Origin of the sequence: Burkholderia sp. MSh2, from assembly GCF_000731655.1 — a bacterium.
Taxonomy (GTDB): Bacteria; Pseudomonadota; Gammaproteobacteria; order Burkholderiales; family Burkholderiaceae; genus Burkholderia; species Burkholderia paludis.
On record NZ_JPGM01000022.1, the window covers coordinates 1 to 55990 of the forward strand.

General features: G+C 66.1%; 52 protein-coding genes, 5 tRNA genes and 2 pseudogenes. 34 read left to right on the plus strand and 25 right to left on the minus strand.

What is annotated here, in order from left to right; all coding sequences use genetic code 11:
• Positions 1-117 precede the first annotated feature (117 nt).
• The 10 genes from GQ57_RS14680 to GQ57_RS14725 all read left to right on the plus strand — a co-directional run bounded on the left by GQ57_RS14680 (position 118) and on the right by GQ57_RS14725 (position 11276).
• On the plus strand, positions 118-1458 hold the full coding sequence (locus GQ57_RS14680; RefSeq protein ID WP_034198228.1) for a type II and III secretion system protein family protein: 1341 nt from the start codon (positions 118-120) through the stop codon (positions 1456-1458).
• A gap of 75 nt (positions 1459-1533) precedes the next feature.
• The gene (locus tag GQ57_RS14685) at positions 1534-2772 is read left to right on the plus strand and encodes a fimbrial protein (RefSeq protein ID WP_031398557.1); all 1239 of its coding nucleotides are present in this window, start codon (positions 1534-1536) and stop codon (positions 2770-2772) included.
• A 3-nt stretch (positions 2773-2775) separates the two neighbouring features.
• Positions 2776-4119, plus strand: coding sequence for a CpaF family protein (locus GQ57_RS14690; RefSeq protein WP_031398558.1), 1344 nt, complete (start codon positions 2776-2778; stop codon positions 4117-4119).
• Complete coding sequence (locus tag GQ57_RS14695; RefSeq protein ID WP_031398559.1) at positions 4112-5092, plus strand: type II secretion system F family protein; 981 nt, start codon at positions 4112-4114, stop codon at positions 5090-5092. The genes GQ57_RS14690 and GQ57_RS14695 overlap by 8 nt, the downstream gene beginning before the upstream one ends.
• Positions 5093-5096: 4 nt before the next feature.
• Positions 5097-6092, plus strand: coding sequence for a type II secretion system F family protein (locus GQ57_RS14700; protein WP_031398560.1), 996 nt, complete (start codon positions 5097-5099; stop codon positions 6090-6092).
• 29 nt (positions 6093-6121) lie between these two features.
• On the plus strand, positions 6122-6949 hold the full coding sequence (locus GQ57_RS14705) for a pilus assembly protein (protein WP_031398561.1): 828 nt from the start codon (positions 6122-6124) through the stop codon (positions 6947-6949).
• Between the two features lie 23 nt (positions 6950-6972).
• Complete coding sequence (locus GQ57_RS14710) at positions 6973-7293, plus strand: DUF3613 domain-containing protein (protein ID WP_031398562.1); 321 nt, start codon at positions 6973-6975, stop codon at positions 7291-7293.
• A 12-nt stretch (positions 7294-7305) separates the two neighbouring features.
• Positions 7306-9117, plus strand: coding sequence for a TadG family pilus assembly protein (locus tag GQ57_RS14715; protein WP_031398563.1), 1812 nt, complete (start codon positions 7306-7308; stop codon positions 9115-9117).
• A 5-nt stretch (positions 9118-9122) separates the two neighbouring features.
• Complete coding sequence (locus GQ57_RS14720) at positions 9123-10514, plus strand: sigma 54-interacting transcriptional regulator (RefSeq protein WP_031398564.1); 1392 nt, start codon at positions 9123-9125, stop codon at positions 10512-10514.
• Positions 10515-10568: 54 nt separating this feature from the next.
• Positions 10569-11276 (plus strand): DUF2968 domain-containing protein, encoded by a 708-nt coding sequence (locus tag GQ57_RS14725; protein ID WP_031398565.1) that lies wholly within the window; start codon positions 10569-10571, stop codon positions 11274-11276.
• An 82-nt stretch (positions 11277-11358) separates the two neighbouring features.
• On the opposite strand, the gene hfq is transcribed toward GQ57_RS14725, so the two are convergent.
• From hfq to GQ57_RS14750, 5 genes are all read right to left on the minus strand, one after another.
• A complete protein-coding gene (gene hfq, locus GQ57_RS14730; RefSeq protein WP_034198229.1) occupies positions 11359-11940 on the minus strand; it encodes an RNA chaperone Hfq in 582 nt (193 codons plus the stop codon).
• A 449-nt stretch (positions 11941-12389) separates the two neighbouring features.
• Positions 12390-13307 (minus strand): DUF1571 domain-containing protein, encoded by a 918-nt coding sequence (locus tag GQ57_RS14735; RefSeq protein ID WP_034198230.1) that lies wholly within the window; start codon positions 13305-13307, stop codon positions 12390-12392.
• Positions 13308-13336: 29 nt separating this feature from the next.
• Positions 13337-15091: an AMP-binding protein gene (locus GQ57_RS14740; protein WP_031398568.1), complete on the minus strand. Its 1755-nt coding sequence runs from the start codon at positions 15089-15091 to the stop codon at positions 13337-13339.
• Positions 15092-15249: 158 nt separating this feature from the next.
• The gene (locus GQ57_RS14745; RefSeq protein WP_034198231.1) at positions 15250-16071 is read right to left on the minus strand and encodes a TetR/AcrR family transcriptional regulator; all 822 of its coding nucleotides are present in this window, start codon (positions 16069-16071) and stop codon (positions 15250-15252) included.
• A 214-nt stretch (positions 16072-16285) separates the two neighbouring features.
• Positions 16286-17506, minus strand: coding sequence for an MFS transporter (locus GQ57_RS14750; protein ID WP_034198271.1), 1221 nt, complete (start codon positions 17504-17506; stop codon positions 16286-16288).
• 281 nt (positions 17507-17787) lie between these two features.
• Here GQ57_RS14750 and GQ57_RS14755 point away from each other — a divergent pair, with 281 nt between their 5' ends.
• The 3 genes from GQ57_RS14755 to GQ57_RS14765 all read left to right on the plus strand — a co-directional run bounded on the left by GQ57_RS14755 (position 17788) and on the right by GQ57_RS14765 (position 20841).
• The gene (locus GQ57_RS14755) at positions 17788-18330 is read left to right on the plus strand and encodes a GNAT family N-acetyltransferase (RefSeq protein ID WP_031398571.1); all 543 of its coding nucleotides are present in this window, start codon (positions 17788-17790) and stop codon (positions 18328-18330) included.
• A 123-nt stretch (positions 18331-18453) separates the two neighbouring features.
• A complete protein-coding gene (locus tag GQ57_RS14760) occupies positions 18454-19080 on the plus strand; it encodes a ParB-like protein (RefSeq protein WP_031398572.1) in 627 nt (208 codons plus the stop codon).
• A 24-nt stretch (positions 19081-19104) separates the two neighbouring features.
• Positions 19105-20841 carry a SulP family inorganic anion transporter gene (locus tag GQ57_RS14765; RefSeq protein ID WP_031398573.1) on the plus strand — a complete coding sequence of 579 codons (1737 nt, stop codon included), beginning with the start codon at positions 19105-19107 and terminating at the stop codon, positions 20839-20841.
• A gap of 34 nt (positions 20842-20875) precedes the next feature.
• Here the strand turns inward: GQ57_RS14765 and GQ57_RS43710 are convergent.
• From GQ57_RS43710 to GQ57_RS14790, 6 genes and pseudogenes are all read right to left on the minus strand, one after another.
• Positions 20876-21013 (minus strand): annotated as a pseudogene (locus GQ57_RS43710) (carbohydrate kinase); the annotation flags it as partial.
• Between the two features lie 42 nt (positions 21014-21055).
• Positions 21056-22000: an ABC transporter substrate-binding protein gene (locus tag GQ57_RS14770; protein ID WP_031398574.1), complete on the minus strand. Its 945-nt coding sequence runs from the start codon at positions 21998-22000 to the stop codon at positions 21056-21058.
• Positions 22001-22083: 83 nt separating this feature from the next.
• Positions 22084-23121: an ABC transporter permease subunit gene (locus GQ57_RS14775; protein WP_031398575.1), complete on the minus strand. Its 1038-nt coding sequence runs from the start codon at positions 23119-23121 to the stop codon at positions 22084-22086.
• A gap of 40 nt (positions 23122-23161) precedes the next feature.
• The gene (locus tag GQ57_RS14780; RefSeq protein WP_034198232.1) at positions 23162-24715 is read right to left on the minus strand and encodes a sugar ABC transporter ATP-binding protein; all 1554 of its coding nucleotides are present in this window, start codon (positions 24713-24715) and stop codon (positions 23162-23164) included.
• Positions 24702-25949 carry an ROK family protein gene (locus GQ57_RS14785; RefSeq protein WP_031398577.1) on the minus strand — a complete coding sequence of 416 codons (1248 nt, stop codon included), beginning with the start codon at positions 25947-25949 and terminating at the stop codon, positions 24702-24704. The genes GQ57_RS14780 and GQ57_RS14785 overlap by 14 nt, the downstream gene beginning before the upstream one ends.
• A gap of 311 nt (positions 25950-26260) precedes the next feature.
• Positions 26261-26347, minus strand: a tRNA-Leu gene (locus GQ57_RS14790).
• A 432-nt stretch (positions 26348-26779) separates the two neighbouring features.
• On the opposite strand from GQ57_RS14790, the gene GQ57_RS14795 reads away from it, so the two are divergent.
• Positions 26780-27343 (plus strand): flavodoxin family protein, encoded by a 564-nt coding sequence (locus GQ57_RS14795; protein ID WP_031398578.1) that lies wholly within the window; start codon positions 26780-26782, stop codon positions 27341-27343.
• A gap of 192 nt (positions 27344-27535) precedes the next feature.
• Here the strand turns inward: GQ57_RS14795 and GQ57_RS14800 are convergent.
• From GQ57_RS14800 to GQ57_RS14815, 4 genes are all read right to left on the minus strand, one after another.
• A tRNA-Leu gene (locus GQ57_RS14800) sits at positions 27536-27622 on the minus strand.
• Positions 27623-27732: 110 nt separating this feature from the next.
• Positions 27733-28722, minus strand: a complete 990-nt coding sequence (locus GQ57_RS14805; protein WP_031398579.1) for an aliphatic sulfonate ABC transporter substrate-binding protein — start codon at positions 28720-28722, stop codon at positions 27733-27735.
• Entirely contained in the window at positions 28719-29420 is a 702-nt protein-coding gene (locus tag GQ57_RS41655) for a hypothetical protein (protein ID WP_152603255.1), read from the minus strand. The genes GQ57_RS14805 and GQ57_RS41655 overlap by 4 nt, the downstream gene beginning before the upstream one ends.
• Positions 29380-29466 (minus strand) — tRNA-Leu (locus GQ57_RS14815). The genes GQ57_RS41655 and GQ57_RS14815 overlap by 41 nt, the downstream gene beginning before the upstream one ends.
• 249 nt (positions 29467-29715) lie before the next feature.
• Here GQ57_RS14815 and rnr point away from each other — a divergent pair.
• From rnr to GQ57_RS14845, 6 genes are all read left to right on the plus strand, one after another.
• Entirely contained in the window at positions 29716-32193 is a 2478-nt protein-coding gene (gene rnr / locus GQ57_RS14820; RefSeq protein ID WP_034198233.1) for a ribonuclease R, read from the plus strand.
• A 148-nt stretch (positions 32194-32341) separates the two neighbouring features.
• Positions 32342-33085, plus strand: a complete 744-nt coding sequence (gene rlmB, locus GQ57_RS14825; protein ID WP_031398582.1) for a 23S rRNA (guanosine(2251)-2'-O)-methyltransferase RlmB — start codon at positions 32342-32344, stop codon at positions 33083-33085.
• Positions 33086-33176: 91 nt separating this feature from the next.
• Positions 33177-34049 carry an N-acetylmuramoyl-L-alanine amidase gene (locus GQ57_RS14830; RefSeq protein WP_031398583.1) on the plus strand — a complete coding sequence of 291 codons (873 nt, stop codon included), beginning with the start codon at positions 33177-33179 and terminating at the stop codon, positions 34047-34049.
• A 91-nt stretch (positions 34050-34140) separates the two neighbouring features.
• Positions 34141-34836, plus strand: coding sequence for a ribose-5-phosphate isomerase RpiA (gene rpiA / locus GQ57_RS14835; protein WP_034198234.1), 696 nt, complete (start codon positions 34141-34143; stop codon positions 34834-34836).
• A 278-nt stretch (positions 34837-35114) separates the two neighbouring features.
• Positions 35115-35831, plus strand: coding sequence for a FadR/GntR family transcriptional regulator (locus tag GQ57_RS14840; RefSeq protein ID WP_034198235.1), 717 nt, complete (start codon positions 35115-35117; stop codon positions 35829-35831).
• Positions 35832-35931: 100 nt separating this feature from the next.
• Positions 35932-36918, plus strand: coding sequence for a Gfo/Idh/MocA family protein (locus GQ57_RS14845; RefSeq protein WP_034198236.1), 987 nt, complete (start codon positions 35932-35934; stop codon positions 36916-36918).
• A gap of 52 nt (positions 36919-36970) precedes the next feature.
• On the opposite strand, the gene GQ57_RS14850 is transcribed toward GQ57_RS14845, so the two are convergent.
• From GQ57_RS14850 to GQ57_RS14880, 7 genes are all read right to left on the minus strand, one after another.
• Complete coding sequence (locus tag GQ57_RS14850; RefSeq protein ID WP_031398587.1) at positions 36971-37663, minus strand: amino acid ABC transporter permease; 693 nt, start codon at positions 37661-37663, stop codon at positions 36971-36973.
• 122 nt (positions 37664-37785) lie between these two features.
• Entirely contained in the window at positions 37786-38580 is a 795-nt protein-coding gene (locus GQ57_RS14855; RefSeq protein ID WP_031398588.1) for a cystine ABC transporter substrate-binding protein, read from the minus strand.
• Positions 38581-38680: 100 nt separating this feature from the next.
• Complete coding sequence (locus GQ57_RS14860; RefSeq protein WP_031398589.1) at positions 38681-39718, minus strand: quinone-dependent dihydroorotate dehydrogenase; 1038 nt, start codon at positions 39716-39718, stop codon at positions 38681-38683.
• A gap of 97 nt (positions 39719-39815) precedes the next feature.
• Positions 39816-40646 carry an arginyltransferase gene (locus GQ57_RS14865; RefSeq protein WP_031398590.1) on the minus strand — a complete coding sequence of 277 codons (831 nt, stop codon included), beginning with the start codon at positions 40644-40646 and terminating at the stop codon, positions 39816-39818.
• Positions 40647-40679: 33 nt separating this feature from the next.
• Positions 40680-41444, minus strand: a complete 765-nt coding sequence (aat, locus tag GQ57_RS14870; RefSeq protein ID WP_031398591.1) for a leucyl/phenylalanyl-tRNA--protein transferase — start codon at positions 41442-41444, stop codon at positions 40680-40682.
• A gap of 11 nt (positions 41445-41455) precedes the next feature.
• The gene (locus tag GQ57_RS14875; RefSeq protein WP_031398592.1) at positions 41456-42001 is read right to left on the minus strand and encodes an NUDIX hydrolase; all 546 of its coding nucleotides are present in this window, start codon (positions 41999-42001) and stop codon (positions 41456-41458) included.
• Positions 42002-42184: 183 nt separating this feature from the next.
• Positions 42185-42261 (minus strand) — tRNA-Met (locus tag GQ57_RS14880).
• 197 nt (positions 42262-42458) lie between these two features.
• Between GQ57_RS14880 and GQ57_RS14885 the strand changes: the two genes are divergently transcribed.
• Genes GQ57_RS14885 through GQ57_RS14895 form a run of 3 tightly spaced genes read left to right on the plus strand, consistent with a single transcriptional unit; the run spans position 42459 to position 44484 of the window.
• Positions 42459-42956 carry a heme-degrading domain-containing protein gene (locus GQ57_RS14885; protein WP_034198237.1) on the plus strand — a complete coding sequence of 166 codons (498 nt, stop codon included), beginning with the start codon at positions 42459-42461 and terminating at the stop codon, positions 42954-42956.
• A 3-nt stretch (positions 42957-42959) separates the two neighbouring features.
• A complete protein-coding gene (locus GQ57_RS14890; RefSeq protein WP_031398594.1) occupies positions 42960-43298 on the plus strand; it encodes a DMT family transporter in 339 nt (112 codons plus the stop codon).
• A gap of 31 nt (positions 43299-43329) precedes the next feature.
• Positions 43330-44484, plus strand: a complete 1155-nt coding sequence (locus tag GQ57_RS14895) for an enoyl-CoA hydratase/isomerase family protein (RefSeq protein WP_034198238.1) — start codon at positions 43330-43332, stop codon at positions 44482-44484.
• A 121-nt stretch (positions 44485-44605) separates the two neighbouring features.
• Here GQ57_RS14895 and GQ57_RS14900 read toward each other — a convergent pair whose 3' ends face one another.
• Complete coding sequence (locus tag GQ57_RS14900) at positions 44606-45034, minus strand: hypothetical protein (protein WP_031398596.1); 429 nt, start codon at positions 45032-45034, stop codon at positions 44606-44608.
• A 340-nt stretch (positions 45035-45374) separates the two neighbouring features.
• On the opposite strand from GQ57_RS14900, the gene ssuD reads away from it, so the two are divergent.
• The 9 genes from ssuD (at position 45375) to GQ57_RS14945 (ending at position 52222) form a co-directional block, all read left to right on the plus strand.
• Positions 45375-46532: an FMNH2-dependent alkanesulfonate monooxygenase gene (gene ssuD / locus GQ57_RS14905; RefSeq protein ID WP_031398597.1), complete on the plus strand. Its 1158-nt coding sequence runs from the start codon at positions 45375-45377 to the stop codon at positions 46530-46532.
• Positions 46533-46549: 17 nt separating this feature from the next.
• Positions 46550-47362 carry an aliphatic sulfonate ABC transporter permease SsuC gene (gene ssuC, locus GQ57_RS14910; protein WP_034198239.1) on the plus strand — a complete coding sequence of 271 codons (813 nt, stop codon included), beginning with the start codon at positions 46550-46552 and terminating at the stop codon, positions 47360-47362.
• Positions 47359-48318: an ATP-binding cassette domain-containing protein gene (locus tag GQ57_RS14915; RefSeq protein ID WP_034198240.1), complete on the plus strand. Its 960-nt coding sequence runs from the start codon at positions 47359-47361 to the stop codon at positions 48316-48318. The genes ssuC and GQ57_RS14915 overlap by 4 nt, the downstream gene beginning before the upstream one ends.
• A gap of 57 nt (positions 48319-48375) precedes the next feature.
• Positions 48376-48591 (plus strand): TOBE domain-containing protein, encoded by a 216-nt coding sequence (locus GQ57_RS14920; protein WP_006476104.1) that lies wholly within the window; start codon positions 48376-48378, stop codon positions 48589-48591.
• Positions 48592-48731: 140 nt separating this feature from the next.
• The gene (locus tag GQ57_RS14925; RefSeq protein ID WP_031398600.1) at positions 48732-48929 is read left to right on the plus strand and encodes a hypothetical protein; all 198 of its coding nucleotides are present in this window, start codon (positions 48732-48734) and stop codon (positions 48927-48929) included.
• A 55-nt stretch (positions 48930-48984) separates the two neighbouring features.
• Positions 48985-49230, plus strand: a complete 246-nt coding sequence (locus tag GQ57_RS14930) for a hypothetical protein (protein WP_031398601.1) — start codon at positions 48985-48987, stop codon at positions 49228-49230.
• Between the two features lie 133 nt (positions 49231-49363).
• Complete coding sequence (gene dusA / locus GQ57_RS14935; protein ID WP_034198241.1) at positions 49364-50350, plus strand: tRNA dihydrouridine(20/20a) synthase DusA; 987 nt, start codon at positions 49364-49366, stop codon at positions 50348-50350.
• 56 nt (positions 50351-50406) lie between these two features.
• A tRNA-His gene (locus tag GQ57_RS14940) sits at positions 50407-50482 on the plus strand.
• 801 nt (positions 50483-51283) lie between these two features.
• Entirely contained in the window at positions 51284-52222 is a 939-nt protein-coding gene (locus GQ57_RS14945) for a phosphatase PAP2 family protein (protein ID WP_081894886.1), read from the plus strand.
• Positions 52223-52277: 55 nt separating this feature from the next.
• Here GQ57_RS14945 and GQ57_RS14950 read toward each other — a convergent pair whose 3' ends face one another.
• Positions 52278-52796, minus strand: coding sequence for a VUT family protein (locus GQ57_RS14950; RefSeq protein WP_031398604.1), 519 nt, complete (start codon positions 52794-52796; stop codon positions 52278-52280).
• A 662-nt stretch (positions 52797-53458) separates the two neighbouring features.
• Between GQ57_RS14950 and GQ57_RS44255 the strand changes: the two are divergent.
• Positions 53459-53962 (plus strand): annotated as a pseudogene (locus GQ57_RS44255) (GNAT family N-acetyltransferase).
• A gap of 85 nt (positions 53963-54047) precedes the next feature.
• Here GQ57_RS44255 and GQ57_RS14960 read toward each other — a convergent pair.
• The gene (locus tag GQ57_RS14960; protein WP_031398605.1) at positions 54048-54512 is read right to left on the minus strand and encodes a plasmid fertility inhibition factor family protein; all 465 of its coding nucleotides are present in this window, start codon (positions 54510-54512) and stop codon (positions 54048-54050) included.
• Between the two features lie 325 nt (positions 54513-54837).
• Between GQ57_RS14960 and GQ57_RS14965 the strand changes: the two genes are divergently transcribed.
• Positions 54838-55224, plus strand: coding sequence for a hypothetical protein (locus tag GQ57_RS14965; protein WP_031398606.1), 387 nt, complete (start codon positions 54838-54840; stop codon positions 55222-55224).
• Positions 55225-55990: the final 766 nt, after the last annotated feature.

Consider the following 55990-nt stretch of genomic DNA (forward strand, 5'->3'; position numbering starts at 1 on the left):
GCACCACGCCGGCGGCGGCATCGAAGTGATTCGGGGTGGGCGGGCCGAAATGGTCGCCTATTGAGCAGGACGTAGACGACAACCAGAGAAGGGGGGCGGTCCGATGCCTCCAAAACAATGAAAAAGAAACTGATTGGATTTGCTATTGCATTGAGCGCGCTGGCCATGCCGCCGCTGTCGGACGCGGCCGATACCAACGGCACGAGCGGCACGATCAGCCTGGCGATCGGCGCACAAAAGCAGCTTGCGACGGGGCGCGAGCTGCAGCGGGTTGCTGTCGGCGATCCGGCGGTTGCCGACGTGCTGGTCGTGAAGGGCGGGCGCGGCGGCGTGCTGCTCGTCGCGAAGAGTGCAGGGACGACGAATGTGATGATCTGGGAACGCGGCCGTGACGAGCCGACCATCTACAACGTGAATGTCACGAACGGTGCGGCGCGCGCATTGCTCGACGGCACGACCCCGAACGTGAATACGTACGGCGGCGCGACGGTGATCGGCGGTGCGTCCGGGACGCTCGAGGGGCATCAGCGGGCGGTCCATGCGGCGAATACGCTCAGCGGCAAGGACGGGACGACCGTGGATGCATCGACGATTTCCGGCAAGAACGTCGTGCAGGTCGACGTGCGCGTCGTCGAATTCAGCCGCTCGGTGCTGAAGCAGGCCGGTCTCAACTTCTTCAAGCAGAGCAACGGTTTCTCGTTCGGCGCATTCGCGCCGACCGGGCTGACGTCGATTACCGGCAACCCCGGCGGCGCGCTGACGTACAACACGAACGTGCCGATTTCGTCGGCCTTCAACCTGGTCGTCAATTCGGTGTCGCGCGGGCTGTTCGCCGACCTGTCGATTCTCGAGGCGAACAATCTCGCCCGCGTGCTCGCCCAGCCGACGCTCGTCGCGTTGTCCGGCCAGAGTGCGAACTTCCTCGCGGGCGGCGAGATCCCGGTGCCGGTGCCGCAATCGCTGGGCACGATCTCGATCGACTGGAAGCCTTATGGCGTCGGGCTGACCGTCACGCCGACCGTGCTGAATCCGCGCCGGATCGCGTTGAAGGTCGCGCCCGAGTCGAGCCAGCTCGACTTCGTCCACTCGATCACGATCAACGGCGTGCAGGTGCCTGCGCTGACGACGCGGCGGGCGGACACGACGGTCGAACTCGGCGACGGCGAGAGCTTCGTGATCGGCGGCCTGATCGACCGCGAGACCACCTCCAACGTCAACAAGGTGCCGTTCCTGGGCGACCTGCCCATCATCGGCGCGTTCTTCAAGAATCTGAGTTACCAGCAGAACGACAAGGAGCTCGTGATCATCGTTACGCCGCATCTCGTCGCACCGATCGCGCAGGGCGCACCGCTGCCGGCGACGCCGGGCGAACTGTCCGAGCAGCGCGACGGGCCCGTGTGGCGTTCGTATCTGGGCGGCATCGCGTCGCCGGATGCCGGGCCGGGGTTCTCGAAATGAGCGCGCCGAATCGTTACGGGACAGCACAGGCCGTCGCGCGCGACGCGATGCCTTGCTTCATCGTGAGTATCCGAAATGAATGCGAGAACCTTTTCTTTGGCTGAGCCCGCCGTTACCGACTACTTCGTATGCGCGTCGTCACTGACGGAGCATGTGCAATGGCTGTCCCAGTCGCTGGTCTCGGTCGGCTCGGTCGAGGGGACGCGGCTCGACGGCGCGGCGCTGACGCAGCGCATCGGCGTATTGAATCCGGCCCTGGTATTCATCGATTTTTCGGGTGATTGCGCGGTGGCGAGCACGGTGGTCGCCGCCGTGCGCCAGTCGCACCCGGGCGTGCCGGTCGTCGCGCTGGGCTCGCTCGCGCAACCGGAGGGTGCGCTTGCCGCGCTGCGCGCGGGCGTGCGCGACTTCGTCGACTTTTCCGCATCTGCCGACGAGGCGCTGCGCATCACGCGCGTGTTGCTCGACAACGTCGGCGAGCCGGCGAACCGTCACGGCAAGGTCACTGCGTTGCTGGGTGCGCGCGCCGGGATGGGCGTGAGCACGCTGGCCGCGAACCTGTCGGTACTGATGCAGCGGCGAACCGCCGATCCCGCTCACGCGGCGGCGCTCCTCGATCTCGGGTTGCCGGCCGGCGACGGCGCGCTGTTCCTGAATACGCGCTGCGAATTCCATTTCGTCGAGGCCGTGCGCAACCTGCGCCGCATCGACCGCACGTTCGTGACGACTGCACTCGCGCGCCATGCGAGCGGCGTCGCCCTGACGACGTTGCCGCCGAACCTCGCCGATCTGCGCGAGGTGGCGACGGCGTCGTGCGCGGCGTTGCTGAACCGGTTGCGCGCGTTTTTCGATCACCAGATCGTCGATCTCGGCGGTTTCCCGAATCGGGAATTCGTCGCGCAGGTCGTGAATCTTGCCGACGAGGCCTGGCTCATCTGCGATCAGGGCGTGGCGTCGGTCGTGTCGGCGGTCGAGATGCTGGACGGCTTGCGCGAGGCGGGCGCCGCGACCGAGCGGATCAGGCTCGTCGTCAACCAGTTCGACGCCGAGCTCGGGCTGATGCCGGCGCAGATCGCCGAGCGGCTCGAACTGTCGCTGGTCGCGACGCTGCCGTCCCGACGCGTGTCGATCGGGCATGCGGCGAACCAGGGCAAGCTGATTGCAGAGGTCGCGGAACGCGATCCGTACGTGCGGGCGCTCGGGCCGCTGGTCGAGCGCCTCGCGGGTACTCCGACGCCGGGGCCGGCACCGCGGACTGCGGGCGGCCTCTCGGCACTCAGGCGAATCATTCAATCCTCTTCGAAGCGGTCGTAAGCGATGGCACACGACATTCAATTTGCCGACGGCGCAGCCCCGTTCTCGCAAACGCAACAGTTCCACGACATCAAGAATGCCGCGCACGAGCATCTGCTCACGCGGATCGAGGAACTGGGCGCCGAATTCGGCCGCTGGTCGCGGCAAGCGATCAACCAGTTCGTCGATCTCGAGATCGACAGCTTCGTGCGGCTGCGGCGGATCCCGCTCAACGAGAGCGAGGTGCGCGAGGTTGCCGAGGCGCTGACGAAGGAGCTCGCCGGATTCGGGCCGATCGAGGACCTGCTGGGCGACCCGCACGTCGAGGACATCCTGATCAACGGCTACAACGACATCTATGTGTCGCGGCACGGGATTCTGTCGAAACTGCCGATCCGTTTCACCGATAACGCCCATCTGCTGCGGATCGTGCGACGGATTCTCGCGCCGGTCGGCCGACGGCTCGACGAATCGAATCCGATGGTCGACGCGCGGCTGCCCGACGGCGGGCGCGTCAACGTGGTCATCGAGCCGCTGTCGATCGACGGGCCGGTCGTATCGATCCGGAAGTTCCGCAAGGACCCGCTGAAGCCCGAGGATCTGCTGGGCAACGGCACCTTCAACGAGGAAATCGGGCGGCTGCTCGAGGCCGCGGTCGAGGCGCGCTGCAACATCCTCGTGTCGGGCGGCACCAGCTCGGGCAAGACGTCGCTGCTGAATGCGCTTGCGTTCCACATCCCGTTGGCGGAACGCGTCGTGACGATCGAGGATACGGCCGAGCTGTCGCTGAATCACCCGCACGTCGTACGGCTCGAGAGCCGCCCCGGCGGCTTCGACGGCAGCGGTGTCGTGACGATTCGCGACCTGCTGCGCAACACGTTGCGGATGCGGCCGGACCGCATCATCGTCGGCGAAGTGCGCGGCGGCGAAGTGCTCGAAATGCTGCAGGCGATGAATACCGGCCACGACGGATCGATGGGCACCGTGCACGCGAGTTCGCCGCGCGAATGTCTGTACCGGCTCGAGATGCTTGCCGGCTTCGCCGGTTTCCAGGGCACCGAGGCAAGCCTGCGCCGGCAGATCGCCAACGCGATCGATTTCATCGTGCAGATCGGCCGGCTGTCCAACGGCCGCCGGCGGATCCTGTCGATCACCGAAGTCACCGGCATGTCGGACAACATCGTATCGACCCAGGAACTGTACCGCTACGAGGCGCGCGTCACGCCGGAGGGCGACGAGGTCGATCACTGGGAGTCGCTCGGCATTCATCCGCATTCGCCGAAGCTCGCGCGCTTCCGCAATACGCTCGTGGCGAGCGGCGGCGGGTTCGGCGCCAACTTCGGGCGGGGCGGAGGCTTCAATGTCTAGCGCCACCTTGCTGGCACTGATGTTCGCGCTGATCTGCGCGGCGGCCGGCTTGCTGTTGTGGCGCGGAAGCCAGGTTCGCGAGGGACGCGCGCATGCGCAACGGTTCTTCGACAGCCGGGTGGGACAGGGCGCGCGCGCCGCGGCGCCGGCCGGCGACGCGCGCAATGCGCGTGCCGCGGCGGCCGGTACGGCGAATGCGCAGGAGTCGCAGCAAGGGTTCGCGCGCTGGCGCGCGTCGGTGGGCGCCGCGTGGAAAGTGCTGTCCGATCGTGCCGGCCTCGATGAAATTCGCGCCGGCCTCGTGCTGGCGCTGGTCGTCATCGCACTGCTCGTGCTGTGGGCCGGCGTGGCCGGCGGCGTGCTTGCGGCCGCGGCCGCACTCGTGGGGGGCGGCGTGATCGTCGTGCTGTGGATCACGTCGCGCATCAGCCGGCGCCGCCTGAAGATCGTCCGGCAGTTGCCGTCGTTCCTCGACGGGATCGTGCGGCTGGTGACGCTTGGAAACAGCGTGCCGGCCGCGTTCCAGTCGGCGCTTCAGACGACCGAGATGCCGCTGCGCCGCTGTCTCGACGACGTGTCGCAGGGGCTGCGCTCCGGTGTCGAGATCGATCGCGCGATGCTGCACATCGCACACGCGTACCGGATCCGCGAATTCGAGCTGGTCGGCGCGGTGCTGCGCCTGTCGGTCCGTTACGGCGGGCGGGCGGACGTGATGCTCGACCGGATGTCGACGTTCATGCGCGACCTCGAGCAAGCCGAACGCGAGCTGTCCGCCATGTCGGCCGAGACCCGGCTGTCTGCATGGGTGCTCGCGCTGTTGCCGATCGCGGTCGGCAGCTTCGTCATCGCCACGAGTCCGCGCTATTTCACGGCGATGTGGAGCGACGATGCCGGCCGCCAACTGATCTATCTGGCATTCGGGTTGCAGGCGATGGGCGGCTTCTGGTTGTACCGGCTCGCGCGGTTGAGGTGAATCGATGGATGCAAACCGTTTAGGCGCACTTGCGCTGGTGCTCGGATCGGTCGGCGTGCTGCTGCTTGCCGCGCTGGCGATCGTGCGCGCCCTGCTTGTGCAACGTGCCGAACGCGCGCTGGTGAATGCGCTCGACCGCCGGACGGCGGCGATGGAAGCGGCGGCCGCGCGCGCCGGTTCGACCGAACCGGCGCGGGATGCCGCGCCCGCTGCGCCGCGCGTCCGTTTCGCCGGGCTGCGCGCGCGTTTCGAGAACGTCGGGATGCGGTGGCTCGAAACCGGCTTCAGCCGTTATCTGATCGCCGACGAGGATCGTCAACTGCTGGAGCAATGCGGCTTTGTCGACGTTCGTGCCAGGGCGCTGTTCGTCAGCGCGCGCATCGCGTGCGCGATCGTGCTGCCGCTGCTCGCGGTGCTGGTGCTGATCAGCCGTGGCCAGGAGGGGCGCTGGCTGCTCTGGATCTCCGTCGCGCTGGTCGCCGGCTACATGCTGCCGAAGATCTACGTGCGCCGGCGCGCCACCGCCCGCCGGCAGAGCATTGCGGCCGAATTGCCGCTGCTCGTCGACATGCTGCGGCTGTTGCAGGGGGTCGGCCTGTCGCTCGACCAGAGCATCCAGGTCGTCACGCACGATTTTCAGACCATGCTGCCCGTGCTGTCGTGGGAGCTGGGCGTTGCCCAGCGGCAGTTCGCGGCGGGACGCACGCGCGAACAATCGCTGCAACGCCTCACGAACAGTTTCGACAACGAGGATCTGCGCGCGATCGTGCGGCTGCTGATCCAGGTGGACAAACACGGCGGCGCGGTTCAGGAGCCGCTGAAACAGTTCGGCGATCGTCTGCGCGAAGGGCGTCGTGCGACGTTGCGCGAGCAGATCGGCCGCCTGACGGTGAAGATGACTGGCGTGATGATCATCACGCTGTTGCCGGCATTGTTGATCGTCACCGCGGGGCCCGGGATCATGACCGTGCTGTCCGCGCTTGCCGCGATTCAGCACTGACGCGGCCCGAAGGGAAGGAGCGATACGAGATGAAACGATTTGGCTGGATCGGCACGATCGCAGGCGCGACGGCGTTCACGTTGCTCGCCAGCGGGTGCTCGCTGTTCAAGGAGTCCGGGTACGGGATCGGTCCGCAGGCCGAACGCGGCGCGCTGATGCAGGCGGCTGCCGACAAGAACGCGCCGCCCGATACACCGGGCATGTATCTGGGCCTGATCGAGCGGATGCAGGGGCAGGGGCTGTATTTTGCGTCGCTGGCGCACATCGATCAGTACGAGAAGCAATATGGCGCATCGCCGGACACGATCCTGCTGCGCGCCGACGCATTGCGGGCGACCGGCCAGTACGACGAGGGCGTGGCCGCCTATACGAAGCTCCTGACGACGCCGCTTGCCGCGCGCGGCTATCGCGGGCTGGGCCTGACTGCCGGCGCGCGCGGCAATTTCGCACTCGCCGCGCAGCAGCTCGAGCAGGCGACGGTGCTGGCGCCGACCGATGCGGCGACGCTGTCCGATCTCGCGTATTCGAAGATGCGTGAAGGCGATCTGGCAGGCGCACGCGTGCCGCTGCTGAAGGCCGCGGAACTCGAGCAGAAGAATCCGAAAATCCTCAGCAACTTCGTGCTTTATCTGCTCGCGAGCGGGCATGGGAAGGAAGCGCGGCGGCTGATGGACGAGCAGAAGCTTTCGCCCGCGGTGCGCGGCGAGATTCAGGATGACGAGACGAAGGTCGCGGCCGCGATGCGCGCGAAGCAACTGGCAGCCGTACGCGTGCCCGGCAATGCGTCCGTGCCGTCGGTTGCGAGCAGCGACAATTTCGATCTTGCCGCGCCGCTGCTGCAGCGGTTCGCGCGATAACGACGCTATTCACGGAGACCATCATGTTTCACCTTTCCCCAATCCGCATGTGTGCCGCGTGCATCGCGTTCGCGCTTTGCTCGGGCGTCGCGCATGCGCAAGGCAAGCCGCCGGCGTCCGAAATCGATCATGCGACGAATGCGTGGCTCGACCTGCAGCGCTCGAATCGCGCGGCCGCCACGCCCCAGCCGATCGACGGCGCGGCCGGCACGTATGCCTACCAACGCTATCTCAATTCGTTCAAGGCGCCGATTCCGCAGTGGTACGGGACGATGTCGGGGTCGGGCGGCGGCGGCAGCGGCGGCGGAAGCGGCGGACAGTCCGGCGGCGACCTCGCACACTGACGGAGCAAGACGGTGACTACCCGACACGGCGGCGGTGCATTCCGCCTTGCGTCAAGGCAGCGGGGCACATTCTCGGTGATGGCAATCATCGCGCTGCTGATTGCCGTGACGACGCTTGGCGCCATTGGCGTCGGCAATCTCTTTTTCCAGCGTCGGGACATGCAACGGATTGCCGACATGGCCGCGCTCGCGGCCGTGCAGCGCATGGATGACGCCTGCGGGCAACCGACCATCACCGCGACCAACAACGCGCAGTCGAACGGGCTCAATACGGCGAACGGCGACACGATTGCCATCCAGTGCGGCCGCTGGGATACGGCGGTCAACGCGGCCCCCAGTTATTACGCTGCCGCGACCGCCGGGACCACGCAGTTGAACGCGGCCCGGGTGACCGTCTCGCGCCAGGTGCCGTTCTTCTTCGTCGGCCCGCTGCAAACGGTGTCCGCGGTATCGACCGCGCGCTCGACGAACATCGATACCTTCTCGGTCGGCGCAACGCTTGCCGCGCTGGGCGGCGTCGGCTGCGCCGGCGGGTCCGCGCCGACTTCCGGCAATCCGGGGCTCGTCAACGGGCTGATCGGTGCACTGCTCGGCGCCAACCTGAACCTGAACATCGGGTCGTATCAAGCGCTCGCCTGTACGAACGTGACCGTCGGCGACCTCGTCGTGGCGGCGGGCGTCGGCACGGTCGACCAGTTGCTCGCGCTGAAGCTCACGTTGCCGCAACTGGTGCAGCTGATGGTGAATGCGGCAACGCAGACGGCCGTCGCGAACGTGAACCTGCAGGCGAGCCTCGCCACGCTGCAGGCGATCCTGAATGCCAACATTCCGGGCACATCGATCGGCCTCGGCGGAGTGAACGGATTGCTGAACGTCGCGCTTGCAGACACGCAGGCGGCGGTCAACGCGCAAGTGGACCTGCTCGACCTGCTGCTCGTCGGGGCGGAGATCGCGGCAGCGGGCCAGCCGGCGATCACGGTCAATGTGCCGTCGCTGAATCTCGGCGGGCTGACGGGGACGCAGCTGCAGGTGCAGATCATCAGTCCGCCGGCGATCGGGATCGGCGAAGGCGGGATCGATCCGTCGACCGGAACCTGGCGAACCAAGGCTTCGACCGCCGCGGTGGGGGTGTATCTGAATGTCGACCTCGGCACGGCACAGTTGCCGCTGCTCGGCGCGTTGCTGAACGTGCTGAACGTGAATGTCGACGTCAACCTGCCGGTGTATCTGCAAGTCGGCACCGGCACCGCGACGTTGAATTCGACGCAATGCGCGTCGACGCAGGCGGCAAGCACGGTCGTCATTACCGCGCAACCGGGTGTGGCCAATCTGTGTATCGGCAAGCCGCCGCTCAATGCGTCCGGCCAGATCAGCCTGTCGTCGAATTACAGTTGTGCGTCGCCCGCGCAGATCATCAATGCCAACGTTCTCGGGCTTGCACAGTTGACTGTCTCCATGTCCAACATATCGGTTCAGGTGCAAGGTGCCGCCCAGTCGAATACGTTCAGCGGCGTGCCGGGACTCGATGCGGACTACTGGACGGTGAACTCGAATGCGCTCGGTTCGGCCCTCAGCTCGGCACTGACGCAACTCGCGGCCGCGAATATCAGCGTCAACCTCAGCTTGTTAGGCATCCCCGTCCTGACGGTCCCGGGGAATTTCGTGTCCACGTTGCTCACCTTCTTGAGCGGCCTGCTTGGTCCGCTCCTGTCGAGCCTGGACGCCGTCCTCGTTCCGCTGCTGAATCTCCTCGGCGTCCAGGTGGGCGCGGCGACGGTCCATCAGATCTCGCTCAGTTGCGGGGTTGCCCAAACGGTTTATTGAAGAAGATGAGAAATACGCCCGCAATCGAAGAGCTCGACCTGTACGTCTGGGAAGGCAAGGCGGACATCGTCGACCGCGTCGCCCGCTGCATGGCGAGCTTCGACGTCGAAGTGATTCGCGCCGACAATGCGGAGATCTCGCCCGAGCGCGCCGCATTGAGGCCGTCGCTGGCGATCATCAGCGTGACGATGATCGAGATCGGCGCGGCTTTCCTGCGCGACTGGCAGGCCAACATCGGCATGCCGGTCGTCTGGGTCGGCGCGGCGCGCGATCACGACGCGTCGCAGTATCCGCCCGAGTACTCGCACATCCTGCCGCTCGACTTCACGTGCGCCGAGCTGCGCGGCATGATCGGCAAGCTGGTCACGCAGCTGCGTGCGCACGCGGCCGAAACGTCGCAGCCGTCCGAACTCGTCGCGCATTCGGAATCGATGCAGGCGCTGCTGCACGAAGTCGATACGTTCGCCGACTGCGACACCAACGTACTGCTGCACGGCGAGACCGGCGTCGGCAAGGAGCGCATCGCGCAACTGCTGCACGAAAAGCACTCGCGTTACCGGCACGGCGAATTCGTGCCGGTGAACTGCGGCGCGATTCCCGACGGCCTGTTCGAATCGCTGTTCTTCGGCCACGCGAAAGGGTCGTTTACGGGCGCGGTTGTTGCGCATAAAGGGTATTTCGAGCAGGCGGGCGGCGGCACGCTGTTCCTCGACGAAGTCGGCGACCTGCCGCTGTACCAGCAGGTCAAGCTGCTGCGCGTGCTCGAGGACGGCGCGGTGCTGCGCGTCGGTGCGACGACGCCGGTCAAGGTCGATTTCCGCCTGGTCGCGGCCAGCAACAAGAAGCTGCCGCAACTCGTGAAGGACGGCCTGTTCCGCGCCGATCTCTATTACCGGCTCGCCGTGATCGAGCTGAGCATTCCGTCGCTGGAAGAGCGCGGCGCGGTCGACAAGATCGCGCTGTTCAAGTCGTTCGTCGCGCAGGTTGTCGGCGAGGACCGCCTCGCTCAGTTGTCCGATCTGCCGTACTGGTTGACGGATTCGGTCGCGGACAGCTATTTCCCCGGTAATGTGCGTGAGTTGCGCAACCTCGCCGAGCGCGTCGGGGTGACGGTGCGGCAGACGGGCGGGTGGGATGCGGCGCGGCTGCAGCGGCTGATTGCGCACGCGCGCAGCTCGGCGCAGCCGGTGCCGGTGGAGAGCGCGGCCGAGGTCTTCGTCGATCGCAGCAAGTGGGACATGAACGAGCGCAACCGCGTCATCGCGGCGCTCGACGCCAATGGCTGGCGGCGTCAGGACACGGCGCAGCAGCTCGGCATCAGCCGCAAGGTACTGTGGGAAAAAATGCGCAAGTATCAGATATTCGACGAGGAGCCCGAGACCCGCGAAAACGAGTAATTAATGAGATAAAATCGCGCTGAATTACAACGACTCGGGCGGGAATTGAACTTCATGAACCATATGACGGGGTTGGGAAGGGCGTGCATGTTGCTCGCCATGGTGGGAGGCATGCAAGGCGCATATGCGCAGAGCCTGGCGGACAGCGGTTCGCCGGCGGTACAGCAGGCGTCGGCGCCGGTCGCAGCGATTCCGGTGATCGATCCGCAGGCGCAGACGTCGATTCAGCCGCAGGCGGGCGACACGACGGGGCCGAGTACGGTGGACGACCTGCAGCGCCAGATCCAGGCGCGCTCGCTGACGGAGATGCGCACGAGCTACAACGGCAGCTATGGCGCGAGCCTGCTGTTCAACGTAAAGGACGGGGCATACTTCATCGCGCTGTTCCAGCAAAAGGCATTCTGGCGCGTGATCAAGACTTTCGACGAAACGCGTGCGGAAGCGATCTATCGCGATTTCTCGCGCCAGGCGGAGCGGCTGGCCGTGAACGAACTGCGGGCGGCAAAGCTGGAATCGCAGAAGGCGCAGATGGACAAGCAGATCGAAGTCACGCAGGATCGCGCGCGGCGCCTGCAGGCCGATATCTCGATCGCACGCCAGCAGCAGGCGGCGGTCACGGATCGCCAGAAGAGCGTACGCGGCGAGACGGCCGCCCTGCAGGCGCAACAGGCCGAGCTTCAGTCGCAACTGCGGGCGTTGCAGCAGCAGGTGCGTTCGCTGCAGCGCGAGGCCGACGCCGGCCTGCCGACGACGGCGCGCTGAGCTGAAACGATCGGCGGTGCGGCGACATGCCGCGCCGGCCGGCCAAGTAAAAAGGGCAAGCCGGTTGGCTTGCCCTTTTGTTTTACTGGCCGTCCGGCACGATTCGCCGGCGGCGCGTGACGATGACCGGCCCGTTGCCGCTGCGGGAATCCGACGGCGATGCGTGGCCGGATGCGTCGCCGCTGTCGCGCGGCGCGCCGTAGTTTTCGCGCGGTTCGCGGGGCTCGCGCGGTGCGCCGTAGCCTTCGCGCGGCTCGCGGGAGCCGTAGCCCTCGCGCGGTTCGCGTGAGCCATAGCCTTCACGCGGCTCGCGGGAGCCGTAGCCGCCGCCGTCGCCGCGCGATTCGCGCGGGCCGCCGTGCGAGCCGTACGGGCTGTGGCCGCCGCCTTCACGGCCGCCGGGGCGCCCGCCGGTGCGCGGGCCGCGGGGGCCGCCGCCGCCCGGGCGCGAGCCGCCGGTGTCGAGCTGGATCGTGGAAATGGCGCGTTTGTAGATGCCTTGCAGACCCACAGGGGTGCGCAGCATCACCAGGTACTGGTCGAACGACTCGATACATCCCGTCAGACGAATGCCGTTGACGAGATAGATTTCAACGCGCTTGCGTTCCTTGCGCGCCGAATTGATGAAGTCGTTTTGCGGATGGGATTCTGCGGGATTGGCCATTGAGGTGCGGCAGGAGCCTGCGTCAGAGAATATGTTGTGCGTGTGTGTGGCGTGTTCGTCCACAAGGTGTTTGGCGGGATTTTACCCTGTTCGATCGGGAAGCGCGCAGTCACGATTGTGTCGAACCGTAACCCACTATAGACGGTTCGGCGCATTTTCGCGATTAGACCGAATGACAGGCGTGCATTCGTTACGCTGCGTTACGACTCATGCAACGCTGCATCGCGTTGGTGCACGAGCGGCAACCAAGGAGACGACTGACGGGCGGCCTGTCGGGGATCCGGGACATGAACGACAGGCGGCGAGCCGGGTGGGGCGGGCGGCATGTCGACCCGGCGACCGGTGCCGGCCGCCCGGTTGCTGCGATTCACGCGGGCGCCGCAACCGGCCATGAAGGCGGCCGCGACGACGGCATCGATGGAGCCCGACGCCGATCCTGCCGGCAGGCATCAGAACGAGTAGTCGGGGTTCTTCGGATCGAATGCGGTGTCGTCGAGCGTCGCCGGCGCAATCTTCTCGATGACGATCCGCTCGAAGATCCTGCCGTCGTTGTCGTAGGATTCGACGGTCCGGAAATAGGGGGCGTGCAGGTCGAGACCGAGGACTTCCTTCTTCGCGTAGAACTGCGGCCGGCCGCTCGGCGTTTCGTAGGTGAGCGCGACGACGCGCACGCCGCCGACGGTCCGGGCCTCCACGTCGGTCGGCCGCTGCACGCCGGCATCCAGGTATTTCTTCCCTTCGGTCAGGTACAGGTTCGTGATGAACTCGGTACCCAGATCCTTCACCTGGTGATTCGACTGGGCGCGCGCGAGTGCGCCGTCGATCGCCGTCCACAGCGGAATCTTGCCGAGCAGGCCGCCCAGATGGCCGTACATCTCGTCCTTGCGCTGCGTCGAGTCGTAGATGGTTTCCTGTCCGGCATGCGCTCCGCCCGGCAGCCATTTCGCATAGACGCGCAGCGGCTCGCGCGTGGTCTTCACGAGCATGCGGTCGGGCGTATCGGACCATTTCCCGCTGATGCGCTCCTGGCGCACCATCGTGAACTGGTAGGACGGATAGCCGTTCGGACCGTTCCGGATATACAGCGGCACGGCGAGCGGATCGAGCGCCCTGAAGAGCGCCGTGAGCGTCGCGTCGTCGAGCTGAGCGAGCGTGCCGCGTTGCGCGGCCGCGCGCAGCCAGCGCGCCTGCTGCGCGACCGGGTCGCGCACGACCCTCGCGAGTTCCGCCGGCAGCGCGACGCCCGGCGGCGTGCTTGCGGCATCGGCCGTTTCCTGGGCATGCGGGCCGGCCTGGACGAGCGCCAGCAGGCATGCGACTGCCGCGACGGCGGCATGCCGTGCGAGGCGCTTGCTTCCTTCGTTCATCGACGGCGTCTCCCGGAGCGATGGATCGTTCAGCCCTGCTTCGCGGCCTTGATTTTGGCGAGCTCCTCGTCGCGCAGCGCGCGGCGCAGGATCTTGCCGACGTTCGTCTGCGGCAGGGCGTCGCGAAACTCGACGAATTTCGGCATCTTGTAGCCGGTGAGGTTCTTGCGGCAGTGCGCGAGCACGTCGTCGACCGTCAGCGACGGGTCGCGACGCACCACGAACACCTTGATCCGTTCGCCCTGCACCTCGTCCGGAATGCCGATCGCCGCGGCTTCGCTGATGCCCGGATGCATCACGAGCACTTCCTCGATCTCGTTCGGATACACGTTGAAGCCGGACACGAGGATCATGTCCTTCTTGCGGTCGATCAGGCGGATGAAGCCGCGCTCGTCCATCACGCCGATGTCGCCGGTGCCGAGCCAGCCGTCGGCGTCGATCACCTTGGCCGTCTCGTCGGGGCGCTGCCAGTAGCCGCGCATCACCTGCGGACCGTGCACGCACAGCTCGCCCGGCTCGCCGATGGCGGCCCAGGTGCCGTCCTCGCGGCGAAAGCGCACGACGGTGGACGGGGCGGGCAGGCCGACCGAACCGCTGAACGCGGCCATGTCGTTCAGGTCCACGGGGTTCATCGTGACGATCGGCGAGCATTCGGTCAGGCCGTAGCCTTCGACGACCGGCCGGCCCGTCACCTGCTGGAAGCGCTCCGCGACCGCGCGCTGCATCGCCATCCCGCCCGCCATCGCGAGCTTCAGCTTCGAGAAATCCCGGTTGCGGAATTCCTCGTTGTCGAGGAACGCGTTGTACAGCGTGTTGATGCCGGTGATGCCCGTGAATGTCTCATTGCGGATGATCTTCATCACCATCTTCATGTCGCGCGGGTTCGCGATCAGGATGTTGCGCCCGCCGAGTCCCATGAAGATGAACGCGTTCACCGTCAGCGAATAGATGTGATACAGCGGTAGCGGCGTGAGCACGGTCTCGACGTCGCCCGACACCTGGTCGGCGATCCATGCCTTCGCCTGCAGCAGGTTCGCGATCAGGTTGCCGTGTGTGAGCATCGCGCCCTTCGCGACGCCGGTCGTGCCGCCCGTGTACTGCAGGAACGCGAGATCGTCGCGCGTCGGCTGCACCGGCCGGAGCGTGCCGCGCGCGCCGAGCGCGAGGGCCGAACGCAGCCGGGTGGCCTGCGGCAGGTGGTAGGCCGGCACGAGTTTCTTCACGTGCTTCAGCACGAAATTGATCAGTCGTCCTTTCGCATTGAAGCCGTCGGCGAGCAGGTCGCCGAGCGCGGTGACGACGATGTGCTTCACCTGCGTTTCCGGCAGCGCGTCCTGCAGCGTACGCGCGAAGTTCTCGAACACGACGATCGTCTGCGCGCCGCTGTCCTTCAGCTGGTGCTTGAGTTCGCGTGCGGTGTAGAGCGGATTGACGTTGACGACGATCGCGCCGGCCTTCAGCGTGCCGAACAGCGCGACCGGGTACTGGAACGTGTTCGGCAGCATGATCGCGACGCGGTCGCCGGGTTTCACGCCGAGGCTTTGCAGGTACGACGCGAATGCGTCGACCTTGTGCGCGAGCGAGCGATAGGTCATCGAAGCGCCTGCGCTCACGTAGGCGACACGGTCGGCGAAGCGCGTCGTGCATTCGTCGAAGAACTGGACGAGCGACGCGTATTGCGTGACGTCGATGTCGTGCGGAACGCCGGGCGGGTAGGACGCGTACCAGATGCCGTCGGTATTCGGCGGAACCTGGGCCGCTGCGGTTGCTGCGGAAGATGACATGACATGTCTCCGGTCTTGGGCTCTCGGCGAGGGCGGGCGTTGCGCGCCTGCCCGCGCCTCGTGGCTGCACGGTCGACCGGCGCGGGCGCCTCGACGCCCTGCCTGACCGCGCGTTTCAATCAAATCGTGAACGGAAAGCTGCGCGTGGCCTCGCGCGCTCAGTTCGTGGAATGCAGTGTCGCCGTATCGGCGATGGCCGCGCCCGACGACGGCAGCCCGAGCGCTTCGCTTGCCCCTGCGTCGTCCAGCACCGCCGCGAAGATCGACAGTTGCGCGCTGTCGGGCATCGGCGCCTTCAGCGCGGCGACGATCAGCGACGACAGCCGCGCGATCATCTGCACGTCGTTCATCGTACGGCCTTGCGAGAACTCGTCGATCAGGCTTTCGGTTTCGGCGCCGGCGAGCGCGCCGGACAATGCGCCGATCGCGAAATGCAGCCGCCAGCCGAGCTCCGTGCGCGGCAGGTGCGGCAACGCGCGCTGGAATGCATCGAAGAAGCGGCCTGCCACGCTGGCATAGTGCGCGGTCAGGAAGTTGCGCACGAACGGCGACGGATCGGTGTACGCGCGGCCGATCAGCCGCAGGAATCCGGGGCCGCCGCGTTCCGGGTTGCGCGACGCCTTCAGCGCCGGAATGAACATCGCGCCGAGCACGTGCTCGCAGGTGATGTGCGTGCCGAGCTGCGCATCGAAGCGGTCGAGGATGCCGAGGCGCTCCTGGTTGAGCTGATCGAGACGGCGCGACAGCATCGCGTGGATCAGCGCCTCCTTGCTGCCGAAGTGATAGTTGACGGCGGCGAGGTTGACCGCCGCGCGCGAGGTGATCTGGCGCATCGACATCGCCTCGAAGCCATGCTCGATGAACAGATCCTCGGCCGCATCGAGGATGCGCGCCTTCGTCCCGCCGGTCTGCCGAGTGCCGGATGACCGCGCCCCGGACGGTCGTCCCGTGGATGGACGTCCCTCCTGACTTACTGCCATGTTCCGCCTCCCATGCCGGTTGCCCGGCCGCGAACAGGTGATTTGATTGTCCGATTCAAACAGTCGTTTTTATTAAGATAAAAAATCGCGGGCGGGGCGGGCAAGCGGGGAATCTGGACAAATTCCTCTAGTTCGATGTGCGGATGCGGAAACTATCGCGCGTGGCCCCGCAGGGCGGGGCACGCACGATGATGCGATGCGGCAATGCGCGGGCTCAGCCGACCGTGCTACGCGTATTGACCGATTGCGTCATGTCGATGCCGCGCCGCTCGCGGCTGAACAGGATCAGCACGGCGATCGCGACGGCGACGATGCCGGCCACGAGCGCGAGCGCGAAGCTGTAATTGTTGTTGTGCGATACGGCGAGCGAGGCCTGCATCGTCGCGTTGCCCGATGCGAGCAGGTTGCCGAGCTGATAGACGACGCCGGGAAAAGTCGCGCGGATTTCGTCGGGCGAGATCTCGTTCAGGTGCACGGGGATCACGCCCCATGCGCCCTGTACCGAGATCTGCATCAGGAACGCTCCCGCGGCGAGCGCAACCGGGCCGCTCGAGAACGCCCAGAGCGGCAGCACCGGCAGCGCGATCAGCGCGGCGATGAAGATCGCGCGACGCCGGCCGATCCGCTCCGAAATCGCGCCGAACGACAGGCCGCCGACGATCGCGCCGAGGTTCAGCACGATCGTGATCCACGACACGGTATGCGGATCGAAGTGATGCTGTTCGCGCAGGAACGTCGGATAGAGATCCTGCGTGCCGTGCGAGAAGAAATTGAACGCGGTCATCAGCACGATCGCGTAGATCGTGAGCTTCCAGTTCTGCTGCAGCGTGGTTCCGAGGCTCGGACGCGGACGCTTTTCCATCTGCTTCCACGCCGGCGATTCGGGCACGTGCGAGCGCACGTACAGCACGAGCAGCGCAGGCAGCACGCCGACCATGAACATCCCGCGCCAGCCGATGTACTGGTAGAACAGGCCGAACACGACGGACGCGAGCAGGTATCCGCTCGGATAGCCGGCCTGCAGGAGCCCCGACACGACGCCGCGCGCATGGGTCGGCACGGTTTCCATCGTCAGCGCGGAGCCGACGCCCCATTCGCCGCCCATCGCGATGCCGAACAGCGCACGCAACACGAGCAGCGCGGTCAGGCTCGGTGCGAAACCCGACGCGAGTTCGAGCAGCGAATAGCAGGCGATGTTGACCATCAGCGTCGGGCGGCGGCCGAAGCGGTCGGCGAGCCGGCCGAAGATCAGCGCGCCGAGCGGGCGCATCGCGAGCGTCAGCGTGAGCGCGAACGCGACGGTGGGGATCGTCGACCCGAATTCGGCGGCGATGTCCTTCAAGACGAAAACCATCAGGAAAAAATCGAACGCATCGAGCGTCCAGCCCAGGTAGGCGGCGATCGTGACGTTGCGTTGCTCGCGTGTCCAGCTCATGTCCGAGGTCTCCTCGTTGGCTTGCGCGCTCGCGATGTGCATGCGGATACCGGCCCGGCTTGCGCGCGGTGCGGGGGGCATTGATCGAGTGTAGGCCGCGGTACAGGACGATGTGGGGCGCGATAACGTCGAATCGGGAATAATCCCTAGGAAATGTGCTGTTGCGAAAATGGAAACGGTGCCGCGCGAGCGGAATGACAGGTATCTGTATCATTCCGGAAGGCGATTCGTATTGTTTGGTCGCTCGCCCGGCGCGCCTCGCCACCGACTCAGGAGTCCAGATGATCGAACCTTCCGCCGCCGCGTTGCCGGTGCTCGAGACGGCCCGGCTGTGGCTGCGTCCGCGCGTGCTCGCCGATCTCGATGCGTGCATCGCGATGGATCGCGATCCCGAGGTCACCCGGCACATCGCGGGTCCGTGGAACGATCCCGTCGAGCATCGGCGTTTCGTCGTGCACCGGATCACGCGCGATTACCCGCCGGGCCTCGGCTACTGGTCGATCTTCGAGAAGGCCGCGCCCGATGCGTTCATCGGCTGGATTCTGCTGATTCCCGATTACGCCGGCGGCGCGCGTGACGTCGAGATCGGCTGGCGGCTGGTGCGCGCGACCTGGGGGCGCGGCTTCGCGAGCGAGGCGGCGGCGGCGGTCGTGCGCCACGCGTTCGACACCGTGCGCCTGCCGCGCGTGATCGCCGATATCGCGGAGGCCAACAGCGGTTCGCTGAACGTCGCGCGCAAGCTCGGCATGCGCCGCGTGAGCGTCGTGCACGACGGCATCCCTTACATCCGGCATCGTCTCGAGCGCAACGATCTGCGTACGTAGCGCCGCATGCCGCGCGCGGGGTTGTCAGAGATCGTCAATCGAACGTGTACGAGGTCAATACGTCTTAACGATTCGTGCGATCAGGAGTATCGTTGCCGGAATTTCGCAACATGGGGTACGACCATGGCACTGGGCAACGACGTTCATCTCATTCCCGTCCGGCTGGACGCGCTGCGTCCGACGCAGATGACGGTGGGTTACCGTGAAGTCAAGGCGAAGCGCAAGCACTGGAAGGCGCTCAACAAGCGCGCGCGCAAGGCCGCGATCGAATCGCACTGGTTCCCGGCCGTCCTCGGCCCGGACGGGCTGCACTACATCACCGATCACCACCATCTCGGCCTTGCGTTGATCGAGGAAGGCGAGTCGCGCGTCAACGCGATGCTGCTGAAGGACCTGTCGTGGCTCGACGACACGATCTTCTGGCGGATGATGGAACACAACCAGTGGGTGCATCCGTTCGGCCCGGACGGGTCGCGGCGCGACTATGCGCATTTGCCCAAGGCGCTGACGGCGCTCGAGGACGACCCGTACCGCAGCCTTGCCGGCGAGCTGCGCACGGCGGGCGGCTATGCGAAGGACGCGACGCCGTTCAGCGAATTCCTGTGGGCCGACTACCTGCGCCAGCACGTGTCGCTCGACCAGATCCGCAAGAACTTCGCGAAGGCGCTCGATATCGCACTGCATCGCGCGCACGAACAGGACGCACGCTATCTGCCCGGCTGGTCGGGCGTCATCGCCGTCAAACCCTGACCGCCGCCCGGCGCCGACCGCCTCATGACGACCGCTCCGATCCGCCCCGATGCCGGCCCGCAGCATGCCGACCATTTTTCCGTGCGCGACGCGGCGTCGTCGCCGCCGCCGCCTTCGCGGCGCCTCGGCCTCGATGCGCTGGCCGGCCTGTCGATCGCCGGCCTGCTGATACCCGAGGCGGTCGCGTATGCGGGGCTGGCCAACCTGCCGCCGCAGGCCGGTCTCATCGCGCTGCTGGCGGGGCTGGTCGTCTATGCGTGCACCGGCAGCAGCCGCTTCGCGATCGTGTCGTCGACGTCGTCGTCGGCCGCCGTGCTCGCGGCGACCGTACTCGCGGAGTCGGGCATGGCGCTCGCCGCGCAGCTCGCTCTCGCGGCGGCGCTTGTCGCGATGACCGGCGTGCTGTTCATCCTGGCGGGCGCGGCGCGGCTCGGCGGCATGTCGGACTTCGTCGCGCGGCCGGTGCTGCGGGGCTTCACATTCGGTCTCGCGCTGACGATCGTCATCAAGCAGTTGCCGAAGATTCTCGCGATTTCGGTGGCGCATAGCGATGCGCCGCATGTCGCGCTCGACCTGATCACCGGCGCGCCGCATGCGAACCTCGCGAGCGTGGCGCTCGGCGCGACCGCGCTGGCGTTGCTGTTCGTGCTCGGGCGGCGCTCGCGCGTGCCCGCGACGCTCGTCGTGATCGTGCTGTCGATCGCGGCCGGCTACGCGATCGACTGGCAGCGGTACGGCATCGCTGTCGTCGGCCATATCGACTTCCGGCACATCGAGTTCGGCCTGCCGAACCTCGACCGCAACGGGTGGATGCAGACGGTCGAGCTGGCGTTTGCCCTGATGCTGATCCTGTATGCGGAATCGTATGGATCGATCCGCAATTTCGCGCTGAAGCATGGCGACAGCGTGTCGCCGAACCGCGACCTCGTCGCGCTCGGCTGCGCGAATCTCGTGTCCGGCCTGCTGCACGGGATGCCCGTCGGCGCCGGCTATTCGGCCACCTCGGCGAACGAGGCGGCCGGCGCGCAGTCGCGCTTTGCCGGCCTGTGGGCGGCGGGCGTGGTCGCGCTGATCGTCTGGCTGCTGCTGCCGCAGCTCGCGCGCACGCCGGAGCCGGTGCTCGCGGCGATCGTGATCTTCGCGGTCAGCCACTCGCTGCATCCGTCCGTATTCCGGCCTTACTGGGCCTGGCATCGCGACCGGCTCGTCGTGCTTGCCGCGCTGCTCGCGGTGCTCGTGCTCGGCGTGCTGCACGGCCTGCTCGCAGCCATCGGCGTGAGCCTGCTGCTGACGCTGCGCAAGCTTTCCGAGCCGAATGTCAGCGTGCTGGGCAGGCTGCGCGACAGTCACGATTTCGTCGACGTCGCGAGCCATGCCGATGCGAAGCCGGTGCCGGGCGTACTGATCGTGCGGCCCGAGGCGCAGCTGTTCTTCGCGAACGCGGACCGGATGCTGAACCGCGTGCGTGCGCTGATGGCCGCCGCGCCGGACACGCGCACCGTGATGCTGAGTCTCGAGGAAACGCCCGACGTCGACGGCACGACGATCGAATCGCTGCGCACGTTCGCGGCGGAGTGCACGGCGCGCGGGCTGCGGCTCGCGATCGTGCGGCTCAAGGTGCATGCGCTGCATGCGCTGCGCCGCGCGGCGGACGATACGCTGCGCGACGATGCGATGTCCGAGCTGAGCGTCGACGAGAGCCTGCAACTGCTGCAGGCGGGCGTCCCGCCGAACGGCAGCGGCGGAACGCCCGCCGCGTGACACGCTGGCGCGCCGGCGCGGCTTGCCACGATGCCGCGGCTTCGGCGGCGCGATCGATCAGGTCCCCGACTTCGGCCGCCGTCGGGGCATAGGCGCCAGTGTGCGCACAGGCGACCGCCGCACACGCGGCCGAATCGCGCCGATGCGCGGCGGTGCCCGACGCGCGCGGCAATGCGCGCCGCGGCAGCGCCGGGTTACGCGGCGGTGGGTGCGATCAGCGCGGCGTGCTCCAGCCCTTGTAGCCCTTCACGTTGTCGCGCGTGATGAGCGTCGGCTCGATCAGGATCATCGGGTTGGCCGGCTTCTGGCCGTTCATGATCCCGTAGCCGACGTTGACGGCCTGCTGCGCCATCGCCCACGGGTCCTGGCTCGACGATGCCTGCACCAGCGTGTTGCTCTTGAGCGCCACCTCGATATCGGGCGCGCCGTCCACCGACGTGATCACGATGCCCGGACGGTTCAGCTGTTTCGCGGCGAGATCGCTGCCGATCGCCTGCGGGTCGTTGATCGTGAAGACCGCATCGAGTTTCGGGAAGCGCGTCAGGTAACCCTGCATCGCGTTCATTCCGCCTTCGCGCGAGCCCTTGCCGTCCTGGTCGCTCGACAGCAGCTTGATGCCCGCATTTTTCCCGAGCACGGTCTTGCAGCCGTTGACGCGATCGATCACGGCCGATACCTGCGGGCCGTTCTCGATGATCACGTTGCCCTTGCCGTTGAGTTTCTTCGCGATGTAGTCGCACGCCAGCTCGCCGGCCTTCACGTTGTTGGTCTGCACGGTGGCGTTGGCGCCGGCCGCCGCGACGTCGACCGCGACGACGGTGATGCCGGCCGCCTGCGCTTTCCTGACCGCCGGCTCGATCGCTTTCGGGTCGGTCGCGTTGAGCAGGATCATGTCGACATGCGCGGAGATGAAGTTGTCGATCTGCGTGAACTGCTTGTTCAGGTCGTAGTCGGCCGACACGGCCGTGACTTTCGCGTTCGGATTGATCTGCCTGGCGCGCGCTTCGGCGCCCTTGACGATCGTGACGAAGTACGGGTTGCCGAGCGACCCGACCGTGACGCCGATCGATTTGAGCGGCTTGTCGGCCGCGTGCGCGGCGCAAGTCCCGAAGGCGAGCGCGCAGGCGACGGCGCTCAGGGCGGCTTTGTGCTTGAACATGTTGTGGTGTCTCCGTGAGGTAGGTATATGAACGGGCGCGGGCGAGCCTGCCTGCGCCGCGAGGCGAATGGGCGAGCGGGGTGTCAGGTTCGCGCCGAATCGCGCTGGCGATAGCGATCGAGCGCGACGGCGCCGATGATCACGAGCCCCTTGATGATGTATTGCCAGATGTCGGACACGCCGAGCAGCACGAGCCCGTTCGTCAGTACCGCGATGATCAGCGCGCCGATCAGGGTGCCGACGATCGAGCCGACGCCGCCGACGAAGCTCGTGCCGCCGAGAATCACCGCGGCGATCGCGTCGAGTTCGTAGGACTGGCCGAGCTGCAGGCCGTTGGCCGCATAGAGCCGGGCGGCCGACATCACCGCGCCGAGGCCGGCGAGCAGGCCCGATGCCGCGTACACGAACATCTGGATCCCGCGCACGTTGATGCCCGACAGGCGGGCGGCTTCCGGGTTGCCGCCGACCGAATAGATCCGCATCCCGAGCACCGTGCGGCGCAGGATGAACCACGAGATCGCGATCACCGCGCACGCGATCACGACGAGCCACGGCACGCCGAGGATCGTGCCGTTGCCGATGAACGCGAACGGCAGTTGCGGATTGAACACGGTCGTGTCGTTGCCAATCAGTCGTGCGACGCCGCGTACGGCCGTCATCGCGCCGAGCGTGACGATGAACGGCGGCAGGCGCAGGAACGAGATCAGGCCGCCGTTGATCGCGCCGAACGCGAGGCCCACGACGAGCGCGAACGGCACGCCGAGCCAGCCCCAGCCGGGGATGGTCGACGCGAGGAGTGCCGCGACGGCCGCGGCGGCCAGCACCGAGCCGACCGACAGGTCGATGCCGCCCGTCAGGATCACGAAGGTCATGCCGGCGGCGAGCACGATGTTGATCGATGCCTGCTGCGTGACGATCGACAGGTTCTGCAGCGTGAAGAAGCCGTCGGTCAGAAAGCCGAAGCCGACGCACAGGGCCAGCAGCACCGGCAGCATGCCGGCGGTGCGGATCAGCGACTGCATGCGGGCGCGATGATCGGTGGCGCGCAACTGAGGAGTACGATCGCCCACCGGATGGGCCGTCGCGGACGCGAGGTTCCGCTGCTTGGTCGGGTTGATCATTTCGCTAACCTGAAGGTAGAGGGGAATGAAAGAGCGGCGCTCAGTGCGCGTCGGCAAGTTCGGCCTGCGAGCCGGTTGCGAGCGCGATGATCGCTTCCTGCGTGATGGGCGTGTGCGTGTGACCGCCGAGCTCGCCCGCGATCTCGCCTTCGCGCATCACGAGCACGCGGTCGGCAACGCCGATGATCTCCGGCAGTTCGCTCGAGATCACGATCACGCCCACGCCGGCGCGGGCCAGCTCGTTGATGATCCGGTAGATCTCGGATTTCGCGCCGATGTCGACGCCGCGCGTCGGTTCGTCGAGGATCAGCACGCGCGGCTTCGTCTCGAGCAGGCGCGACAGCAGCACTTTCTGCTGGTTGCCGCCCGACAGTGCGCCGACGTTGACGTTCGCGTGGGGGACGCGGATCGACAGCGAGGCGATCGCGTCGCGCGCGCGTTCGGCGCCGCGCGCGAGATCGAGTGCGCCGAGCCGTGCATCGCGGTTGCAGACCGAGATGTTGATGTTGTCGCGCACGCTCATGTCGAGGAACAGGCCCTGGCGCTTGCGGTCCTCGGTCAGGTAGACGAGGCCCGCGTCGATCGCGTCGCGCGGCGAATGCGCGCCGAACGTGCGCTCGCCGATCTTCACGTCGCCGCGCACGCGCGGTTCGGCGCCGAAGATCAGCCGCGCGAGTTCGGTGCGGCCCGCGCCGACCAGCCCGGCGATGCCGAGCACCTCGCCGGCATGCAGGTCGAGGCTGCAGCCGCGCACGCGCGCGCCGTCCGCGACGTCGCGGACCGACAACAGCAGGTGGCCGGGGTCGTACGCCGCGTGTTCCTTCTTGTAGAAGCCGGAGATGTCGCGGCCGACCATCATCGAGACGAGACGCTCGGCCGACAGCGACGCGCGTTCGAGCGTGCCGACGTAGGCGCCGTCGCGCAGCACCGACACGCGGTCGGACAGTTCGTAGATCTCCGCCATCCGGTGGCTGATGTAGATGATCGCGAGACCTTCCTCGCGCAACTGGCGGATCAGGCGGAACAGGTGCTCGGTCTCGCGCGACGACAGCGGCGTGGTCGGCTCGTCCATCACGAGAATGCGCGCGCGGGTGTGCACGGCGCGTGCGATCTCGACGAGCTGCTGCTCCGCGATCGACAGCGTGTCGACGAGCGTGTCGGGCCCGAACGATGCGCCCAGGCGCGCGAGCACATCTTGGCAGCCGCGCGCCATTGCCGCGCGGTCGATGGCGCCCCAGCGCCGGTTGCCGCGCCGCAGTTCGCGGCCGATGTAGATGTTCTCCGCGACCGTCAGGTTCGGCGACAGGCACAGCTCCTGATAGATCACCGCGACGCCGGCGTCGCGCGCGGCGAGCGGGCCGTCGACGTCGATGCGCTGGCCGTCGATCAGGATCTCGCCGCCGGCGTCGGCGCGGTACGCGCCCGACAGGATCTTCATCAGCGTCGATTTGCCCGCGCCGTTCTCGCCCATCAGCGAATGGATCTCGCCGGGATAGACGGTCAGGCTGACGTTGTCGAGCGCGCGCACGGCCGGGAACGTCTTGCTGATCCCGCGCATTTCGAGCAATGGGCGAGGCGACTCAGATCGCGACATGGTTGACCTCCTGCGAGTCGGTGCGGGCGCCCTTGAGGATGCCGGCCCGCGGGGAGAAGTTGAAATACATCGGCAGCGTGGCGGCCCCGATCGCGCCTGCGTCGGCGCCGAACGTGCCGCGCACGAGCGTCGGCGTGCCGCGCGCTTCGGGCGCGGTGGCAACCAGCGCCGAGCGCAGGCGCGTCGAGACCGCGTCCAGCAGGCCGGCGTCGGTATCGGCGTCGAGCACCACCACCGGCGCGTCGACCACGCACAGCACCGCGCGCAACGCCGGCGCGAGCGCATCGACGCAGTCGTCGATCCATTCGTCGACGGCCGGCAGCCCGCGGGCGATGCAGGTTTCGAGATCGGCGCGGTTCTCGACCGTCTCGCCGTGATGGCGCAAATGGCGCACGAGCGCATGCAGAGACGCGCGCGCGAGCAGGATGTCCCACGGGCCGCGCGGCGGCGGTGCGGATGCGAGCCGGCTGGGCGGGACGGGAATCACCGCGACGTCGCCCGCATTGCCGGTCACGCCGCGCAGGCAGTCGCCGTCGATCGCGATGCCGCCGCCGATCGCCGGCCCGATGAACAGGTAGACGAAGTCGTCGCACTGCCGGCCGTATCCGTAGAACAGTTCGGCGATCGCGGCCGCGTTGCCGTCGTTTTCGCCGAATACGGGCAGCGACAGCGTGCGACCGAGGTCGGCTGCGAAATCGACGTCTTCCCACGCGCGGAACGTGTCGGGCGCGAGGCCGAGTTCGCGCATCCATGCGCCGAGGTTGTAGGGCTGGGCGACGCCGATGCCGGTCAGGCGGGCGCGTTCGTGGTCGGGGAGCAGGGCCTGCATCGCGTCGATGTCGTGACGGACGATCTCGAGCACCTCGGCAGGCGGCGGCAGCAGCGTATCGTGCGAGCGGCGGCCGAGCACGTCGCCGGCGAAATTGACGAGCGCCGTCTCGATGCGCATCCGGTCGAGATGGACGCCGATGCCGAACGCGCCGCGCGGGTCGAGGCGGATCAGCGAGGCCGGCTGGCCGCGCTGGCCTTCGGTGCGGCCGGCGAATTCGATCAGCTTCGCGTCGGCGAGCGACGCGATGATGCTGCCGACCGCCGTGCCCGTCATGTTCGCGAGGCGGGCGAGGTCGGCTTTCGAAGCGCTGCCTGCGCGGCGCAGCGTCTTCAGCAGCAGGCGCTCGTTATAACGGCGCACATTGGCCGAGTTGCTTCCCTGGCCGAAGTGCGGGCTTCTCATGGCGTCTCCTTCCATGATGCGCCGCTGGAGGGCGCATTAAATAAATCACGTTGATTTATTTAACCGCGCGAATGCGGGCATGTCAGCCTAGGGAAATCCCGGTTTTATCGTGGAGCAGGGCGGCCTGAGAACTGCGGGGAACGGGGATCGATCGCGTTTGGGTTCGCGTGGCGGCGTAGTTGCGGACGTGGCAACGTCGGCTTGCGCGGAAGATGGCGAGAGGCAGGGGGATGTCACGTCGCGAGGGGGATGCGACGCGGGGCCGGAAATGAGAAAAGGCCGGCTAAAAGCCGGCCTTTTCATGAAACAGATGGTGCCCAGGAGAGGACTCGAACCTCCACGATGTTGCCACCGCTAGGACCTGAACCTAGTGCGTCTACCAATTCCGCCACCTGGGCACGTTTCGCGTTTGCTGCATCGCGAAAGACAGCAATTATAGCGTGACTGAAGGGCGTGTCAACAGATTTCGTCGAATCCTTGATGTGATGCGCCGACGGGGCGCGTGTCCGATGCACTGTGACTGAACGCTGCCGCGTGAACGGTCCCGATTCCAGCGATTGCCGCCGAACAGGAACGAGCGAATTTCCTGGGCGCGGGTTCTCGTTTTTCGCCGGAGGACTTATTGTCATTGTCGACGGGGGCCCGTCGTGCCGCGCCGACTCGCGCGTGCAGGCGGTGGCTGCCCGGCGGTGCCGCGTTCAGCGTCCGGTTGTCGGTCGTTATGTGGCGCGTGACGGATGCGAGCGAAGTCGCTTGCGTTGCGATCATTTCTGTTACTATCGCGGTAACGTTTTTGTTGAAGCGGAGTGATCCGCGATAAGGAGTCCTTCATGTCTGAAATCGCAGTGGTTTTTCATAGCGGCTACGGCCACGCGGCCGTCATCGCGGATGCGGTCGCGCGTGGCGTCGAGAAAGTCGACGGCGCGTCGGTCAAGCTGATCCCGGTCGACGCGATCGACGAGCACTGGGAGTATCTGGAGCGCGATGCGAAGGCGATCATCTTCGGTTCGCCGACCTACATGGGTAGCGCGTCCGCGCCGTTCAAGGGCTTCATGGACGCATCGTCGAAGTATTGGGGCAAGTGGCGGGACAAGCTGGCGGCCGGCTTTACCGTGTCGGCTTCGCAAAGCGGCGACAAACTGGCGACGTTGCAGCAACTGTCCGTCTTCGCGGCCCAGCACCAGATGCTGTGGGTGAGCCTTGGCCTGATGCCCGGCAACAACAGCAGCACGGGCTCGGTCAACGACCTGAACCGGCTTGGGTCGTTCCTCGGCGCGATGGCGCAGGCGAATGCCGACCAGGGTGGGGACGCGATTCTCGAGAGCGACCGGAAGACGGCCGAAGTGCTGGGCGAGCGTGTCGCGATTGCGGCGAAACGCTGGAACGGCGTCTGAGGTCGGCGGCCGGGCAGGCATCCGCCGGCGGCTGTCCGGTAGCCGGGCGGGTGGGGCCGATGCGCGATCGAGGTGCTCGATGGGTGTCGGCTGCGGATGTCGAGCGCCGAGAACTCGCCGCGCCGATGCTGCCCGGGATGCCCGAACCGGAAATGAAAAAAGGCCGGCTAAAAGCCGGCCTTTTCAAATAAGTGGTGCCCAGGAGAGGACTCGAACCTCCACGATGTTGCCACCGCTAGGACCTGAACCTAGTGCGTCTACCAATTCCGCCACCTGGGCACGTTTCGCTTGCTGCGATGCGAAGACCGCTATTGTAGCGTGTCTTCAAAGGCTGTCAACACAATTTCATCCTGGGCGATAAAAATATTCGACCCACGCGTGAGCGAGCCTCATGCGCCGACCGACTCCGCGCGTTTCGTCGCGAAATTCCAGCGCAGCGCCTGTCCCGTATCGACGCGAGTCGGCAGCAGTCCGGCTGCGAGGAACGTGTCGGCGATCTTTTGCTGTTCGCCGAAGTTTTGCGCGACGACGGCGCGAACGAGGTAGCTGCGTCGCGCGTTCGCGCGCGCGATCGTCGTCGCGTCGAGTCCCCAGATCGGCGCGAGCGTGTTCGCGGCGTCCTGCGGGTGATCGCGCAGCCACGTGCCGGCTTGCGACAACCGGTCGAACAGGATCTGCACGACGTCGGGTCGCGCGGCGGCGAAACTGCTCGATGCGAGGTAGTAGCGCTGGTACGACGCGAGCCCGCTGCCGTCGGCCAGAATCCGCACGTCGGGATGCCTGTCGACCGATGCGACGTAGGGATCCCATGTGATCCATGCGTCCACGCTGCCGCGCTCGAATGCCGCGCGGCCGTCCGCGGGCGTCAGGTAGTGAATCGCGACGTCGGCGGGCGCGAGCTTCGCGCGTTCGAGCGCGGCGAGCAGCAGGTAGTGGCTGCCGGCCGCCTTGGTCGTCGCGATGCGCGTGCCCTTGAGGTCGGCGAGCGTGCGGAGCGCGCCGTCCTGCTTGACGACGATCGCCTGGGCTTTCGGCGACGGCGCTTCCTGTGCGACATACACGAAACGCGCATGCGCGGCCTGGGCGAAAACCGGCACCGTGTCGGCGACATCGGCGCTGAAGTCGACGGCGCCGACGTTGAGCGCTTCGGTCAGCGGCAGTCCGCTCGCGAACTCGTGCCACGATACGCGCAGGCCGAGTGGCGCCAGCGCCTGCTCGAGCGTGCCGCGGGTCTTGAGCAACGTGATGAGCGTCGACGATTTCTGGTAGCCGATGCGCAGCGCGTCCGGGGTATCTGCGGCGTGCGCGCGGACGCCAGCGGCAGCGAGGCCGGCGGCCAGCATCGTGCGCGCGAACGCGCGGCGGTTCATCGACGTCATGAGTCGTACTCCTGGTTGGGTTCGTTGCAGCGGATCGAACCGGCAAACCTACCAACCGGGGCGGCGGACGATAACCGATAAATTCTGCTAACGATCCGACCGTTGGGCATAAGCGTGAATGCCCGGCCGGGATCGCGCTGCACCTGCGTGCGCTGGGCGATCGATCTGCGCTTTACACGTCTATCGACTATCGACGACGTCGCGACTCCGGCCATTTCCGGCAATCTCGGCGCACCGATCGCCGAGGGTGAGTGAGCTGGTCGAGCAGTGTGCGGCGGCTGGATCGCAGGCGACCAACGCTGGTCGTGGATCTTTTGCGTCAACGTGACAGGCGGGTTGTTCGCCGCCACGATCCGGGCGTTCCATCGCAACCGCGTTGCGTCGGCCCGAAAGCTGTCGATCGACGGGGCGGGGCTGGCCGAGCGTGCGCGCAGTGCGATCGATCGATGTGCGATGGATCGCGCGTAGATGGAAGCGGGGTGGTTGGCGAGACGGATTCCGGCGATCGCGCAGGCAGGGCCCGATGCGCAGTTGCGGAAATCCTCGAAGGACGAATTCGGCGAATCGCGCCAGGGTATCTCGAGCGATTTGCCGTGCCGATGTGCGTGGCCGGAAATGAAAAAAGGCCGGCATAAGCCGGCCTTTTCATAAAACAGATGGTGCCCAGGAGAGGACTCGAACCTCCACGATGTTGCCACCGCTAGGACCTGAACCTAGTGCGTCTACCAATTCCGCCACCTGGGCACGTTTTGCAGTAGCTATGTGCTGCAAAGAAGTGAAATTATAGCGCCCCAATTAATTGTGTCAACACTTTTTTGCGATGCATCGCAAACCGGCTGCCGTCGCGCCCGCGCGCGGCATTCCCGTCATTTGGCGACACGGGCGGGTGATAGAATGACCCGCCGCCGTCAATATAGAACTGTCTGAAGGACACCTCTATGTTGATGCCGTGCACCATCAGCCAACGCAACGAGAACAATCATCGACAAACCCTTGAGCAAATATCCGTACCCCATTCCGAGCCGTGAAGAAATTCTCGGCGTGCTGCGTACGAGCGACGCGCCGCTGGCCGCCAACGACATCGCCGAAGCCCTGTCGATCAAGCGTCAGGAGCGCGAGGGGTTCTTCCGACGGGTCGCCGCGATGGAGCGCGACGGCCAGATCCGCCTCGACAAGCGTGGCCATTATCAGTTGACCCATCCGTCGAACTTCGTCGCCGGGCGCGTGCAGGGGCATCGCGACGGCTACGGGTTCGTGATCCGCGACGACGGCCAGGACGATCTGTTCCTGCCGAACGGCGAGATGCAGAAGGTGATGCACAACGATCGCGTGCTCGCGCGGATCGTCGGCTACGATCGCCGCGGCCGCCCGGAAGGGCACGTCGTCGAAGTCACCGAGCGCGCGAACAAGCGCGTGATCGGCCGCCTGCTCAACGAGAACGGCGCGCTGATCGTCGCGCCGGAAGACAAGCGCATCGGCCACGACATCCTGATCACGCAGAACGTGAAGAAGGCGAAGGTCGGGCAGGTCGTCGTCGTCGAGCTGACCGATTTTCCGAGCCGTCATTCGCAACCGCTCGGCCGTGTCGTCGAGGTGCTCGGCGACATCGACGATCCGGGCATGGAAATCGAAATCGCGGTGCGCAAGTACGGCGTGCCGCACGAATTCAGCCAGCCTGCGCTCGACGAAGCCGCCGCGCTGCCGGACAAGGTGCGGCCGACGGACCTGCGCTTCCGCGTCGACCTGCGCGACGTGCCGCTCGTGACGATCGACGGCGAAGACGCACGCGACTTCGACGACGCCGTCTACTGCGAGCCGGTCAAGGTCGGTCGCGGCGACGGCTACCGGTTGATCGTCGCGATCGCCGACGTGTCGCATTACGTCCAGCCCGGCAGCGGGCTCGATGCCGATGCGCTCGAGCGCAGCACGTCGGTCTATTTTCCGCGCCGCGTGATCCCGATGTTGCCGGAGAAGCTGTCGAACGGCCTGTGCTCGCTGAATCCGCAGGTCGACCGTTGCGTGCTCGCGTGCGACATGGTGATCACCGCGCGCGGCGAAATCAAGGCGTACCAGTTCTATCCGGCCGTGATCCATTCGGCTGCGCGTCTGACCTATACCGAAGTCGCGGCCGTGTTGTCGAACACGAAGGGGCCGGAGGCCGCGCGCCGCGCCGATCTGCTGCCGCACCTGCAGGATCTGTACGGCGTCTACAAGTCGCTGTTCGCCGCACGTCAGAAGCGCGGCGCGATCGACTTCGACACGACCGAGACCTACATCGTCTGCAATTCGCAGGGCAAGATCGAGCAGATCGTGCCGCGCCAGCGCAACGATGCACACAAGCTGATCGAGGAATGCATGCTGGCCGCGAACGTCTGCGCGGCCGATTTCCTGAAGCGCAACAAGCATCCGGGCCTGTATCGCGTGCACGCGGGCCCGACGCCGGAGAAGCTCGAGAACCTGCGCGCGTTCCTGCGCGGCATGGGCTTGTCGCTCGGCGGCGGCGACAAGCCGCATGCGAGCGATTACGCGGCGCTGATGGCGCAGATCCGCGATCGGCCCGACGCACAGATGCTGCAGCCGATGCTGCTGCGCTCGATGCAGCAGGCCGTCTACAGCCCGGACAACATCGGTCACTTCGGCCTCGCCTACGAGGCGTATGCGCACTTCACGAGCCCGATCCGCCGCTATCCGGACCTGCTCACGCACCGTGCGATCTACGCGATCCTGTCCGGCAAGAAATACGTGCCGAAGGCGCCGGACGGCTTCGAGCTGAACACCGCGCTGTCGCCGCGTGCCCGTGCGATGCAGCAGGCCGACGACGAAACGCGCGGCCGCGCGCGCCCGAACACGGCGATCTGGGAAGAGCTCGGGCTGCACTGCTCGGCAAACGAACGCCGCGCGGACGAAGCCTCGCGCGACGTCGAGGCGTGGCTCAAGTGCTACTTCATGCGCGACAAGCTCGGCGAGGAGTACGGCGGGATGGTGAACGGCGTCACGTCGTTCGGCATCTTCGTGCAGCTCGACACGCTGTTCATCGAGGGGCTCGTGCACGTCACCGAACTCGGCTCGGACTACTTCCAGTACGACGAGATCAAGAACGAGCTGCGCGGCGAGCGGACGGGCATCCGCTATCGCCTGTCCGATCGCGTGCGCGTGCAGGTGAGCCGCGTCGATCTCGACGCGCGCAAGATCGATTTCCGCCTCGTGCGCGATACGCCGGTGAAGGCGCCGCGCCCGTCGCCCGCGCCGGCCGCGGCAGGCGGCGGCGTCGACCGCAACGGCCCGCGCGTCCGCGCGCTGCCGCAGGCGGAGGAAGCCGCACCGCGTCGCAAGAAGGCCGCGAGTGCGCCGAGCGTCGCGGTGAAGGAAGCGCGCGCCGCCCGTGCCGCCGCGAAGAAGAAGAGCGGCGGCAATGGCGGGGCGGCGCCGAAGCTGGCCGCGAAGAAGGCGCGCGCCCGCAAGAAGTATTGAGCGTTCGGGGGCGGCGCAAGCGCACGCCCCGCAGTATCGAGAGACGCCGCGTCACCGGCCATCGGCCGGCACGCGGCGCTTTCCTTTTCCATGGATCGCGGTTGCGCGTGTCGCGCGGCCGCATGTTTGAGCGAAGGTTGTTCCAGTCATGTCACGTCTGAAGGTTCTTTACGGTTTTCATGCGGTGACCGCACGTTTGCGGCACGATGCATCGACGGTTGCGGAGGTGCTGTACGACCAGACGCGTCGCGACCGCCGCATGCAGGACTTCCTGCACGCCGCGAAGGAAGCGGGCGTGCGGTTGATCGCGGCCGATGAAACGCGCCTGTGGGGCCTTGCCCATACGGAGCGCCACCAGGGCGTCGTCGCGCGGGTCGAGGACATTCCGCTCGCACAGAACCTGTCCGAACTGCTCGACGGCATCCAGGGCCCGGCGCTGCTGCTCGTGCTCGACGGCGTGACCGATCCGCACAACCTCGGCGCGTGCCTGCGGGTCGCCGATTCGGCCGGCGCACACGCGGTGATCGCGCCGCGCGACCGCGCGGTCGGCCTGAACGCGACCGCGGCCAAGGTGGCGAGCGGCGCGGCCGATACGGTGCCGTACATCACGGTAACGAACCTCGCCCGTGCGCTGCGCGAGCTGAAGGACGCCGGCGTCTGGATCATCGGCACGTCGGACGAGGCGTCGTCGACGCTGTACGAAACGAAGCTCGACGGCCCCGTCGCGCTCGTGATGGGCGCGGAAGGCGAAGGCATGCGCCGGCTCACGCGCGACACCTGCGACGAAGTGATGAGCATCCCGATGGCCGGCAGCGTCGAAAGCCTGAACGTGTCGGTCGCCAGCGGCGTGTGCCTGTACGAAGCCGTGCGCCAGCGGCGCGTGAAAGGCTGACGCCGTTCGTCCCGCGCGCCGGGCGCGGGCCCCGAATGTTCCCAACGACGCGTGCCGCGCCGCGGCACGCGGCTCTCCGGAGCCCGCGACCATGACCCTGTTCCGCGTCGGCGCATCCTGCGCCGTGTTGTGCCTGCTGGCCGCCTGCACGTCGCCGTCGCTCGTCGAGCGCGGCACCTACTACGCCGACACGAGCCTGCACGCGCGCAGTGCCGATTCGCGGGTCCGCTTTCTCGTGATGCACTACACCGAAAGCGACGAGGCAAAATCGCTGCGCACGTTGACGGGCGATTCGGTCAGCGTGCATTACGTCATTCCGCCGCAACCGCGCATCGAGCACGGGATGCCCGTCGTCTACCAGCTCGTCCCGGAATCGGAACGTGCGTGGCACGCGGGCGTCAGCGAGTGGCAGGGCACGACGGAGCTGAACGCGGTGTCGATCGGCATCGAGAACGTGAACCGCGGCCCGCTCGATCCGCAGAACCGCACCTGGCAGCCGTATCCGCCGGAACAGGTTGCCGCGCTGACCCGCCTGTCGCAGGACATCGTCGCGCGCTACGGCATTCCGCCGACGCGCGTGGTCGGACACAGCGACATCGCGCCGCAACGCAAGATCGATCCGGGGCCGCTGTTTCCATGGCATGCGCTGGCGCTGGCCGGCGTCGGCGCGTGGCCGGACGACGCGACCGTGGCCGCGCGGCTCGGCGGGCGCGATCCGCATGCGCCGGTCGATGTGCGCGCGCTGCAGCTCAAGCTGGCGCGCTACGGCTACGACGTGTCGACCGACGGCGTGCTCGACGCAGGTACGCGGCGCGTATTCGCGGCATTCCAGATGCATTTCAGGCCGTCCGACTATGCCGGCAATCCGGACGCCGAAACCGATGCGATCGCGCAGGCGCTGCTCGACAAGTATTTCCCCGACACCCGGCCGGCGGACAACGCGCCGGCGGCGGGCGCACCCTGAATCCAGCGCGCGCCGCGCGCCGAAAAACGCGGATCGTCATCCGAGTCCGGTAAACTGGCGGTTTTCCGCAATCCCGCAGCATTCCCACTCCATGACTCAAGACGAACTCAAACGCCTCGTCGGCCAGGCCGCCGCCGATTACGTGATCCAGAACGTGCCGGAAGGCGCCGTGATCGGCGTCGGCACCGGATCGACCGCCAACTGCTTCATCGACGCGCTCGCCGTCGTCAAGTCGCGCTATCGCGGCGCCGTATCGAGCTCGGTCGCCACCACCGAGCGCCTGAAATCGCACGGCATCAAGGTGTTCGACCTGAACGAGATCGACTCGCTGCAGGTGTATGTCGACGGCGCCGACGAGATCGACGCGAGCGGCGCGATGATCAAGGGCGGCGGCGGCGCGCTGACGCGCGAGAAGATCGTCGCTTCGGTGGCCGATACGTTCGTGTGCATCGCGGACGCCAGCAAGCGTGTGCCGGTCCTCGGCGCGTTCCCGCTGCCGATCGAGGTCGTGCCGATGGCGCGCACGGCGATCGGCCGGCGCGTGACTGCGCTGGGCGGCGTTCCGGTGTTGCGCGTGACGAAGGACGGTGCGCCGTACATCACCGACAACGGCAACGAGATCATCGACGTGAAGGGGCTGCAGATTGCCGATCCGCGTGGTTTCGAAGCGCAGGCGAATGCGTGGCCGGGCGTCGTGACGGTCGGCCTGTTCGCAGAGCGCGGTGCGAATCTGTGCTTGCTCGGCACGGAAAGCGGCGTTGAAACGATCGTTTATTCGGCCAATTGAAAGAAATGACAAGCAGTCCGTAGCGCGTGTCATATGCCGTAACGGATTGAATGTTTAAATCTTGTGGAAATCGGGGTCCGGCAGGCGCAGAGCGCTTCCCGGGCCTTTTTTTTAGTCGTATAAATCACCCCGACAAAAAGAGGGATAACCCTGTCAGGTGTTTACCAGATAGCGAAATATCCTCGAACTCATCAACTTATAGATCATAAGAACAGTCGTAACCAGGGCCGGCGGAACTGCGGAGCAGGTGTTCGCAAATCGACGCACGGGGAGGTGTCATGGAGCAGGGCAAAGACCGGTCACTGGTCGCGAAAGTGATGGATGGGCTTGTCTCGGGTATCGTCGAGGACAAGTACGGCGGCATCCTGCCGCCGCAGGACGTGCTGTCGAAAGAGTTCGATGTGAGTCGCACCGTGATGCGGGAGGCGCTGTCGATGTTGCTTGCGCGCGACATGCTCGACGTGCGTCCGAAAGTCGGTACGCGCGTGCGGCCGATGCGCGACTGGCGCATGATCGACGAGGACGTCGTGAGCTGGCGGTTCAGGGCGAAACCCGATCCGCAATTCATGCGCGACGTCATCGAATTCCGGATGCTGATCGAGCCGCGTGCGACCGCGCAGGCGGCGGTACGCGCGACGGCGGCCGACATCGCGGGCATCCGCGAAGCATTCGATGCGTTCAAGATGTTGCAGCCGGGAGACCTCGGTTACGACACGGCGGACGAGCTGTTGCACACGCGGATCGTCCAGGCGAGCGGCAACCAGTTCTTCCAGCAGATGGCGACGATCGTGCGAGGCGCGGTGCGTCTCGTGAATCCGCGCGTCGCGCAAAAGGAGGGCGCGCACGACGTCGTGGTGAAGGCGCATGCGCGTGTGGTCGACGCGATCGAGCGTCGCGATCCGCGCGAAGCCGAAGCCGCGTCGCTCGCGCTGATCGATTTCAGCGCCGACGAGATCTCGCGCGATTTTTCGGTCGACGTGCCCGTGCGTGCCTGACATCGCGCGTGTCGTTCATCGTGTGCCGGCGAGCCGTTTATCATGACGGACGACCGGCAGCGTGCCGGCCGCCGTCATACGACCGACACGGAAGATCAGGATGAACGACAACGACCATCGCCCGGTGCGCTTCGGCATCGTCGGCGCGGGCAGCATTGCGCGCCGCTTCGCGCAAAGCCTCGCGCATGTGCCGGGCGCCACGCTCGCCGGTGCCTGGGCCCGCCGCGCCGATGCCGCGGCAGACTTTTGCGGGGCGTGCGGCGGCACGCCCGCCACGAGCCTCGAAGCGCTCCTCGCGAGCGATATCGACGCGGTCTACATCGCCACGCTTCACGACAGTCACGCGCAGTACACGCTGGCCGCGCTTGCCGCCGGCAAGGCCGTACTGTGCGAGAAGCCCGCGACGCTGAACGCCGCGCAGCTCGACACGGTGCTGCATGCGGCGCGCGCAGCAGGACGGCTCTTCATGGAGGCGATGAAGCCGCCGTTCTTTCCGCTGTACCGTCAGTTGCGTGCGCATCTGCGCGACGATCCGATCGGCGAGATCCGGCTCGTGCGGGCAGGGTGCGCGTCGTCGTCCGTGCCGGACGATCATCCCGTGTATCGCCTCGATCGCGCGGGCGGTGCGCTGCTCGATATCGGGATCTACGAAACGTTTCTCGCGGTCGACTGGCTCGGTGCGGCGCTCGACGTGCAGACGCTCGGCCGCGTCGGCTCGACGGGTGTCGACCTGTTCGCGAGCCTGAACAGCGTGCATGCGAACGGCGGGATCGCGCAGCTCTTTTGCGGGTTGGACGTGATGGGGCGCGGCGACGCGTTGATCGCCGCCGCCGGCGGCCACGTGACGATTCACGAGAAGTGGTGGAACCCGTCGCACGCGACGATCCGCTATGCGGACGGGCGCACTGTGGAGCTCGATGCGCCGGCCGAAGGCGGCGGGCTGAACTACGAGACCGCGCATTTCTGCGACCTGCTGCGCGCGGGAGCCACCGAAAGCCCGATCATGACGCACGATCGCTCGCGCCAGATGATCGCGATGACCGATGCGGCGCGGGCCGCACTCGGTGTGCGCTATTCGGGCGAATGAGCGGCGAGGAGCGGGCCGGGCGCGTGTGCGTGGCCCGGCCCGCCGTGTGCGCTCAATGCCGCGACGGCAGCGACAGGCGCCTTTCGTACCAGCGCTGCACCCATTCGAGGATCTGGCACAGGATCCAGTACACGGCGGCGGCGGCGAGATAGAGCGGCAGCGGCTGGTAGGTCGCCGCGATCACTTCCTGCGCACTGCGCAGCAGTTCGGTAACGGTGATCACCGACACGAGCGACGTGTCCTTGATCAGGCTGATCAGGCTGTTCGACAGGCTCGGCACGGCGATGCGCAACGCTTGCGGACCGATCACGTAGCGCAGTGTCTGCCCCCACGACAACCCGAGGCTGTATGCGGCGAGCCATTGGCCGCGCGCGATCCCGCTGATCGCGCCGCGCATGCTTTCCGACATGTAGGCCGCGACGTTCGCGGACAGCGCGATGACGCCGGCCGGCGTCGGGTCGAGCGAGATGCCGAGGCTCGGCAGTCCGTAATAGATGACGAAGATCTGTACCAGCAGCGGCGTGCCGCGCATCAGGCTCACGTAGGCGCGCGCCACCCACGCGAGCGCGTTGACCCAGATGCGTTCGAAGCCTTCGAGCGCTTCGCTTTGCCGGACGCCCATCATCGCGAGTACGACGGCGCCGAGCAGCCCGAACACCATCGACAGCACGGCGAACTTGACGGTGAGCACGGCGCCTTGGGCGAGCACCGGCAGAGATTGGACGAGCAGGGACGTTGTCGACATGGAATACGAATCGAATGCGTGCGCGAAAACGCAATCATAAACCGGACGAATAAAACAAAGGGCGGCATCGTTGTGGATGCCGCCCCGTCCGGTCCGCCGTCAGGCGGGAAATGCAGGCGTACTTACTTGATCGGCTTGGTCACGTCGATGCCGAACCACTTGTCCGAGATCTTCGTGAACGTGCCGTCGGCCTCGAGTTGTGCCATCGCGTCGTCGATCGCCTTCTGGAACTTCGGGTTGCCCTTCTTGAACGGGATGCCCGACGGGTTCGCCGAACCGACGTTCGCACCCGGCCGCAGCGGCAGTTGCGAATTCTTGGTCAGGTAGGCGAGCATCAGGCGATCATTGAGCGCCGCGTCGAGTCGGCCGGCCGCGAGATCGCGCAGGTACTCAGGCGCACCCGGATACGTCTTCACGTCGATGCCGGGCACCGACTTCGCCATGTCCATGTAGTTCGTGCCGAGCGCGACGCCGAGCTTCTTGCCCTTGAGGTCGTCCAGCGACTTGAACTCGCGCGTGTCGTCCTTGCGCTGGATCAGCTGCGCGGACGAGTAAGTGTACGCGGGCGAGAAGTCGAGCGTTTCCTTGCGCTTGTCGGTGATGCCGACCTGGTTGGCGATCACGTCGAACTTGCCGGCCTGCAGGCCGGCGATGATGCCGCTCCATTCGGTCGTCACGAATTCCGCCTTCACGCCGAGCTTCGCGGCGACGGCCTTCGCGATATCGACGTCGAAGCCGACGAGTTCGCCTTGCGGGTTCTTCGAGTTGAACGGAGGGAACGTGCCTTCGAGCCCGACCCGCAGCGCGCCGCGCTGTTTCACCTGGTCGAGGAGGTCGGCCGCATGGGCGGTGGCGGCGGCGAGCGACGTGCCGATCAGGCCGGCAGCCAGCAGCTTCTTCAGCAGCGCAATCTTCATCGTGTGTTTCCTTGCCCTGTCCGGGTCATTGATTCTGGTAACGGCGCCGATCATAGCAAAAACGCAATCGATCTCTAAATAGCGTTTGTTTATGCCTATATTACGCGGCGCGCTCGCGGGCGATGGCTTTCACGCATTCGGCGACGAGCGCGGGGCCGCGGTAGATGAAGCCCGTATAGAGCTGAACGAGCGCCGCGCCGGCCGCGAGCTTGGCACGGGCATCCTCGCCCGAGAAAATGCCGCCGACGCCGATGATCGGCACGTCGCTGCCGACTTCGGCGTGCAGCTTGCGGATCACCTCGTTCGACGCGTCGAACACGGGGCGGCCCGACAGCCCGCCGGCTTCGTCGGCATGGGGCAGGCCCTGGACGGCGGCGCGCGACAGCGTCGTGTTGGTGGCGATGACCGCTTCGATCTTGTGGCGCAGCAGCGTGTCGCCGATTTCCTTGACCTGTTCGTCGTCGAGATCGGGCGCGATCTTCAGCGCGAGCGGCACGAGCTTGCCGTGCAGGTCGGCAAGCCGCTGCTGCTTGTCCTTCAGTGCCGCGAGCAGCGCGTCGAGCTCGCCCGCGCCCTGCAACTGGCGCAGGTTCTTCGTGTTCGGCGACGAGATGTTGATCGTCACGTAGCTGGCGAACGGGTACACGCGCTCGAGGCAGTACAGGTAGTCCTCGGCGGCGCGTTCGATCGGCGTATCGGCGTTCTTGCCGATGTTCAGGCCCAGGATGCCGCGATAGCGGGCGGCCTGGACGTTCTTCACGAACTGGTCGACGCCGTGGTTGTTGAAGCCCATCCGGTTGATCAGCGCCTCGGCCTGCGGCAGGCGGAACATCCGCGGGCGCGGGTTGCCGGGCTGCGGGCGCGGCGTGACCGTGCCGACCTCGATGAAGCCGAAGCCGAGCGCCGCGAGGCCGTCGATCGCTGCGCCGTCCTTGTCGAGGCCGGCCGCCAGACCGACCGGATTGCGGAACGTGAGCCCCATCACGGTGCGGGGCGCGTCGGGCACGCGCGCCGACAGCGCGCAGGCGAGGCCCGTGCGGCCGGCCGCGCCGAGCGCGCGCAGCGTGAGGTGGTGAGCGTCTTCCGCATCCATCTTGAACAGGGATGCGCGGGCCAGCGGATAAAGGGAACTGAACACGGGAATAGGGCGGACGGCCGGAATGAATGACAACCCGCTATTTTACCGGGAGTTGTGCGGCAGGGGCGCGCTTCGCTTCGTTGCCGCCGCGCCGGCGTCAGCTCGAGCCGGAATGCCCGCCCGGCAGCGGCGCGCGGGCCAGCGCCGCGTCGACGGGCGGCAGGTCGACCCGTTCCGGATCGAGCATCTTCCAGCGGCCGTCGATCAACCCTTCGAGCGGATGGAAGTTGGCCTTGTAGGCCATCTTCGGGCTCTCGCGGATCCAGTAGCCGAGGTACACGTAGGGCAGGCCGAGACTCTTCGCCTGCTCGATCTGCCACAGGATGTTGTAGGTGCCGTAGCTCGTATGCAGGTCGTCGGGCTCGAAGAACGTGTAGACGGACGACAGCCCGTCGCCGAGGATGTCGATCATGCTGACCATGCGCAGCTTGCCGGACTCGCCGCCCGGTGCATCGAGGTCGCGGAATTCGACGAGGCGCGAGTTGATCCGGCTCTGCAGCAGGAACTGCTCGTACTGGTCGCGGCTGTCGCGGTCCATGCCGCCGCCCGCATGACGCGCCGACTGGTAGCGCATGTAGAGCGCGTAGTGCTCTTCGTCGTAGTGCAGCGGCGACACCGTTGCCACGAGCGCGCGATGCCGCTTCCACATCCGGCGCTGCGTGCGTGACGGCGCGAATGCGCCGACGGGGACGCGCACCGGCACGCACGCGCGGCAGCCGTCGCAGTACGGGCGATACGTGAAGACGCCCGAGCGGCGGAAGCCGGCCTTGACGAGCTCGGTGTAGATGTCGGAGTTGATCAGGTGGCTCGGCGTCGCGACTTGCGAGCGCGCGACGCGGCCGTCCAGATAGCTGCACGGATAGGGCGCCGTTGCATAGAATTGCAGCGCCGAAAGCGGTGAAAGCGGCAGCTCAGTCGGGTGAGTCATGGGCAGCTCTCGTTGCAGGGAGGGAGTGCCGCGCTAGCGCTCGATCCCGGAGGGGGGCGCCGTTTCGGCGGGGCCCGTCAGCGCGGCGAGCACGCGCTTGTCGAACTGCCACGGAATCGGCGGTTCGGCTACCGCGCTGCGCACGTGAGCGACAAAGGCCTTGCGTGCGATCTCGCGGCCGCCGAGCGACGCTAGATGCGACGTATTCTGCTGGCAGTCTATCATCTCCAGCCCCTGCCCGCGAAGGTGCGCGATGAGCGTGGCCAGTGCGATTTTCGATGCGTCGGTCGCGTCCGCATACATCGACTCGCCGAAAAACATCCGCCCGAACGATACGCCGTACAGGCCGCCGACACGGCGCCCGTCGCGCCACGTCTCGATGCTGTGCGCGTTGCCGGTGCGGTACAGCGACGTGTACGCGTCGATGATCTCGGCCGTGATCCACGTGCCGCGCTGCCCGCGGCGCGGTGCCTGCGCGCAGGCACGCATCACGCCCGGAAAGTCGTGATCCACGCGCACTTCCCATTCGGGCTCCCGCAGCACGCGCTTCAGCGTCTTGCGCAGCGACGGCGACACCTTGAATTCGGCCGGCACGAGGATCATGCGCGGATCGGGGCTCCACCACAGTACCGGCTGGCCGTCGGAGTACCACGGGAAAATGCCGCGCAGGTATGCGTCGATGAGGCGTGACGGCAGCAGGTCGGCGCTGGCGGCGAGCAGCCCGGGCGCGCCGGTTGCGGGACCGAGCGCGCGCTCGATGGGCGGAAACGGATCGTCCGGGCCGAGCCAGGGGACCATGGGGCGGAGGCTCAGCCGTTGCGCAGCGAGCGGAAGATGTCGCCGGTGTGCACGCCGTAATCGCCGGCGGCGCGATCGGCGAAGAAGAATCGCAGGGTCTGGCTGACGGTCGGGAACGCGATTTCGTCCCACGGGATGTCGGCCTCGTCGAACAGTTTCACTTCGAGGCTTTCCTCGCCGGCTTCGAAACCCGGCTCGACGAGCCGCGCGAGATAGAACAGGTGAACCTGGTGCACGTGCGGCACGTTGAGCAGCGTGAACAGGTTCTGCACCTCGACGCGCGCGCCGGCTTCCTCGAGCGTTTCGCGTGCGGCCGCCTCGGCCGTCGTCTCGCCCATTTCCATGAAGCCCGCGGGAAGCGTCCAGAAGCCGTAGCGCGGTTCGATCGCGCGACGGCACAGCAGGATCTGATCGCCCCAGACCGGGACCGTACCGACGACGTTGCGCGGATTCTGATAGTGGATCGTGCCGCAGTGATCGCAGACAAAGCGCTCGCGGTTGTCGCCCGGAGGAATGCGCGCGATGACTTCGTGACCGCAGACGGAGCAGAATTTCATGTCGAATGGAAGGGACGAGGTGATGCGAGTGTATCACCGGGGCGCGGCATTCTCGAACGCACGCGCATGCGGGCGGCATGGCGCACGCAGTGCAGGGGCGGCCGCGTGAAGCGGGGCGGGGAACACGACGGAAAAACAAAAAGCCCGGCACTGGGCCGGGCTTTTTGCACGAATCTGGACGTTTGGTTGCGGGGGTAGGATTTGAACCTACGACCTTCGGGTTATGAGCCCGACGAGCTGCCAGACTGCTCCACCCCGCGTCCGTCGAAGAAATGAATTATAAGGAGATACCCGAACGAGTGCAAGCACTTTCTGACAATCGCATGTCGCGTCTTGTGGGGACGGTACGGTGGGCGCGTGCGCTAGAATCGAGCGGTTTGTTTCGTTTCTTCGGCAGCGACGCCGTGCGCGATCGCGTCGGCGCTGCTGCGACTCTCTTTATTGCATCGACGGATTCATGGACATCGCTCACGATCTTCAATCGATCGACGCGCAGGAACAGGCGCTCGTGTTTCCCCATTTCGACCCGGCGCGCGCATGGGCGCTCGGCAACCGGATGCATGCGCTCGCGACGTCGCGCGGCCATGCGATCGCGATCGACATCGTCACGTTCGGCCAGCCGCTGTTCTATGCGGCGCTCGCCGGCGCGACGCCCGACAACGCCGACTGGGTGCGCCGCAAGCGCAACGTCGTCGCGCACTTCCGGCGCAGCTCGTATGCGATCGGCCTGCGCATCCAGCAGTCCGGCGCGACGCTCGCGGACAAGCACGGGCTGCCGATCGGCGAGTATTCGCCGTACGGCGGGTCGTTTCCGCTGACGGTCGCCGGTGCCGGCGTGATCGGCTCGATCACCGCGTCCGGGTTGCCGCAGCGCGCGGATCACGAATTCGTCGTCGAGACGCTGTGTGCCGAACTCGGCCACGACTACGCCGCGCTCGCGCTGGCAAGGAGCTGACGGATGCAGCTTCCCGGTTACGCATGGCTCGCGATCGCGATCGTCGCGGAGGTGGTCGGCACGTCCGCGCTGCGTGCGGCGGACGGCTTCACGCGCTTGTGGCCGTCGATGCTCGTAGTCGCCGGATACGGCATCGCGTTCTACTGCCTGTCGCTCACGTTGCGCACGATGCCCGTCGGCATCATCTATGCAGTCTGGTCGGGCGCCGGGATCGTGCTGATCACGCTCGTCGCGATGCTGCTCTATCGCCAGGTGCCGGACTTGCCGGCGGTGATCGGCCTCGGGCTGATCATCGCGGGCGTCGTGGTGCTGAACCTGTTCTCGAAGATGCAGGCGCACTGAACGTGCGACTGCCGTTTGCCGGATGGCCCTCATGACCGATTCCACTTCCGCTGCCGTTTCCGCCGAAACCGCCCAGCCCGATGTACGCGCTTATGTTGCGAACCGCATCGGCTTTCTCGAACTGAACCGGCCGAAAGCGCTGAACGCGTTGTCGGTCGGCATGATCCGGCTGATGCAGCAGGCGCTCGACGCGTGGCGCGACGATCCCGAGGTCGTCGCGGTCGTCGTGTACAGCCCGCATCCGCGCGCGTTCTGCGCGGGCGGCGACGTGCGCTTCTTCCACGATGCATGGCAGCGCGGCGACCGCGATGCGGTCGACACGTTCTTCATCGAGGAATACACGCTCAACCACACGATCTTCACGTATCCGAAGCCGTATGTCGCTTTGATGCACGGTGTCGTGATGGGCGGCGGGATGGGCATCTCGCAGGCGGCCCGGCATACGGGCGGCCTGCGCGTCGTGACCGACTCGACGAAGATGGCGATGCCCGAAACGCGCATCGGCCTGTTCCCGGACGTTGGGATGAGCTGGTTTCTCGCACGCACGCCCGGCGAGATCGGCCGCTATCTCGCGGTGACCGGCGCGACGCTCGACGCGGCCGGTGCGTTGTACGCGCAGCTCGCCGACGTCTATCTGCCCGATGCCGCACTGCCGGCGCTGCTCGACACGCTGCGCAGCGCGCGCATCGACAGCGGCGCGCAGGCGGTCGCCTGCGTCGCTGCCGCCGCGGCCGAGCACAAGGTCGTGCCGACGCCCGACACGTCGGCGCTGGCCGATGCGCGCGCCGGGATCGACCGGCATTTCGCGCAGCCCGATATCGGCGCGATCCTCGCGTCGCTCGATGCCGAGCAGGACTGCGCGGCCGTCGACGGATGGGTCGGGAAGGCCGTTCATGCCATGCGCGAACAGCTGTCTCCGCTGTCGATGGCCGTGTCGCTCGAAGTCGTCGAGCGCGCGCGCGGTGCAACGATGGCCGATTGCCTGCGGCGCGACCTCGATCTCACGCGTTCGACGTTCGCGCACGGCGACGTGATCGAGGGCGTGCGCGCGCTGATCGTCGACAAGGATCACCGGCCGGTCTGGCGTTTCGGCGCGGTCGCCGATGTCGGGCACGCGGACGTGCTCGCGATGTTCGACAGCCCGTGGACGGCCGACACGCATCCGCTGCGGAATCTGCGGGACTGATTGAGGCGGGCGGGATACCGCGGATGCCGAAACGAACAGGCCGCCTGCGTGTGCAGGCGGCCTGTTCGTTTGCGGGCGCCGCTTCGGCCGAGGTCGAACCGGCGTGAGGAGGGCGCCGGCGTTACTCGTCGCCCGCGCCGTCCGACATGAACGCGCGCATGAACACGAGCGCGCCGAAGCCCCAGACCGCGTTCGTCGCGAAGCCGGCGGCGAGAACGGGCATCATGTTGCCCGTCGGCCAGATGCCGCGCAGCGGATCGATCGCGAATACGCGGGCGACCGTCAGTACGAGGCCGCCGAACACCAGCGCGCCGACCCACGACGCCTCGCGTTCCGGCGATACGCGCAACAACCACGCCATCGGGACCGCGCAGCACGCACTGATCAGCGCATTCGCGACAAATTCAGGAATGCCGAGCGGCGCGAACGGCTGCGTGGAGAAGCCGGTTGCGGCGATCAGGTCGGCCGTATGCAGGAGTGCGAGCGTGGCTTCGCGGAAGAACAGGGCGGCCAGGAAGCCGGACAGGAATGGCAGGATGACTTTCTGCATCGATGAGTGCACCGCAGGCGCGCATGACCGGGGCCGTGCGCGCGGAGTTATTCGGACAGTTGCGCCATTATAGGGCCCGGCCGCCGCGATATTCGCTCCAGCGTCGTGCTAATCACGAAAGCGGAAAACCTAAGCTAAAAAAAATCGTTCCAAAGCCCTGCACCGATCCCTAGACTGATTTCCCAGAAACAGCCGTGCAATCGCGTCCTCGCCCGCTGCACGGTGCGACCGGCGAACCACCCCGATTCGAACGCACACCATGCATGCGTCGCCCAGCTGCGACGCGAGCAGGGCGGTGTTTTTTCAAATTTCGGCAAGGACAGTCAAGCAGGAGCAGCAGATGAATGTGTTCTGGTTTATCCCCACGCATGGCGACAGCCGCTATCTCGGCACGGCCGAAGGCGCACGCGCCGCGGATTACGATTATTTCAAGCAGGTCGCGGTTGCGGCCGATACGCTCGGCTACGAGGGTGTCCTGCTGCCGACCGGCCGCTCCTGCGAGGATGCGTGGGTCGTTGCGTCGAGCCTCATTCCGGCGACGCAGCGTCTGAAGTTCCTGGTTGCGATTCGTCCCGGCATCGCATCGCCGGGGCTGTCGGCGCGCATGGCCGCGACGTTCGACCGTCTGTCCGGCGGCCGCCTGCTGATCAACGTCGTGACGGGCGGCGATGCCGCCGAGCTCGAAGGCGACGGCCTGTTCGCGGATCACGACACGCGCTACGAAATCACCGACGACTTCCTGAACATCTGGCGCGGCCTGTTGTCCGCGTCGCACGACAACGGCGGCTTCGACTACATCGGCAAGCACTTGCAGTCGAAGGGCGGCAAGGCGCTTTATCCGCCCGTGCAGCGCCCGCATCCGCCGCTGTGGTTCGGCGGTTCGTCGCCGGCCGCGCATGCGATCGCGGCCGATCACATCGACACCTACCTGACCTGGGGCGAGCCGCCCGAGGCCGTCGCGAAGAAGATTGCCGATATTCGTGCCCGTGCCGAGGCGCGCGGCCGCAAGATCAAGTTCGGCATCCGGCTGCACGTGATCGTGCGCGAAACCGAGGACGAAGCGTGGCGCGACGCGGAACGCCTGATCAGCCGGCTCGACGATGAAACGATCGCACGTGCGCAAAAGGCGTTCGCGAACATGGATTCGGAAGGCCAGCGCCGCATGGCCGCGCTGCACGGCGGCAAGCGCGGCGGCCGCGACGCGCTCGAGGTGTATCCGAACCTGTGGGCCGGCGTCGGCCTCGTGCGCGGCGGTGCGGGTACCGCGCTCGTCGGCAATCCCGAGCAGGTCGCGGAGCGCATGCGCGAATACGCGGATCTCGGTATCGAGACCTTCATCCTGTCGGGCTATCCGCACCTGGAAGAGTCGTACCGTTTCGCGGAACTCGTGTTCCCGCTGATCAAGGGCGGCGCTGCATCGAAGGCGACCGGCCCGCTGTCGGGCCCGTTCGGCGAAATCGTCGGCAACAGCTATCTGCCGAAAGCCGCGCAGAGCTGAGCGACAGGAGGTCTGGGATGACAACGAAAACGTCGGTGACGGGGGCGGCGGTGGCCGCCCGCGCATGGCGCGGCGTTGCGCCGTGGCTCGTGCCGCTTGCGCTGCTGATCGTATGGGAAGTCGGTGCGCGCACCGGCTGGCTGTCGACCCGCGTGCTGCCCGAGCCCATTGCGGTCGTGCGGGCGGCGTGGTCGCTCGTCACCTCCGGTGAAATGTGGGCGAATGTGAAGGTCAGCACGTGGCGGGCGCTGTTCGGTTTCGCGATCGGCGGCGGCGTCGGCCTCGCGCTCGGGCTCGCGACCGGTTTGTCGAAGGCGGCCGAGGTCGCGCTCGATTCGACGATCCAGATGATCCGCAACATCCCGGCGCTCGCGATGATCCCGCTCGTGATCCTGTGGTTCGGCATCGACGAGAAGGCGAAGTTGTTCCTCGTCGCGCTGGGCGTGTTCTTTCCGGTCTATATCAATACGTATCACGGCATCCGCTCGGTCGACGCGAACCTGATCGAGATGGCGAAGAGCTACGGCGTGCGCGGTTTCGCGCTGTACCGCGACGTGATCCTGCCGGGTGCGTTGCCGTCGATTCTCGTCGGCGTGCGCTTCGCGCTCGGGCTGATGTGGGTGATGCTGATCGTCGCGGAAACGATCTCCGCGCAGTCGGGTATCGGCTACATGACGATGAACGCACGTGAATTCCTGCAAACCGACGTGGTGGTGGTCGGCATCCTGCTGTACGCGGTGCTCGGCAAGCTGGCCGACGTGCTGGCGAAATGGCTCGAGCGCGTGACGCTGCGCTGGCACCCCGCCTATCAATCTGGAGCAAAGGCATGAATGCGACGACTTCGGCGGCCGCCTACGGCCCGCTTGCCGGCGCAGATCTCGAGGCCGAGCTTGCGCAGGCGCGCGTTGCGGACGGCGACGCGCGAGACGCGGCGATCCTCGAACGTGACGGCAGCGCCTCGGTCGTCCCGCTCGCGCGGCGGCGGCCCGGCGGCCCGGCAACCGACGATGCGGTGACGCTGTCGGGTGTCAGCAAGCGCTTCGGCACGCGCACGGTGCTCGACAACGTCGAGCTCGGCATCGCGCGCGGCAGCTTCGTTGCGATCGTCGGCCGTAGCGGCTGCGGCAAGTCGACGCTGCTGCGTCTCGTCGCCGGGCTCGAACAGCCGAGCAGCGGCGCGCTCGTGACGCGCGGCGACGGCGGTGGCGAACTCGATACGCGGATCATGTACCAGGATGCACGCCTGCTGCCGTGGAAGACCGTGCTGCAGAACGTGATGCTGGGCCTCGGGCGCGGCGCGCGTGACCAGGCGCGCGCGGTGCTCGACGAAGTCGGCCTGCTGGAGCGGGCGAACGACTGGCCCGCGCAACTGTCGGGCGGACAGCGGCAGCGCGTCGCACTGGCCCGCGCGCTCGTGCACCGGCCGCAATTGCTGTTGCTCGACGAGCCGCTCGGCGCGCTCGACGCGCTGACCCGCATCGAGATGCATGCGCTGATCGAGCGGTTGTGGCGCGAACACCGGTTCACCGCGCTGCTCGTCACGCACGACGTGCAGGAGGCTGTCGCGCTCGGCGACCGCATCCTGCTGATCGAGCAGGGGCGTGTGGCGCTGGACCAGCCGGTGCCGCTCGACCGGCCGCGCGCCCGCGCATCGGCCGCGTTCGCGGCACTGGAGGATCGCGTGCTGAAACGCGTGCTCGCCGGCGGACCCGGCGCGGCCGACCAGCCCGTGGAGCATCAGGCAGACAGCGTTCGACCGGTCGGGCAGATCCGCTGGGCCGTTTAAATCCGGGCGGCGCAGGCCGCCCGTTCTGAGACTTTTTTCTTCGGAGCGATCAACCCGATGAGCATCACTGCAATCAACGTACGTAACCAGTTCAAGGGCAAGGTCAAGGAGATCATCCGCGGGTCCGTGGTCTCCGAGGTCGACGTCGAGACGCCGTTCGGCATCGTCACGTCGGTGATCACGACCCGTTCGGTCGACGAACTCGAACTGAAGGTCGGCGCGGAGGTCGTTGCGCTCGTGAAATCGACGGAAGTATCGATCGCGCGCCTCTGAGCCCGGGTGTCCCGTGCCGGTGCGGTGCCGCGGGCAGCCTGCCCGTTGGCGCCGCCCGGCGCTTGCGTTGTGCTTGCCTTGGTATTCGACGTCCGGCCGAAGTGCTAGGATGGAACGACACCGATGCCGGAGGCCAATGCATGACCCCCATCCTTTCCCCCGAAGCCATCGAGGCGCTGAAGTGGATCGACCAGTTCGGCGAAAGCCGGCCGGTTCCTGCCGCGTTCGACGACGTCGTCTATGCGTTGCTGAACGAGGGGCTGATCTACCAGGCGACGGCCGACCGGGTCGACCTGACGGCCGATGGCCGGTCCTTCTTGTCCGACGAATACGACTGAGCGTGCGGCGCCGGCTGCGCGGGCGGCCTGGTGCTGCGTCGCCACGGAGCGTGCGATGGAACCGAGAGGCAGCGACCTCGGCGATTTCAGCGAGCCGTACCGCGGCTTTGAAATCGAGGTGAAGACCGAGCAGGTGTGGAACGGCGAGCATGCGCACTATCGTGTGCTCGAGGGCGAGAACGTGCGGATCGACTGGCGCCTCGTCAAGGTCGACGGGATGTTGCTGACCGAACGGCGCGTGCTCGAACGGGTGCTCGACGAGGCCCGGCGGGCGGTCGATGCGGAGCTGGGCGACGGATAGTGCACATGCCGGGCAGGCTCGGCCCGTGTTGCGGTAAAATGCCCGGTTGTTTCCGCGCCGTCTGGCCTGTCGCCCGAAATCCATGTCCGTACCGCCGTCTTCGCTTCCTCCCCGCCGCGTATCCGTCGCGCCCATGCTCGACTGGACCGATCGTCATTGCCGTTCGTTCCACCGGACGCTGACGCGCGATACGTGGCTGTATACGGAGATGATCACGACGGGCGCGCTGCTGTTCGGCGACGCCCAGCGGCATCTCGCGTTCACGCCGAACGAATCGCCGGTCGCGCTGCAACTCGGCGGCAGCGAGCGCGACGATCTCGCGCGCGCCGCGAAGCTCGGCGAGCAGTGGGGCTACGACGAGATCAACCTGAATTGCGGGTGCCCGTCCGAGCGCGTGCAGCGCGGTGCGTTCGGCGCGTGCCTGATGAACGAGCCGCAACTCGTTGCCGACTGCGTGAAGGCCATGCGCGATGCGGTCTCGGTGCCGGTTACGGTCAAGCACCGGATCGGTGTCGATGCGGTCGAGGACTACGCGTTCGTGCGCGACTTCGTCGGCACGGTGGCCGAGGCCGGTTGCGAAACGTTCGTCGTGCATGCTCGCAATGCGATCCTGAAGGGGCTGTCGCCGAAGGAGAATCGCGAGATCCCGCCGCTCAAGTACGACTATGCGTATCGGTTGAAGCGCGATTTTCCGGCGCTCGAGATCGTCATCAACGGCGGCATCAAGACGCTCGACGAGGTCGAGCAGCATCTCGAGCACGTCGACGGCGTGATGCTCGGCCGCGAGGCGTATCACAACCCGTATGTGCTCGCGGAGGTCGATGCGCGCTTCTACGGATCGACCGCGGCGTCGCGGACGCGCGAGGAGGCCGAGGCGCTGCTGATCGAATACTGCGCGGCGGAACTGAAGCGCGGCACCTATCTCGGCGCGATCGTGCGGCACGCGCTCGGACTGTATCGCAGCATGCCCGGCGCACGCGGCTGGCGTCGCGTGCTGTCCGACAACAAGAAGCTCGCGCGCGGCGATCTGGCCGTGTTCGACGAGGCGCGCGCGCATCTGAACGAAGCCGAAGAAATTTTTGAAAAAAAAGCTTTGCAAGATTCAAAAGACTTCGTATAATCTTGTTCTTCGCTGCTGAAACAGAGCAGCGAAGAAAGAAAGGCAGTAAAACAGTGGTGGCTGTAGCTCAGTTGGTAGAGTCCAGGATTGTGATTCCTGTCGTCGTGGGTTCGAGTCCCATCAGCCACCCCAAAGAATTCCAAGCGGTATCAAGTAGTGAAAAACGGCACTGTCCAAAAAGACAGTGCCGTTTTTGTTTTGGCATTCCAAAAATGGAATTCACGGTGCTTTCCGCATTGCGATTCGTTTCGATCGTCGACGCGGCGTGCTGTCGCCGCGCGCGTAGTGCAAGCCGTATTGCGTCATAAAGACGTAGCTATATGCCTTTGTCGCTGCAGATCGGGATCATGTGGCGAACGGCAGTGTGATTTCGATCTGCTCGATGGCATCGCCACGCCATTGCATGCGAATGTGTCCGGCCATCCAATCGACCTGCAGCCACGGTCAGTCGAGAAATTCAATCTTGCGGTTGCCGGCGAACTCGGCATGTTCGTTACCACCTTGAAGTCGGCCGGGGCGACCGTTCCGCTGTGCAGTTGCGTCTCGCTGCGTCGTACCCGGCGGCGTTCCTGCTGAATTCGACGGCCCACACCTACGCGCTCCGCGTTTCAGCCGTGCCCGCACACGTTGTCGATGCGATCCGGAAATCGCCACATGCCAGACGCGTATCGATGCGTGCCTGGTCCGCTTCGCAATCGTGAAGGTACGACTCCTTCACCTGCGCACGACCTTCAGCGATTGCCGAAGTCCAGCGACCGGGCGACCGGACGAGTGGGTCCCACGACGAACGTCGGTGCCGACACAGCAATGCCGCAGTTGTCTGCCGGCGAGCCGGCGACCAAGACCGCGCCGAAGCGGGGCAGGCCGAGCGACCTTTTTTCTCGGAAACCCATGGGATAGACTTTGTCGAATAATTATTCGTCGGGGGCCGGGGTGAAACACAAAATCTGGGCGTCGTACGCGATTGCGTGGATGCTGATAGCCGCCGTGTTCACGATCGATTTCACGACGATGGGTTCGGTCGGATTGTCCATCAGACCCGACTGGTTTCCCCGGTTTGCGAAGCTGGGTGTGATATCAGCCCTGTTGTGCTGCTGCCTGTTCAATGTCGAGCGTATTCAACGCTATCGCTCCGTTGCGCAACGTCTCCGCTGTCGGGATCTGGCGCTCGCCATTTTCTGCCTGTTGACGATAGCGGTGTATGGGCAGGCAGCCGCCATTGCCTCATATGTCGCTGCGGCACTCGGCAGGCCTGCGGTGCAGGACGTACTGCTGGGCTGGGAGCGGTCTGTCGGATTCGACTGGCTGAAAACGTATCGCTGGATCGGTGAATACAAGCGCCTGCAGCCGATATTGCGAATTGCATACGGAAGCGCATTCATCCAGATGATCGTCTATTGCTTCCTGTTCGGGCTGCTGCGAAGAAGGCAGGAGCTGTGCGAAATGATGCTGATTTTCGTCGTTTCGCTGCTGATTGTGCTGCCTGTCGCCGCCCTGTATCCGGCCGCCAGTCCGTTTGCCCATTTCGGCATTACCGATCCAGGCACCGTGTCGCAAGTGACGGATTTTTATCATGTCCGACGCGGAGAATTGAAGGTCATCGATCCCTTCGCGGTCCAGGGTATCGTCTCGATGCCGTCTTTCCACGCGGTGCTTGCCCTGATGCTGATTTACGTCGTGCGCAACTTTCGTGTGCTGCTTGGCGTTTCACTGGGGCTGAACGGGTTGATGCTGGTATCGACGTTCTCGGTCGGCGGTCACTACCTGGCGGACATCGGTGCGGGCGTGATGGTGGGCATCGCGACGATCTGGTGGATGCGCCACTGGTTCTCCGTCTATGCGGCACGGAAGTGGCCGGTCTTGAACAACTGACGAACCGACAACGACCTCGTCAACCAACGATTGCCTCCCGGCACCCCGTCCGTTTTCAACGATCGACTACGTTGCCCGCGATCCCCGCCTGGGCCGTTCGCGTATTTCGAAAAACCACCCACGACCACAAGGCGCCGCCCGCCACCTTGGCGACGAATTGCAACGCGGCGATCGTCGGGAAAACCGCTCCAAATGCAATCAGCGGAAAGATGAGGGAATCGACTGCGGCACCCGCGACGTTCGCGCCGTTTGCGCGTGCCAGTATCGGGAAGCGCCGCGCGAGCTGAAACACGATCGCGCTCGCTACGGCTGCCGATCCGAATGCCACGAGCGATGCAAGGGCGATCTCCTTGGCCGCGGGATTGAGCATGTAACTGACGACGCCAGCCGCCGCGATCAACCCAAACATGCGCGACCAGAGCGCGCGGCCGCGCCAGTCGAGGTGGAGTCGATCCCGGATCGCGAGATCGAGTCCGATCAGAAGGAACGCGATGATCGGTGTGGCAGCGGGACCGAAGTGAGCGACCATCAGGTTCGCGACAGCGACTGCTGCGATATAGATCAAGACGTACATGGTTCCTCTGCGGTGATGAGTGCGGGTTGCGTCGATTCGACGTCGGAGTGAGCCGGATGCGACCGCTTCGACGGCGGAATGCGCTGTCGGCAACCCGGGCCGAAATGCAGGCGATTGCCGATGGGCCCGGACGCGGAACGACAGCATAACGCCGGGTTGCAGCCGGGTTGCACCAAAGCAACCGCAACGCAAGATTGTATGGCGGTATCCGGCTGCGATCTTGTGCAGTTTGCTGTTCCGGCTAAGGTTTGTGCGCGTCGTGCCGTTATCTTTTATGGACAGCCCTCGTGCCTCGAATGCTGATCCGTTTCCTTGCCTGCTCGCGTGTCGCGCGAGCAGGCTTTTTTCGTTTACGGCGGCAAGCCGCAGCCTGAATGGCGGAACAGGACAGGAGCCTGGCGAAAATCGACAAAGCGCAACAGTCTTACGTTCGTGTAATGTATCGACTTCCTCGTGCCCTCATGCTTTGCTGGGCCGTTCGATCCCGACGACCAATGGTGGTGTCGGGATTTTTTTTGCCGACGCGCCGTTGCAGCGGCAACGAACTGCGCCGACGGAGCATCGCGCGAGCACGGCGAAGTCGAGCGGTGCATGCCGTCATGCGCGGTATATTCGCGACGAGACGTCCCGATCACGAGAACGAGCAGAAGGAGTGGCCCACGATGCCGGAAACCCCGATCACGCTACGCGCCGCGACAACGCACGACGCAAATCGCATCGCGCGCCTGCACACGCTGAGCTGGCAAACCGCATACAGCCATATCCTGCCGGCGGCCTATCTGTCCGACGAGGTGCCGGCGGAACACGCGGTTCGGTGGCGCAGCGACGAATGCGAGTGGGGCCTCGTGCTGATCGTGGAGTCGGATGGCGAGCCGGTGGGCTTCGTCAGTGCCGAGCGCCCGGTCGATCCTGAGGCCGGCGTGCTGCTCGACTGCCTGCATGTCCATCCCTCGCATCACTGAAGCGGGGCAGGCAAACGCATGATCGAAGCCGTTCGCGCATGGGCGCGAACGCTCGGCGTGGACCAGGTTCAACTGCGGGTGCTGGAGGGTAACCGGCACGCGATCGCTTTCTACGAGCACAACGGCTGGCAACCGGCGGGGATCGAAACGGGTCGTATCGGCAGGACGCAGGTCACCGATCGAATCTACGTGATACAGGCCTAGCGGCCCGCCGGCGGCATCCGCAGGCCGGAACGCGCGACATGCGGCCGCGCCGGGATGCCGGGCGAACCCCGAACGTGCGTCGCGGTCATTCGCCGCAATACCGCACGAGCAGATCGGCCTCCGTCTCGTGCACCTCGACGGGCAGCGCCGTGGCGCCGGCATAGGCAAGATAGCGCGCGCGATGCTGGCCGTTGCGGAACGACACGACGCCGACTTTCGACAGGCCGGGGATGCCGAGCAGTGTCCGGGTTCGGGTCTCGCGAAACGTGATGAACGGCATGTCGGGAATCCTGTCCTGGCCCGGATCGAGGAATTCGCGAATTCCGGCGGCTTTTCCAGGGGCCCAGTACTGAACCGACGGCAGCACGTAATCCGTCGTGTCGCGGTCGGCGCAGGCCAGCAATTTTTTCACGTCGATCGTCACGACGCGATGTCGCGAGTCGTCGGACGCGAATACCCGTTTCAGGTGTGCATAGGCGTAGGGGGCATGCCCGGGAAGCCGGATAATCCAGACCTCCATGCCGTTCTGGTGTATGCGGGCGATTGCCATGAGTCCCTCTGGTGTCGCAAGCGGTCTTCGTGGTTAAAGTCTAGCAGTCCGAACCCAACGGCGGAGCAGGTCGATACCCGGAACGGGAAAACGACGCGACTCGCAGCGAAACCGGCGTCGCGAGCGAAAGCGCGGCGCGAGTCGTTGGCAATCCGGCCTCGATCATGCGTCCGGCGGTTGATATCGACGAGTTGCGGGAATATCGCGATACTGCTGCCTGGAATGACGTGCGCGCAAAATTCATGCAGGATTGACGACACGTTCAGGAGTGACGTGCATGCGGATTGTCATAAGAGCCGAGAGGGCAGATTGACTGGAGAAACCCATGGCATCGAAACTTGAAATCGAGTATCTCGATTACTGTTTCACCGCGACGCTCGAAATCGGAGAATCAGGCCGTACACGCGTTGTCGACTGGCATCTCGCATCCGGTTCGCGGAGCCAGGCGCTTGCGTGGGGCGCGTTCGACCGCTTTCTCGAGCGGCATGACTTCGCCGATGAAGAGGATGCGCGCGCCAATATCGTCGACTGGCTCGAGCAGCTTGCCGATCCACGTTCCGGAGCGTCGGCCGGGATCGCGAAGGCGGGCGCGGCGGCTTCCGGAGCAGTGTCGACGGACGGATCGACGGCCGAAGGCGTCAGTGAAACTGTCCTTGATATCGTCGCCGATCTCGACTGGATCGAGGCGATCGCCGATTGGCTTTCCAACTGACTCGCCAAATGACGAAACAGGATTGTCATGGTGCGGGTTGAGGTGTTCGAGAAGCACCTTCAGGTGCAATGCGACAAACGGAAATGAAGTTGAAATTGCAGTGATGAAAAAATAGAGTATCGCTGCTTTGACAATACTTGCGCGTTACCGGACACTGCGCCGGGGCCAGAAAATATCGGCTTGAATCAAAACAAAATACAACGGCGGACATGAAAGGAAGAAAAGTGACGACGGCCGGCAAGATTCCTTGCGTTGGCAGCGGCACTCGGCATTGTCATGCAATGGGGCTCGAATAAGGCAGATACGAAAATACCGTCGACCGATTTGTTGTCGGTGCGGCCGGCAGAAATATCACGCCATCTTCGACATGCCCGGGCACGTCGGCGCGCTACGGGCGCCGTGCAGGGTTGCCGGTCGCGGCGACATTGTCACCAAATGGTGAGTTGCCGCACAGATCGTTGCGCGACCGACGCTCACAATCTGGCCGGTTGACCGTTCTTCCCCGGCCCGGTCAACCGTTTCCCCGCTCGCTCGCGCAGGAGCGGGGGCTTTTTGCCCGTCCGACGCCGAAAGGCCGCGTCGGCGGAACCGGACAGGCGTTCGTCCGGCTGCCGTGTGATCGCACCGATTGCGCACCCCGGCACCCGTTCGCCTGATCCGCATGGATTGCTTTCCTCGTGCCTGAGCGAACCCTCAGGCCCATTGCCGGTTCCGGCCGGCGATGCGTTGGTCCCGGCGGCGTGCAGCAGTGCCGCCGGGATATTTT

Coding starts and splice junctions, on each gene's coding strand:
- ssuD (WP_031398597.1), top strand. CDS start 45,375: ATGAATGTGTTCTGGTTTATCCCCACGCATGGCGACAGCCGCTATCTC.
- GQ57_RS14780 (WP_034198232.1), bottom strand. CDS start 24,715: ATGTCGCGATCTGAGTCGCCTCGCCCATTGCTCGAAATGCGCGGGATC.
- GQ57_RS14750 (WP_034198271.1), bottom strand. CDS start 17,506: ATGAGCTGGACACGCGAGCAACGCAACGTCACGATCGCCGCCTACCTG.
- GQ57_RS14720 (WP_031398564.1), top strand. CDS start 9,123: ATGAGAAATACGCCCGCAATCGAAGAGCTCGACCTGTACGTCTGGGAA.
- rpiA (WP_034198234.1), top strand. CDS start 34,141: ATGACTCAAGACGAACTCAAACGCCTCGTCGGCCAGGCCGCCGCCGAT.
- GQ57_RS14845 (WP_034198236.1), top strand. CDS start 35,932: ATGAACGACAACGACCATCGCCCGGTGCGCTTCGGCATCGTCGGCGCG.
- GQ57_RS14740 (WP_031398568.1), bottom strand. CDS start 15,091: ATGTCATCTTCCGCAGCAACCGCAGCGGCCCAGGTTCCGCCGAATACC.
- GQ57_RS14770 (WP_031398574.1), bottom strand. CDS start 22,000: ATGTTCAAGCACAAAGCCGCCCTGAGCGCCGTCGCCTGCGCGCTCGCC.
- GQ57_RS14685 (WP_031398557.1), top strand. CDS start 1,534: ATGAATGCGAGAACCTTTTCTTTGGCTGAGCCCGCCGTTACCGACTAC.
- GQ57_RS14895 (WP_034198238.1), top strand. CDS start 43,330: ATGACCGATTCCACTTCCGCTGCCGTTTCCGCCGAAACCGCCCAGCCC.
- GQ57_RS14915 (WP_034198240.1), top strand. CDS start 47,359: ATGAATGCGACGACTTCGGCGGCCGCCTACGGCCCGCTTGCCGGCGCA.
- GQ57_RS14890 (WP_031398594.1), top strand. CDS start 42,960: ATGCAGCTTCCCGGTTACGCATGGCTCGCGATCGCGATCGTCGCGGAG.
- GQ57_RS14960 (WP_031398605.1), bottom strand. CDS start 54,512: ATGGCAATCGCCCGCATACACCAGAACGGCATGGAGGTCTGGATTATC.
- GQ57_RS14735 (WP_034198230.1), bottom strand. CDS start 13,307: ATGAACGAAGGAAGCAAGCGCCTCGCACGGCATGCCGCCGTCGCGGCA.
- hfq (WP_034198229.1), bottom strand. CDS start 11,940: ATGGCCAATCCCGCAGAATCCCATCCGCAAAACGACTTCATCAATTCG.
- GQ57_RS14705 (WP_031398561.1), top strand. CDS start 6,122: ATGAAACGATTTGGCTGGATCGGCACGATCGCAGGCGCGACGGCGTTC.
- GQ57_RS14785 (WP_031398577.1), bottom strand. CDS start 25,949: ATGAGAAGCCCGCACTTCGGCCAGGGAAGCAACTCGGCCAATGTGCGC.
- GQ57_RS14930 (WP_031398601.1), top strand. CDS start 48,985: ATGGAACCGAGAGGCAGCGACCTCGGCGATTTCAGCGAGCCGTACCGC.
- GQ57_RS14755 (WP_031398571.1), top strand. CDS start 17,788: ATGATCGAACCTTCCGCCGCCGCGTTGCCGGTGCTCGAGACGGCCCGG.
- GQ57_RS14695 (WP_031398559.1), top strand. CDS start 4,112: ATGTCTAGCGCCACCTTGCTGGCACTGATGTTCGCGCTGATCTGCGCG.
- GQ57_RS14765 (WP_031398573.1), top strand. CDS start 19,105: ATGACGACCGCTCCGATCCGCCCCGATGCCGGCCCGCAGCATGCCGAC.
- GQ57_RS14885 (WP_034198237.1), top strand. CDS start 42,459: ATGGACATCGCTCACGATCTTCAATCGATCGACGCGCAGGAACAGGCG.
- GQ57_RS14680 (WP_034198228.1), top strand. CDS start 118: ATGAAAAAGAAACTGATTGGATTTGCTATTGCATTGAGCGCGCTGGCC.
- rlmB (WP_031398582.1), top strand. CDS start 32,342: ATGTCACGTCTGAAGGTTCTTTACGGTTTTCATGCGGTGACCGCACGT.
- GQ57_RS14840 (WP_034198235.1), top strand. CDS start 35,115: ATGGAGCAGGGCAAAGACCGGTCACTGGTCGCGAAAGTGATGGATGGG.
- GQ57_RS14745 (WP_034198231.1), bottom strand. CDS start 16,071: ATGGCAGTAAGTCAGGAGGGACGTCCATCCACGGGACGACCGTCCGGG.
- GQ57_RS14775 (WP_031398575.1), bottom strand. CDS start 23,121: ATGATCAACCCGACCAAGCAGCGGAACCTCGCGTCCGCGACGGCCCAT.
- GQ57_RS14925 (WP_031398600.1), top strand. CDS start 48,732: ATGACCCCCATCCTTTCCCCCGAAGCCATCGAGGCGCTGAAGTGGATC.
- GQ57_RS14965 (WP_031398606.1), top strand. CDS start 54,838: ATGGCATCGAAACTTGAAATCGAGTATCTCGATTACTGTTTCACCGCG.
- GQ57_RS14805 (WP_031398579.1), bottom strand. CDS start 28,722: ATGACGTCGATGAACCGCCGCGCGTTCGCGCGCACGATGCTGGCCGCC.
- dusA (WP_034198241.1), top strand. CDS start 49,364: ATGCTCGACTGGACCGATCGTCATTGCCGTTCGTTCCACCGGACGCTG.
- GQ57_RS14920 (WP_006476104.1), top strand. CDS start 48,376: ATGAGCATCACTGCAATCAACGTACGTAACCAGTTCAAGGGCAAGGTC.
- GQ57_RS14850 (WP_031398587.1), bottom strand. CDS start 37,663: ATGTCGACAACGTCCCTGCTCGTCCAATCTCTGCCGGTGCTCGCCCAA.
- GQ57_RS14795 (WP_031398578.1), top strand. CDS start 26,780: ATGTCTGAAATCGCAGTGGTTTTTCATAGCGGCTACGGCCACGCGGCC.
- aat (WP_031398591.1), bottom strand. CDS start 41,444: ATGGTCCCCTGGCTCGGCCCGGACGATCCGTTTCCGCCCATCGAGCGC.
- GQ57_RS14875 (WP_031398592.1), bottom strand. CDS start 42,001: ATGAAATTCTGCTCCGTCTGCGGTCACGAAGTCATCGCGCGCATTCCT.
- GQ57_RS14700 (WP_031398560.1), top strand. CDS start 5,097: ATGGATGCAAACCGTTTAGGCGCACTTGCGCTGGTGCTCGGATCGGTC.
- GQ57_RS14865 (WP_031398590.1), bottom strand. CDS start 40,646: ATGACTCACCCGACTGAGCTGCCGCTTTCACCGCTTTCGGCGCTGCAA.
- GQ57_RS14690 (WP_031398558.1), top strand. CDS start 2,776: ATGGCACACGACATTCAATTTGCCGACGGCGCAGCCCCGTTCTCGCAA.
- GQ57_RS14725 (WP_031398565.1), top strand. CDS start 10,569: ATGAACCATATGACGGGGTTGGGAAGGGCGTGCATGTTGCTCGCCATG.
- GQ57_RS14760 (WP_031398572.1), top strand. CDS start 18,454: ATGGCACTGGGCAACGACGTTCATCTCATTCCCGTCCGGCTGGACGCG.
- ssuC (WP_034198239.1), top strand. CDS start 46,550: ATGACAACGAAAACGTCGGTGACGGGGGCGGCGGTGGCCGCCCGCGCA.
- GQ57_RS14830 (WP_031398583.1), top strand. CDS start 33,177: ATGACCCTGTTCCGCGTCGGCGCATCCTGCGCCGTGTTGTGCCTGCTG.
- GQ57_RS14950 (WP_031398604.1), bottom strand. CDS start 52,796: ATGTACGTCTTGATCTATATCGCAGCAGTCGCTGTCGCGAACCTGATG.
- GQ57_RS14855 (WP_031398588.1), bottom strand. CDS start 38,580: ATGAAGATTGCGCTGCTGAAGAAGCTGCTGGCTGCCGGCCTGATCGGC.
- GQ57_RS14900 (WP_031398596.1), bottom strand. CDS start 45,034: ATGCAGAAAGTCATCCTGCCATTCCTGTCCGGCTTCCTGGCCGCCCTG.
- GQ57_RS14710 (WP_031398562.1), top strand. CDS start 6,973: ATGTTTCACCTTTCCCCAATCCGCATGTGTGCCGCGTGCATCGCGTTC.